We start from the raw sequence: 57217 nt of genomic DNA on the forward strand, positions 1-57217 counted from the left end.
GTCACCGAACCGCACCCGGGCTTCACCGCAGCGGTCCAAGACCGCGCAGTCGGTTGAGCCCTTCGGGATCAGGCCACGCGAATCCCCATCACGCGGATACTGCTGCGCGGGCAGCAACGGCCCGCGCCACTTCTCCCGGCCCCCGCGGAAAGAACCCGGCTCTCTCGGGCGGTTCCAGATCGAGCGATCTTCGGCATCCGGCATCGGCAAGTGCGCACCGGCCGCTTGCCACCGCGGGCGACGAACGCCCCGCGCCGCGCGCACTTCGCCCTGCTCGGCCGCCGAGCGTCTTGACCAGTGGTCATGCCGTCCAAGTCGCCCGGTCGGGAGGTTGTGTGACCAGGTGGGGAGCTTCGAAGTTTCCGGCGTCCACAACTTCTCGACGTCGCAGGGAGAACGCATGTGTGCCAGCTGGTCGATCCCCGAGGATGATCGGCACGGGAAGATCGTCGTGTCGTTGCTGGTGCGCGACGAGATTCGCGTCGCGCAGGGCGGTGCTGAGGTGGTGATCGCGCGAAGCCAGCTCAGCGAGCTCGCCGACAAGTTGTACTTCCTCGACGAGGCCTTCCGATCCGATGCGCGGGACGTGGTGGAGGCGTTGTGCGAGTGAGCGTTCCGCTGGCGGTCGGGTTGCTGGTCGCCTCGTGCGGCGTGTCGCCGGACGACCCGGAGGAGGTGTTCTGGGAGATGTTCCGGCGGCAGGCGCGGCAGCAGGTGGTGCACACCCGGCGCGAGCGCTTTCCCGATCCCGATCTGGCCCGCGAACGGGTGCTGGTGAAGGTCCACGACGAGGTGCAGGACTACTCCACCGGTCGGCACATCGGGGCGAGCATCGAGCACTGGCGCGGGCGCAGCCGGTTGTGGAGCAAGTGCGTCGACGGGCTCGACCACGGCTACCTGCCCTCGCAGGAGAAGTGGAGCGCGCCGCAGGAAAGCGCGCTGTGCCGGGTGCCCTCCCGGCCGTTCCTGGGTGACGGGATCATTCCCGGTGGCCTGTCCGCCGAGCAGGCCGACGCGATGATCCGGGCGCTGCGCAGGCCCGCGCACCGGTTCCTCACCGCGCACCGCGTCGCCTCGGTGCACGTCAACGGGCGGGACTTCCTGCGGATCTCCGTGCGGGCCCGTCCGGTCGGTGACTGGGACATGCAGCACCTGGTCTTCGCCTTCCGCGCCACCGGGGAGGATTCGGCGTACCCGTACCACGCGGCCGACAACACCGGGGCCGGAGCGGATCTCACCTACTACGTGGATCCCGAGACCCTGCTGCCGGCCTACACGCGTCGCCAGGAGCTGCCCGCCGGTGACCGCGCGGGCGCGGTGGTGCGGGTGGAGTACGTGCGCCCGGCGCGGGTTCCCGCGGACCCGTTCGCGGACACACGCGCGTGGTCGCTGGAGTGGCCGGATCGGCTCTAGGGGATCCATTCAGCACGCGGCGATGGCCGCATGCGGTGCGGGGCTCAGCTCGCGCTGCGGGTTCTCAGACGTCGTCGGGCGAGAGTCGACATGCTCAAGCCTCGGATTCCGCAGCCCGACGGCGTCCGAGGTTCCGCCACCACCACGCCAACCGCAAACCGAAGCACCTCCCGAGGGCTGAAGCGGGACGCATCGGCTGTCTCGGCACGAAACCGTTGCCGGGCAGTCCTACTCGTGGTCCTTGGCCTTGCGGTTCGGGCCCGGGTCGACCGTGACGGTCACCCGGGCCTGGCCGGGTCCCGGGATCGTGCGGACGTCCTCGGCGACCCGGTCGGCCGCGATCATGATCTGGCCCGCCGCCTCGGAATCCAGGGTTCCCGCGGAAACCGCGTTGGCGATCTCGCGGTGCAGACTCGACAACGCGGCCTCCGCGCCCGCGCGATCGTGCGACAGCGCAGCGGTTTTCAGCTCGGCCACACGCGCGGTGAGCTGCTGCCGGACCTTCGGCTGCACCGGCTCGCCCGCGCATCCGGCCACCGCGAACAGCGCCAGCGCGGCGGGGACCAGGCGAATCACTGCTGCACCGCCCTTTCCAGGTTGGCGATGTCGACCGGGAGGCGCTCCACGCCCGGAGGCCCCTGCACCGGCGGCACTTCCGCGATCTCGGGCTCCGGCCACAACACCACCAGCAGCGCGGCCAGCACCAGCACCGCCGCCCCGCCCGCGGCGATCGGAGCCAGCGGGCGCTTCGATCGCGACTGCGGGGCAGGCAACGAGCCGGTCGGCGGGCGTTGCGCGGCGCGCTGCTGCGGCACGGCGGGCGGCCGCGGCGACGGCCGCGGAGGTGGCGGGACCGGACGCATGATCTCGGTGGTGCGACCGTTGAGCAGGTCACCGGCCTGCTCCGCGGTGATCCGCTGCTTGGGATCGGAGGCCAGCATCCCGACCAGCCCCCGCCGCAGCCGCGACGGGATGCCCTGCGGGATCTGCGGCGGGCGCACCAGGCGGGCCACCGCCGCGTCCGGTCCTCCCGGGTACTCCACGCGCGCGGTCACGCACTCCAGCAGGACCAGGCCCAGGGAGTAGACATCGGCGGCGCAGCCCACCTCGCCGGCCGAGACCTGTTCCGGGGCCATGTAGGTGGTGGTGCCCACGACCTGCCCGGAGTCGGTGAGCCTGCCCGCGGCATCGGCCAGCCGGGAGACGCCGAAGTCGGCGAGGAACGCGCGGCCGTCGTTGCCGATCAGCACGTTGGTGGGTTTGACGTCGCGGTGCACGATCTCGTTGTCGTGCACGTGGGCCAAGGTGTCGGCGAGCTTCCCGCCGATGTCGGCGACCTGCTCGGGGTCCATCGGCCCGTGGTCGGTGGCGTCGGCCAGGGTGCCGCCCTCGACCAGCTGCATGATCAGGAACAGCTCGTCCTCGTCGGCGCTGAAGTCGTGCACGGCGACCAGGCCGGGATGGCTCAAGCCCGCCAGGATGCGGGCCTCCTCCGCGAAGCGCTTGCGGCCCAGCTCGTCGGCGGACGATCGGAAGACCTTCGCCGCGACGAGCCGCTGCAGCCGGGTGTCCATCGCTCGGTGCACATCGGCCATCCCGCCGCTGCCCAGGCGCGACCCCAGCCGGTATCGCCCGCCCAGCAGCAGAGCAACGTCGGTCATCAACCCTCCGAACCCGTCACCCGGATCACCTTATCGGGTTACATCGTCCCGGCCAACGACCTGCCCGACCTCGAGTGATCATGCTCAACCGGATCTTTACCGTCGGGTAATGGACCCGGAGCGCCACGACGCGCTCCCGCGAACCGGCCAATGCCAACAACTCCCGCAAAACCTGCGGAAACGGCACCGCGCATCGAGGGAGTCGCCCGCCGGACGCGGCTGCGGACGGGGCGCAGGCCCGGAGGGGTTGTCGCGTCAGCGGAGGCGCTTGCGGACCGTGGCCACGAGGTCGGCGGCGTCGAGCATCCGGAAATCGAGGGTCGAGTCGTCCGCGAAGCGGACTCGGACGAACTCGACCGGGTCCGCTGCGCGCCCCAGCTCGGCAGGCGAGAAGTCGATCCCCTGGTCGAGCGGGTACTGCCACCGGGTCTCGAGCGGGTGCGCGGGTGCCTCACGCTGCTTGCCCCTGCCGAACAACCCGCCCAGCCGACCCGGTGACTCCGCCGCCTGCTCGACCTGTCGCCTGGCCTCGGCCTGCGCATCGGCTTCGACCACCACCGCGAAGCGCTGGTCGGTGCACACCAACCAGCAGAAGTGCTTGCCCGCGTTGAGCGATTCACCGGCTCGAACGGCGGCGCGCTCGGGCGAGTCCGCACAGGCCCATCCCCAGACGGCGGGGTCGTGCACCCACTCGTCGGCGAGGAACTCGCCTGCCGTCAGACCGGGATTGACCTGCGGCCACGGCGGCTGCAGCCCGTCGTCCGGCGCGGAGTGCGGAACCTCGGGCGCGTTGCCCACGGTGGCACCGAACCAGCCCGACTTGTGCTCGCCTCCGACAACGAAGACGAGATTCTCACCTCGCCCGCACCACTGCTCCGTCAGCGAGCGCAGCATCTTGGGACGGTCTCGCATCAGAGGCTCCCCCGCGCCATCGCCACCGCGCGCTGCGCGCGGGACTCGTCCTCGGAACGACCGAGGTCGAAACCGGATCCGTCGCTCAGCCGCACCCGCAGGTACCACGGCTTGTGCCACTTGTACCCGTTGCCGAACTTCCGCTGGTGCGCGCTGATCTCCACGATCTCGGAGCGCGCGATCTCCAGCTGCGGGCTCGCTCGCGGAACCGGGACCGCGACGCCGGGTTCGTGGTCGGGCTGCTGCGTGGCGAGGTCGCGCGCGAACTTCGCGGCTCCGCGTCCGAATCGCATCGCTCCGCCGAGCAATCCCTGGGATTCCTCCGGCTCCGCCGCCTCCTCCCGGATCGACGCCCAGCCCAACCGGTCCGGCGTCAGAACCCAGCACCCGGCTCGCTCGTTCTCCGGTACACGCGACAACGCATGCGCGGCAGAACAATCCGGACCCGGCCCGAAGACCACACCGACGGGCGGGTCGATCAGCTCCGAACCACCGTCGGACCCGGCCACCGCCTCGGCGACGCCGAGGACCGTACCCGCGGCCTTGCCGACCGCGCCGAAAGCCGTCCGAGCACCCCGGCTCCTCTGCGGCTCGCCCGACCTGTCGAGCCCTTCCACGTCGAACTCGACGCCCAACGTCGTCCTCTCGCACCACAGAATCGGCTCGCCGGGACGGCACCACTGCTGCCGGAGCGCCAGCACCTCGATCACTGAAAGCCCTTCTCCTGCGCCCGCGCGCGTTCCTGCTCGTTCATCTCACCGGTGACCTGGTCCGAGCCTTCCCCGTACACCGCGCCGGCGCCCTGCTTGATCGCCTCGTCGGTAGCGGTGCTGACTCCGGCGTCGAAGAGCGCGCCGGATATGCGCACCTGGCCGCCGAGCGCGCTCGTGGCGAACCGCTGCGCGAGATTGCCCGCGAGGGCGCCCGCGCCGGTCTCGTCGGAGAACCTGCTGACGGCCGTCGTCGCCAGCGAATCACCATCGGCCTTCGTGACGGTGCCGAACAGCGCGTTGGAGTCCAGCCGCCGGGCGACGAACTGCTGGGCCATGTTGCCGTCGCGCAGCTCGTTCATCTTATCGATGACCTTGCGGAGCCTGCCCGCCTCGCGCAACTTCTGCAGCAGCTCTTCGACCTTGCTGAACACCTGGTAGAGCTTGCGCTGCAGCTGGGCGATCCGGGTCGCGATGCGCCCGCCCTGCACGCCCACCTGGGTCGCCGTGCCCGCGCTGGCCGCGCCGACGGAAGCTCCCGCAGTCACCCACGACGCGGCCAGAGCCGCCAGCCACTGAACGATCAGGCCGATGATGAGCTCGGTGACGACCTCGATGAAGAACTCGACGAACATGTCGAACATGTCCGCGATGGTGTCCAGCGTGCTCTTGAGCTCGCGGATGTCGGCGGCCAGGGCCTCGACGCCGCCGCCGAACTCGGTCATCTGCCTGCGGAACGCGTCGCCGTCCTTGCCGACCCAGGTGTCGGCGGTGGCCTGGGCGCGTTTCGGTTCCTGTTCGGCGACCTCGTCGAGCCACTTGGCGACCTTCTCCCAGCCTTCGCCGGTGGAGCGCATCTGCTCGGGGTCGCCGACCGCGTACTCGGCCAGTTCGATCAGCGGGCTCAGCACGATGGAGACGAGGAAGCCGAGGCCGTTGCTCATCAACGCCTGCCCCGGGCTGGCCATGGTCTCGAGGGCCTGAGCGCGCGCCGACACCGCCGCGACGCCCCATTCCGGCGGGGAGGAGGCGTCCGCGAGGCCCTGGCCCGCGCTCACCCAGGAAGAACCGCGACCGGCGGCCTGCTCGAACCAGTTCTTCGAGTCGCCGTCGCCTTCGTTGAGCGTCTGGAAATCACCCGGGCCCGTCATCCCGCAAGCCCTTCCGCCGCCTTCTCGAGCACCTCGGAGATCCGCTCCTCGGTCTCGGCGTAGTCCTTGGCGGTGTCGTCGAGGGATTGCCTGGTCTGCTGCAAGAACTCACGAGCGTTGGTGGCCAGGTCCTGGCATTCCTTCACCCCGTCGAGGTAGAGGCCGGCCAGACCGACGGCCTCGCCGATCGGACCGAAGCACTGATCGTCGACCTGCGCCTGGTGCAGGAGTTCCGCGAAGTTTCCGAACTTCTCGGCGAGGCTGTCGCAGCCCTCGCCGTGGCCTCGCAGGGTTGCCGGAGTCATCTTCAGATCGGTCACCGGGTCACCCCCTCAACGCAGGAACGAGTCGTTCGAGGAATCGTCGTCCCAGTCGTCGGTGTCCGGCCGACCTCGGCCTCCGGTCCGCGGCGCCGAGTCGGATGACGCCTGCTGGGTGTCCTCGGAGGCGGGCTTCATGGCGGGAACTCCCGCGTTGAACGCCTCTTGGAACTGCTCGTACTGCTCGCCGAGGATCGGCGCGGCTGCTTGGTCCAACTGCTCAGCCGCGGTTGCAGTGGCCTCCCGGATCACGGCCATGATCTGCTGCTGGAGCTCGTTGGCCGACCGCCGCACCGCGTTCGGTTCGAGCTTGAGGTCCAGCACCGCGCCGGAAGGGGCGACCGTGACGGTCACCGAGCGATCCTGGCTGCTTGCGGTACCCCGCATCTCCTGCATTGCCGATTGAAGCCTGCCCGCCTGCTGCGCCTGCTCCTCGAAGCGGCTCAGCATCTCCTGAATGCGCTCCGCCGAACTGCTCACGCCATCACCCCCGAGATCGACACGAGCCCCGAAAGTAGCGTGTCACCGCTCGCGCGCGCAGCGATTCGCGAGAAATCGGGCAAACAGCTCCAGCCGGAGCAGTGGGCCCGGCGCTCGCGAGACCCCGCGAAAAAAGGGGGCACCACCGGCGGTCGTGCCGGTGGTGCCCCTCCTTCTGCTCGAACGTCAGGCGTTGAGCATCAGGGCCAGGTCGTGCTTGATCCTGGTCGTGGCCTCGCGGAGGCCGCCGGGGCCGTGCCGGAGGACGTCGCGGCTGGTGGTGGGCAGCACGTTGGGCAACGCGCGCCCGAAGACCGCCTTGAGGTCCTTGAGCGTGGCGCCCTGGGCACCCAGGCCCGGGGCCAGGATCGGCCCGTTGAGGCCGGAGAAGTCCAGTTCGCCGGCCGGGATCGTCGCGCCCGCGACGACGCCCACGTGCCCGAGCGGGGACTTGCCCTGGTTGGTCTCCGCGGCCGAGTCCACGATGGACTGCGCGACCGAGTCACCGCTGCCGTGCACCGCCTGCTGCAGGCCCATGCCCTCCGGGTTGGAGGTTCGGGCCAGCACGAACACACCGCGCGCGTTCTGCTCGGCGATGCCGATGGCCGGGGCCAGCGAACCGTAGCCCAGGTACGGCGAGACCGTGATGGCGTCGACCGAGACCGGGGAGTGCTCGTCCAGGTAGGCCATGGCGTAGGCGGTCATGGTCGAACCGATGTCGCCGCGCTTGACGTCCAGCAGCACCAGCGCACCGGCGGCCTGGGCCTCGCGCAGCACCCGCTCGAGGACCGCGACGCCCGCCGAGCCGTAGCACTCGAAGAACGCCGACTGCGGCTTGAGGACCGCGACCTCACCGGCGAGAGCCTCCACGACGGTCATCGCGAAGCGCTCCAGCGATGCCGGGGTCTCGTCGAGATCCCAGGCGTGCAGCAGCGAGGGGTGCGGGTCGATGCCCACGCACAGCGGTCCTCGCTCGGCCACCTTCGCCGTCAGCCGCTCGCCGAACCCGGCGCGCAGCGGATCTTGGATCATCACCGACCACCTTGCCACAAGGCGGCCTGCAACGCCTGCAACGGCCGGACACCGATGTTGCCCCCGATCGAGGCCTCGATGCCCTGCACGGCCGCGGCCGCGCCCTGCACCGTGGTCACGCACGGGATGTCCCGGGAGACCGCCGCGGTGCGGATCTCGTAACCGTCGACCCGCGGGCCGGGGTTGCCGTAGGGGGTGTTGATCACCATGTCGACCTCGCCGGCCTTGATGAGCTCGACGATGTCGCGGTGCCCCTCGCCCGCCTCGGTGTGCTTGCCGACCACTGTGGACGGGATGCCGTTGCGGTGCAGCACCTCGGAGGTACCGGTCGTCGCGAGGATCTCGAAGCCGAGATCGGCCAGGCGCTTGACCGGGAACACCAAGGAGCGCTTGTCCTTGTTGGCCACCGAGACGAACACCTTGCCCGAGGTCGGCAGCGAACCGTACGCGCCCGCCTGCGACTTCGCGAAGGCCTGCCCGAACGAGATGTCCAGGCCCATCACCTCACCGGTGGACTTCATCTCCGGACCGAGCAGCGAGTCCACGCCCACGCCCTCGCGGGTGCGGAAGCGGTGGAAGGGCAGCACGGCCTCCTTGACCGCCACCGGCGCGTCGATGGGCAGGTCGGCCCCGTCGCCCTCGGCGGGCAGCATCCCCTCGGCGCGCAGATCGCTGATCTTGGCGCCGAGCATGATCCTGGCGGCGGCCTTGGCCAGCGGGGCCGCGGCCGCCTTGGACACGAACGGCACGGTGCGCGAGGCGCGCGGGTTGGCCTCGAGCACGTAGAGCACGTCGTCCTTGAGCGCGTACTGCACGTTGATCAGCCCGGACACCCCGATGCCCTTGGCCAGGGCCTCGGTGGAGCGGCGCACCATCTCGATGTCCTGGCGCCCCAGGGTGATCGGCGGCAGCGCGCAGGCCGAGTCGCCGGAGTGGATACCGGCCTCCTCGATGTGCTCCATCACGCCGCCCAGGTAGATGTCGTCGCCGTCGCAGAGCGCGTCGACGTCGATCTCGATCGCGTCGTCGAGGAAGTTGTCCACCAGCACCGGGTGCTCGGGGGTGACCTCGGTGGCGCGGGCGATGTAGTTCTCCAGCGAGGGCTCGTCGTAGACGATCTCCATGCCGCGCCCGCCGAGCACGTAGGACGGGCGCACCAGCACCGGGTAGCCGATCTCGTCGGCGATGCGCTTGGCGCCCTCGAACGACGTCGCGGTGCCGTACTTCGGCGCGGGCAGCCCGGCGCCGGCGAGCACGTCGCCGAAGGCGCCGCGGTCCTCGGCGAGGTGGATGGCCTCCGGCGTGGTTCCGACGACCGGCACGCCCGCGTCCGACAGCCGCTTGGACAGGCCCAGCGGGGTCTGCCCGCCCAGCTGCACGATCACCCCGGCTACCGTGCCCGAGCGCTGCTCGGAGTGCACGACCTCGAGGACGTCCTCGAAGGTCAGCGGCTCGAAGTAGAGCCGGTCGGAGGTGTCGTAGTCGGTGGAGACGGTCTCCGGGTTGCAGTTGACCATCACGGTCTCGTACCCGGCCTCGCGCAGCGACATCGCCGCGTGCACGCAAGAGTAGTCGAACTCGATGCCCTGCCCGATGCGGTTCGGCCCGGAGCCGAGGATGATCACCTTCGGCTTGTCGTGCTGCTCGGCGACCTCGGACTCCGCCGCCGGGTCGGACTCGTAGGCCGAGTAGTGGTACGGGGTCTTGGCGGCGAACTCGGCCGCGCAGGTGTCCACCGTCTTGTACACCGGCCGCACGTCGAGGCGGTGGCGCAGCGCGCGCACCCCGTCCTCGCCCGCGAGTTCTGGCCGCACCGCGGCGATCTGCTTGTCCGACAGGCCCGCCCGCTTGCAGCGGCGCAGCAGCGCCGCGTCGAGCACCGGCGCCTCGACCAGTTCGGCGCGCAGCTCCACCCACGCCGCGATCTGGTCGATGAACCACGGGTCGATGCCCGAGGCCCCGTGCACCTGCTCGATGCTCGCGCCCAGCCGCAGCGCGCGCTCCACGGTGAACAGCCTGCCGTCGTGCGCGGTGCGCAGCGCGTCCAGAGTGGACTCCAGCGTGGCACCCACCGGATCCGGGGTGGTCCAGAACCCGGTGGACTTGGTCTCCATCGAGCGCAGCGCCTTGCCCATCGCCTCGGAGAAGCTGCGGCCCACCGACATCGCCTCGCCGACGCTCTTCATCGTCGTGGTCAGCTCGGTGTCGGCGCCCGGGAACTTCTCGAAGGCGAACCGCGGCACCTTGACCACGACGTAGTCCAGCGTAGGCTCGAAGCTCGCCGGGGTCTCGCCGGTGATGTCGTTCTGGATCTCGTCGAGGCTGTAGCCCACGGCGAGCTTGGCGGCGATCTTGGCGATCGGGAAACCGGTCGCCTTGGAGGCCAGCGCCGAGGAGCGCGACACCCGCGGGTTCATCTCGATGACGACCATGCGGCCGGTGCTGGGGTTGATGGCGAACTGGATGTTGCAGCCGCCGGTGTCGACCCCGACCTCGCGCAGCACGTCGAGGCCGACGTCGCGCATGTGCTGGAACTCGCGGTCGGTGAGCGTCATCGACGGCGCGACGGTCACCGAGTCACCGGTGTGCACGCCCATCGGGTCGATGTTCTCGATCGAGCAGATGACCACCGCGTTGTCCGCGTGGTCGCGCATCAGCTCGAGCTCGTACTCCTTCCAGCCGAGCACGCTCTCCTCGATGAGCACCTCGTGCACCGGGGACTCGGTCAGGCCGAACGAGGCCATCCGCTCGAGGTCCTCCTCGGTGTGTGCCATCCCGGAGCCGAGCCCGCCCATGGTGAAGCTCGGCCGGATGACCACCGGCAGGCCGCAGCGGTCGACGAACGAGCGCACCTCGTCCATCGAGTTGCACACCTTGGACTCCGGGACCTCGCCGCCGACCGAGCGCACGATGTCCTTGAACATCTGCCGGTCCTCGCCGCGCTGGATCGCGTCCACGTCCGCACCGATGAGTTCCACGCCGTACTTCTCCAGCACGCCGCGCTCGTGCAGCGCGATCGCGGTGTTCAGCGCGGTCTGCCCGCCCAGGGTCGCCAGGATCGCGTCCGGGCGCTCGGCGTCGATCACCTTCTCCACGAACTCCGGGGTGATCGGCTCGATGTAGGTGGCATCGGCGAACTCCGGGTCGGTCATGATCGTCGCCGGGTTGGAGTTCACCAGCGAGACGCGGAGGCCTTCCTCCCGCAGCACCCGGCACGCCTGCGTGCCGGAGTAGTCGAACTCGCACGCCTGGCCGATCACGATCGGCCCGGAACCGATGACCAGCACGTGATTGATGTCGGTCCGCTTCGGCATCAGCGCAGTACCGCCTCTCCGCGATTCACAGTGGTGGTGACGTTGGGCGGCATCTCCCGTCCCGAGGTCTCCGCTGGTTGCTTGACGTCACGTTCCCCTGAGGTTCCGTTGTGTACGACTCGGCTTGGCACAACGCGGTTCATGACTTGCTCGATTCCGACATGAGGTCTACGAAACGGTCGAACAGCGGCGCGGCGTCGTGCGGACCCGCGGCCGCTTCGGGGTGGTACTGGACGGAGAACGCCGGGGCGTTCAGCAGGCGAAGGCCCTCCACCGCGCCGTCGTTGGCGCAGTGGTGGCTGACCACCGCGCGACCGAAGTCGGTGTCGAACTCCTCGCCCGGCTCGCCCTCGACCGCGAAGCCGTGGTTCTGCGCGGTGATGGCGACCCGGCCGGTCTCGTTGTCGATGACCGGGATGTTGATGCCGCGATGCCCGTAGCGCAGCTTGTAGGTGCCGCGTCCCAGGGCGCGCCCCAGCACCTGATTGCCGAAGCAGATGCCGAACAGCGGCAGCTTGCGGTCCAGGGCCTGCCGGGTCAGCTCGACCTGCGCACCGGTGGTGGCCGGGTCCCCGGGACCGTTGGACAGGAACAACCCGTCCGGCTCGACCGACTGGATCTCGTCCATCGTGGACGTCAGCGGCAGCACGTGGATCTCGATGCCCCGCTCGGCCATCATTCGCGGCGTGTTCGCCTTGATGCCCATGTCCAGGGCGACCACGGTGAACCGCTTCTCGCCCACCGCCGGGATGACGTAGGGCTCGGTGGTGGTGACGTCGCCCGCCAGCGAGGCGCCGACCATCTCCGCGCCGCCGGTGACGGCCCGGACCATCTGCTCGTCGGTGCCCAGCTCGGGGCCGGAGAAGATGCCACCGCGCATCGCGCCCAGCTCGCGGACGTGCCGGGTCAGGGTGCGGGTGTCGATGCCGGAGATCCCGACGATCTCCTGCTTCTCGAGCTCCTCCTCCAGGCTGCGGGTGGATCGCCAGTTGGACGCGCGGCGCGCGGGCTCGCGCACCGCGTAGCCGGACACCCAGATCCGACCGGACTCGTCGTCCTCGTCGTTCCAGCCCGTGTTGCCGATCTGCGGCGCGGTCTGCACCACGATCTGGCGGTGATACGACGGGTCGGTCAGCGTCTCCTGGTAGCCGGTCATGCCCGTGGTGAACACGACCTCACCGAGGGTTCGGCCGACCTTGCCGTACGCCTCCCCGCGGAAGATCCGGCCGTCCTCCAGGACCAATGCGGCCGGGTTGTGCGCGGTCATTTCTCCTCCTGCCGCGAAACCTGTTCGCGAGTCGTCTCGGTTCGAGCTCCGCTGCGCGCGGCGTCGTCGCCGGGCGCCAGGGCGCGGATCGCCTCGACCCATTCGGTCTGGGCTTGCTTGTCGTCGCCGCGGAATCCGGTGTCCAGCATGTGCTCGCCGAGCCGCCAGGTCACCACCACCAGACCCGCTCCCGGCACGACCTTGTTGGCCAGCTTGTGATCCAGGCGGGCGTCGGCCACCGATTCCGCGGGAATCCACAGGGCGCTCGCGCCCTCGCGCTCGATGCGCACTCCCCGCTCGTGCAGCCGGATGGTGCCGTTGGCGCGATGCCCGATATCGCCCACCGCGATGCGGTCCTGCCAGTCATCGGCCTTGGTGGTGCCGATGTACATGCCGGTGGCCGCAGGTAGCCGGTACTCGCCGGGTTCAGCGGGCGCGCTCGGGAACGCGGGCAGCTCGGCGCCCTGTCGTCGTGCCCTGGCCAGCCAGCCGCGACGCATGCCGAAGAACACCAGCACGACCAGCGCCGCCAGCGCGAGCACCCACAGCGTGCGTTCCATCAGCGCCTCACCTTGCCCTCGTGCGCGGTGACCTTGCCGCGCAGCAACGTGGCGACCACCCGGCCGGGCAGCCGCATGCCCTCGAAGGGCGAGTTCTGCCCCAGGCTCGCGAGCTCGGCCGAGCGCACCGTCCACTCGGCATCCGCGTCGACCAGTGCGAGGTTCGCGGGCTCGCCCTCGGCGATCGGGCGGCCCTGACCGGTCATCCCGGCGATCTCGGCGGGCCGTTCGGACAGCACCCGCGCCACCCCGCGCCAGTCCAGCAGGCCCGAGCGCACCATCGTCCGGTTCACGATGCCCAGCGCGGTCTGCAATCCGAGCATGCCCGGCTTGGCCGTGGACCACTCGCAGTCCTTGTCCTGAGCCGCGTGCGGGGCGTGGTCGGTGGCCACGCAGTCCACGGTGCCGTCGGCCAGCGCCGCGCGCAGCGCTTCGGCGTCGGCGTCGGTGCGCAGCGGCGGGTTGACCTTGTTGACCGGGTCGTAGGTGCCCAGCCGCTCATCGGTCAGCAGCAGGTGGTGCGGGGTGACCTCGGCCGAGACCCGCCCGGCTGCCCCGCGGGACTTCCACCAGCGCAGGATCTCGGCGGTGCCCTGCGTCGAGACGTGGCAGACGTGCAGCGCACCGCCGGTGTGCCCGGCGAGCAGGCAGTCCCGGGCCACGATCGACTCCTCCGCGGGTGCGGGCCAGCCCGCCAGGCCCAGCCGGGCGGCGTTGTCGCCCTCGTGGGCCTGCGCGCCCCCGGTCAGCCGCGGCTCCTCGGCGTGCTGGGCGACCAGCCCGCCGAACGAGCGGGTGTACTCCAGCGCGCGCCGCATGATCAGCGGGTCGTGCACGCACTTGCCGTCGTCGGAGAACACCCGGACCTCGGCGGCCGAGTGGCGCATGGTGCCCAGCTCGGCGAGCTTCTCGCCGCCCAGGCCCACGGTCACCGCGCCGACCGGGTGCACGTCGACCAGGCCGACCTCGCGGCCGCGCCGCCACACGTGCTCGGTGATCACCGCGTTGTCGGCGACCGGGTCGGTGTTGGCCATCGCGAACACCGCCGTGTAACCACCCAGAGCCGCGGCCGTCGAACCGGTCTCGACGGTTTCGGCGTCCTCCCGGCCGGGCTCGCGCAGGTGCGTGTGCAGGTCCACGAAGCCGGGCAGCAACACTTGGCCGCCGCCGTCGACGATCTCGTCGGCGTCGGCGCTCAGGTTCGCGCCGATCCCGGCGATGGTCTCGCCCTCGACGAGCACGTCGACCGGCTCGCCCTCGCCGTACGGGCGCACGTTGGTCAGCAGAACCGAACTCATGACAGTCCCGCCTCTCCGCGATTCGTGGTGGTCGCGCCCCGAGCGATGTCTCGTTTCGCGGTTTCCGGTGGCCGGTTCACGTCACGTCCTCCTGAGGTGCGGTCGAGCACGACTCTGGTTGGCACGGGGCTGCTCATGCCGCGATCTCCTCTCCCGCGAGGAGGTGGTAGAGCACCGCCATCCGCACGTGCACGCCGTTGCCGACCTGCTGGGTGATGGCGGCGCGATCCGAATCGGCCACCGACGGCGCGATCTCCATGCCGCGCAGCATCGGGCCCGGGTGCAGCACGACCGCGTGCTCGGGCAGCTTGGCCAGTCGCGCCTCGTTGAGGCCGTAGGCGATCGAGTACTCGCGCGCCGACGGGAAGAAACCGCCGTGCATCCGCTCCGCTTGCACGCGCAGCAGCATGACGGCGTCCAGCTCGGGGAGTTCGGCGTCCAGGTCGTGGCCGACCTCGGCGCCCCAGCGGTCGGCGCCGGTGGGCACCAGGGTCGGCGGCGCGATCAGCCGCACCTCGGCGCCCAGGCTGCGCAGCAGGTGCACGTTGGAGCGCGCGACCCGGCTGTGCAGCACGTCGCCGACGATGCCGATGCGGCGGCCGGAGACGTCACCGAGGCGCTCGCGCAGCGTCGCGGCGTCCAGCAGCGCCTGCGTCGGGTGCTCGTGCATCCCGTCCCCGGCGTTGATGACCTGGGTGCCTTCCTCCTCCAGCCAGCCGGCGAGCCGGTGCGCGGCTCCGGAGGCCGGGTGGCGGACGATCACGCAGTCCGCGCCGGCGGCCGAGAGCGTCAGAGCGGTGTCGCGCAGCGACTCGCCCTTGCCGACCGACGAGCTCGACGCCGAGACGTTGATCACGTCGGCGCTCATCCACTTACCCGCGACCTCGAAGGACACCCGGGTGCGGGTGGAGTTCTCGTAGAACAGGGTCACCACGGTGCGCCCGCGCAACGTGGGCAGCTTCTTCACCTCGCGCCCCAGCAGCGTCTGCTTGAGCGTGTCGGCGGTGTCGAGCACGGCGGAAGCGGTCGCCGCGTCCAGACCCTCGGTGGACAGCAAGTGACGCATCACACGTCCTCCCGGGATTCGGGACGGTCGATGACCACGCGGTCGGCGCCGTCGGTCTCGGCGAGCTTCACCACGACGTCCTCGCTGCGCGAGGTCGGGATGTTCTTGCCCACGTAGTCGGCCCGGATGGGTAGTTCGCGGTGTCCGCGGTCGACCAGCACCGCCAGCTGCACGGCACGGGGACGTCCCTGGTCGCGCAGGGCGTCCAGGGCGGCGCGCACGGTGCGGCCGGAGAAGAGCACGTCGTCGACCAGCACCACCAGCTGGTCGTCGATCCCGCCCGGCGGGACGGTCGTGGGCTCCAGCGGCCGGTTGGGCTGTTTGCGCAGGTCATCGCGGAAGAGAGTGATGTCCAGGGTTCCCGCGGGGATCGATACGCCGCTGAACTCGGCGATCTTGTCCGCCAATCGGGTGGCCAACGGGGTTCCCCTGGTGGGCACGCCCAGCAGCACCACGCTGTCGTTCCCGGTGTCCAGCGCGGTCTTCTCGATGATCTGATGGGCGATACGGGCGATCGTGCGCGCAACGTCACCGGCGGACAGCAGCTCTCGCTGCCCCGCCGGATCCGCCGCGTCCGCCTGGTGGCGTGACGCCACGGTGGACCTCCTTCCCCGCCTCACTGGACGGGTCCTTAAAGGATGGTGTGTGACCTGCCCCGCAATCGCGGACCCGATCAGGATCGCGGATCACGGCGCTGACCAGTACGCTATCAGCGTTTCAAGGTCAATCGACCGGGTGGTGTGTTGGTACTCGCCACATTCGCGCCCAAGACCAACTTGACCTGGTGACGCCCACGAGCGAAGATTACTCTCCGTATCGATCTGAGCTTTGCTCCCCGGTCGGCACTATCGGCTGACGGGGCGAACGAACGGAGAAACGCCACATGGGCGACTACGCCAAGGCGCTGGGCAGCAAACTCCGCGCCATCCGCCAGCAGCAGGGTCTGTCGCTGCACGGCGTCGAGCAGAAGTCTGGCGGACGGTGGAAGGCCGTGGTCGTCGGTTCCTACGAGCGAGGCGACCGTGCGGTGACCGTGCAGAAGCTGGCCGAGCTTGCCGACTTCTATGGGGTTCCGGTCGCGGAACTGTTGCCGGAAGGCCGCGTGCCCTCCGGTGCCGAGCCGGCGACCAAGGTTGTCATCAACCTGGAACGGCTCCAGCAGTTGCCCGCGGAGAAGGTGGGTCCGCTGGCCCGCTACGCGGCGACGATCCAGAGCCAGCGCGGTGACTACAACGGCAAGGTGCTGTCCATTCGCACCGAAGACCTGCGATCCCTGGCGATCATCTACGACATGACGCCGGGCGAGCTCACCGAGCAGCTCATCGACTGGGGCGTGCTTCCCCCGGAGGCGCGTCCGGCTCGAGAGGAGTGAGAAACCTCCCATAACCGACTGCGGGGCACCCGGAGGCGATCGCCGCCGGGTGCCCCGCAGACTCGGCACGGTGACAGTTTTGCCTAAAACTGTCATACGCCACGCGCAAGCCCCAAACCGAAACATCTCCTGAACGCACAACGAGGGCCCCTGCCATCCGGCAAGGGCCCGCTGCGCGCGCCGGTCAGTCGACCGGCTGCTGCTGTTCTTCCGCCTTGATCGTCCTGCGCAGGCGGGAGGCGATGTTGGACATCCGCCCCAGCACGCCGTTGACGAAGCGCGGTGAGTCGTCCGTGGACAGCGAACGAGCCAGCTCCACGGCCTCGTCCACCGCGACCACCGGCGGGACGTCCTCAGCGCACCACAGGAGCTCGTAAACCCCCAGGCGCAGGATGGCGCGGTCCACCACCGGCAACCGGTCCAGCGTCCAGCCCTCGAGGTGCTGCGAGAGCACCTCGTCGATGCGCTCGCCGTGCTCGACGACGCCCTCGACCAGCTTCACCGCGTACTCGTGGACCGGCGGGACCTCGGTGTTGCCGACCCGGTCAGCCAGCAGGGTGACCGCGTCGGAGTCCCGCTGGTCGGCCTCGTAGAGAAAATCGATCGCGCGCTTGCGCGCCTTGCTTCGTGCGCCCGCCACGTCACAACCTCTTTTCGGCCGGAGGGCATGCCGCAGCCGAGGGGCACGCGCTCATTTGGAGTTGACGCGGCTGAGGTACCGGCCGTCGCGCGGGTCGACCTTCACCTTGTCGCCGGTGTTGAGGAACAGCGGAACCGAGACCTCGGCGCCGGTCTCCAGGGTGGCGGGCTTGGTGCCGCCGGTGGAGCGGTCGCCCTGCACACCCGGGTCGGTGTGCTCGATGACGAGCTCGACCGAGGCGGGCAGCTCGATGTAGAGCGGTTCGCCCTCGTGCCGGGCCACGACCACCTGGCTGTTCTCCAGCATGAAGTTCGCGGCGTTGCCGACGACGTCGGCGGGCACGCTGACCTGGTCGTAGGTGTCCGGTTCCATGAACACGTAGTCGCTGCCGTCGTTGTAGAGGTAGGTCATCTCACGACGGTCGACGTTCGCGGTGTCGACCTTCACGCCAGAGTTGAAGGTCTTGTCCACCACCTTGCCGGACAACACGTTCTTCAGGGTGGTGCGCACGAAGGCGCTGCCCTTGCCCGGCTTGACGTGCTGGAAGGTGACGACGGACCAGAGCTGGCCGTCGAGGTTGAGCACCAGTCCGTTCTTCAGGTCGTTCGTGGTGGCCACGTGGGGATTCTCCTGTGGTGATGGCTTGGGTGTTGCCGGACCGAATGCGGGTCCCGGCTCGTGCGGTCGCACCAGTCGTGCGTCAGACTTCGACGAGCTCCTTGGCCGTCAAGGTGAGGAGCTCCGGCGTGCTCGGTCGCACGACCAAGGTGTCCTCGATGCGGACCCCGCCCTGCCCCGGCAGATAAACGCCGGGCTCGACGGTGACCGCCATCCCGTCGCCGATTCTACCGTCCCCTCGCTGGGACAACGCGGGTGCCTCGTGGATCTCCAGGCCGACGCCGTGTCCGAGACCGTGCAGGAAGCGCTCGCCGTACCCCGCGTCGGCGATCACCTGACGGGCCGCGGCGTCCACGTCGCGCACGTCGGCACCGACCCGCACCGCGGCACGTCCGGCGGCCTGCGAGGTGCGCACCAGCTCGTAGACCTCGCGCTGCCAGTCGACGGCCTTGCCCAGGACCACGGTCCGGGTCATGTCCGAGTGGTAGCCATCGACCAGGGCGCCGAAGTCCATCTTGACGAAGTCCCCGGTGGCCAGCTCCGCCTCGGACGGCCGGTGGTGCGGGACCGCCGAGTTCGCGCCGGCCGCCACGATGGTGTCGAACGACGGGCCCGCGGCACCGTGATCGAGCATCCGGGCCTCGAGCTCGCGAGCGACCTCGAGCTCGGTGCGCCCGGGACGCAGCCCGCCGTGCTCGATGAGCTCGGCGAGCGCCCGGTCGGCGGCGGCGCAGGCCATCCGCAGCGCGTCGATCTCGGTCTCGTCCTTGATCAGCCGCAGCTCCTCCACCAGGCCGGGGGCGCGCACCAGCTCGGCGGGTCCGGCCGGTTCGGCCAGCGCGTCCCGGCTGTCCACGGTGACGTGCTGGCTCTCGAACCCCACCCGCTTGTAGCTGCCCTCGGCCTCACCGAGGCGCTTGGCCAGGGCCAGATCGCTCGCCCGGTCGATCACGCGCTCGAGGTCCGGCACCTGCTCCTCGGCCTGGGTGAGGTAGCGGCCGTCGGTGCAGAACACCGTGCGCTGCTCGGCCCCGGTCTCGTCGGCGGCGTGCACCAGCAGCGCGGCGTTGGAGCCGGTGAACCCGGTCAGGTAGCGGATGTTGAGCAGATCCGTCACCAAGATCGCGTCCAGGTCCCGCTCCCGCAGGTGGGCGCGCAACGCGTCTCGTCGGTGGGCGTGCGTCTCGGGCATGCTGGGCAGCGTAACCCGGACAACGGCGGATTGACCGCGCCGCCGCCCGATTTGCGCAAAGCCGCCAGCAGGGCTTCGGCGCGCTCCCGCGCAGGTCAGGGCTGTCGGACGCGGTCGCTAGTGTGATGACGTGGAACTGACGTGGAGCACGGTCACCGGACCGGTCGGCGAGATCACCGTCGTCGCCGGATCAGCGGGCGTGCGCCGAGTGGCCTTCGACGGCCCGGACGGGGTGCTCGGCGAGCACCCGACGGCCGTGGCCGGCGGCTTGGCGTCCGAGGCCGCCGGACAGCTCGAGGAGTACTTCGCACGGCGGCGCGACGAGTTCGAGCTCCCGATCGACTGGGCGCAGCTCGACGGGCTGCGGGCGCACGTGCTGCGCACGCTGGCCGATCTGGTGCCGTTCGGCGAGACGGTCAGCTACAAGCGGCTCGCCGAGCTGTCCGGACGCCCCGAGGCCACCCGCGCGGTCGGATCGATCATGGGCTCGAACCCGGTACCGCTGATCGTGCCGTGCCACCGGGTGCTGGCCAGCGGCGGCGGGCTCGGCGGGTTCAGCCCGGGCCTGGATGCCAAGCGAAAGCTACTGGTGCTGGAGGGAATCCTCGAACCCAGCCTGCTCGAGCTCGACCTGCTTGCGGGCGACGAATAGGTGGTAGGTCGTCTCCCGCTGCCCGAGGGTGACCGGGATGACCAGCTCCGCGCACTCGCCGAAGACCTCGCGCATCGCCGCGAGCAGCTGCGGTGAGGCGTCGGCGGACCAGACCGCAGCCGTACCGCCCGGCACCAGGGCATCGGCGCAGCGCCCGAGGAAGCTCGCCTCGTAGAGCGCCGAGTTGTCCTCGTAGACCAGGAAGTCCGGCCCGTTATCGACGTCGAGCAGCAGCACGTCGCAGGGCTCCAGGGTGTCGAGGACCTCGGCGATGTCGCCGAGGTTCACCCGCGTGCGCGGGTCGTCGAGGACCCCTTCGGTGTCCGGGACGAGCCCCCGGCGGTGCCAGTCGAGCAGATCGGGTTCGATCTCGACCACGCGCGCCTCGGCGACCCGTTGGTCGGCGAGCACCTCGCGGAGGGTGAAGCCCAGCCCGAGCCCGCCGATCAGCACGCGCAACCCGTCCCGATCGACCCGGCCGAGAGTCTCACCGGCCAACAACCGCTCGGTCTCGGTGTGCGCGGTGTCCATCACGAAAACACCGTTGACGCGCAATTCCAAGGCGTCGTCCCGACGCTGCAGGACCAGCTCACCGCGCTCGCTCACAGCCCGCCGAACAACCTCAACCACACCCCGAAACTACCGCACCCGGCCTCGCGCTCGGCTCCTCCGGACTCCAGAACTGACAGTTTTGCCTATAACTGTCGCATGATCATGTCCGCTTTGTCCGGACAGTTTTAGGCAAAACTGTCGCTCGGGCAACCTTCGCGGGTTCCGGGCGTCTTACGGGATGAAAGCGGATGGCCGCGTACTGAGGGGATGACATGACCGGCACGAAGACCCTCGGGGGCGCTGTAGCGGTGCTGCTGTGCATCGGTTTGAGCGCGTGCGGAGCCGACGGCACCGACTCGGCCGGTGCTGGGGGCCAGGTTCCGCAAGCGCCGCAGCGAATGACGCCGATCGACAACCCACCGGAAGCCGAACCCGAGCCGCCGGACTCGCGAACCGCCGAGCAACCCGATGCCACCACCGGCAACGCCCCGGATCACCCGGCCGCCGAACCGTCGACCAGCGGGCCGCAGGCCGGGACCAGGTGCGAGCGCGACGATCTGAAGCTCTCGCTGAGCTACCAGGGCTCGGGCGCGGGTTCGCAATACCAGGCACTGGTGTTCACCAACGACGGCGACCGCTCGTGCGTCCTGCACGGCTTCCCCGGCGTGTCCTACGTCGCGGGCAAGGACGGCCACCAGGTCGGCGAAGCCGCGTTCCGCTCCGGTTCCAAGGGCGCGCCCGTCGCGCTCGCGCCGGGCCAGCAGGCCTCGGCGCTGCTCAAGCTGGCCAACGTGGCGAACTTCGACGCGGCCTCCTGCGAGCCGACCGACGCCCGCGGCCTGCGCGTCTACCCGCCGCACTCCTACGATTCCGTGTTCGTCCCGATGACCGACGCCAAGGGCTGCGCCGCCGAGGACATCGACGGCCACCAGATCACGGTGTGGACCATCCAGCGGGGCGTGCCCACCGGGCCGTGAGGTCACGTCTCACCGGTCGCCGTCCAGATGCCGCCGCCACCGCTGCGCGCCGACATCGGTGATCCGCGACCCGTTGGCCGCCACCACGGCCTCGGGCACCTTCCAGAGGCCGCCGTCGCTGTCCAGCAGGCCGAGCTCGCCGGACGGCGAGCGCAAAGCGACGGCCCCGGAGGGGATCTCGGCGGCCACCGGAAGTTCGTCCACCGAGGACGGCCGGGAATCGAGGACCGAGACCGCCATCGCCGCCGCGACCGAGCGGCGTTCCACCCGCAGCCGGGCCCCACCGGTGATGATGTCGACGGTGCGCACGGGGTTGGGCACCGCGAAGCCCTGCAACGTCCGCGCGGCGCGCTGCGGGCCGGCGCAGGCACCGACATCGACCGCATCCACCCCGTAGTGCCGGATGTCCGTCGGCGCCGCGGCTAGGGTGGTGGCGCGCAGCACGTCCAAGGCGACCGCCCCGCACGGATCGGTCTCGTCCACCGGGACGTGCCCCGACGGATCGCGCACGAGCCCCGGCCCCTCCCGCCACGGTCCCGGGATGGTCACCGGTTCGTAGGGGTGTCTGGTGAAACCCCGGTCCCAGAAGGTGATCCGAGTCCCCTGTGCGGTCTGGTGCGCGATCGCGAAGGCGTTCAGCGCCGGCGACCACGCCCAGTCCGCGCTGAACGCGTCGACCACCGAACGGGAGCGCTGCCGCCGTTCCGGCACGAACCCCCGCGAGGTCAACTCCTGCACCCCGGAGCGGAATTCGGCATCGCGCGAACGAATCACGAACTGCCCGGCACCGTTCCACCCCGCGCCACGCGCGGTGGTGTCGGTGAACATCAGGTAGTACCAGCCGTCCAGGTGCAACGCCGAGGGCTGTCCCGCGCCGTAGGTGTTGGCCCGGTGCCGCCCTCCAGACACCGTCACCACCGGCTCGGCGGCCCGGGTCCACGCCAGGCCGTCATCGCTGGTCGCCACGCCGATCGCGTTGCCGTGGTCGTGCTCGCCCGCCGCTCCCGTGTAGTACATGCGGTAGCGGCCGTCCACCCGCAGCACCGACGGGTCGCAGGTGTGCATCGCGTCGAAAGCCCCCGGCCGGCCGGAAAAGACCGGCACCGCGCTCCCGAAGGCGTCCGGAGCCGAGCCGGTGGCCGACAGGATGTCGTCGCCGGCGGGCCCGACACCGGGCAGCTGGCTGCACCACCACGCGCGGAACCCGCCGTCGACCGAAAGCACCGACGGCGCGTAGTTGTACGGCGCCGCGGGGCCACCCGCCAGCACCACGCCCGAACCACCCCGCTCACCGGCGAGCCGCAGCTCCACCGGCGAGGGCACCGGCCGGGACCTCTCCCCTTCCGGCGTCCCCGGCACCGCGCACCCCGCCAGCAGGCCGACCACCACCAGCGCGGCCAGGCGTAATCGGGCCACTACCGCCCCGCGTTCTCGGCCACCCAGCGAATCGCCAGCGGATACCCGGCCACCCCGAGCCCGCAGATCACCGCGGTCGAGATGTCCGACAGGAAGCTGGTGTGCCGGAACGCTTCCCGCTTGTGCACGTTGGAGATGTGCAGCTCGATCAGTTCGGCCCGCAGCTGCGCGGCCGCGTCGCGCACGGCCACCGAGTAGTGCGTCCACGCGCCCGCGTTGAGCACCACCGGCCAGCAGGCGTCGGCGGCCTCGTGCAGCCAACCGACCATCTCGCCCTCGTGGTCGGTCTGGCGCACCTCGACCTCGACGCCCAGCTCGACACCGGCCTGCTCGCACATCGAGACGAGGTCGGCGTGGGTCGTGCTGCCGTACACCGACGGCTCGCGGGTACCGAGGCGGCCGAGGTTGGGGCCGTTGAGCACCAGCACCTTCACAGCAGGATCCCCGTGTCCGGCTTGGCCTCGCCCCCGGTCAGGGCCGAGTACGCCGCGGCGATCAGCGACGGGTCCGGGCCTTCCAGCCGGCCGACCTTGGCCAGCCCGTCGAGGACCACGAAGCGGATCACGCCGTTGCGGTTCTTCTTGTCCGACTTCATGCCCTCCATCAACGAGCCGAGCGCGTCGGGGTCGTAGCTGGTGGGCAGGCCGAGCAGGTCGAGGATGGACTTGTGCCGATCCGCGGTCTCGTCGTCGAGGCGGCCCGCGGCGCGGGCGAGCTCGGCGGCGAAGACCAGGCCGACGCTGACCGCCGCGCCGTGCCGCCACCGGTAGCGCTCGCGCTTCTCGATGGAGTGCGCCAGCGTGTGACCGTAGTTGAGCATCTCGCGAAGGTGCGACTCCTTCAGGTCCTGCCCGACGACGTCGGCCTTGACCTGCACGGACCGGCGCACCAGCTCGGCGAGGACGTCCCCGGTCGGGTCGACCGAGGCCTCCGGGTTCTCCTCGATGATCCGCAGGATCTCCGGGTCGGCGATGAAACCGGCCTTGACGATCTCGGCCATCCCGGCCAGCAGCTCGTTCGGCGGCAGACCTTCCAGGATGGCCAGGTCGGCCAGCACCAGGCTCGGCTCGTGGAAGAAGCCGACGAGGTTCTTGCCGGCCTCGGTGTTGATGCCGGTCTTGCCGCCGATCGCGGCGTCGACCATGCCCAGCAGCGTGGTGGGCACCTGCACGACCCGCACGCCGCGCATCCAGGTGCCCGCGACGAACCCGCCGAGGTCGGTGACCGCACCGCCGCCGAAGGCGACCACGACGCCGTCGCGGTCCATGCCGATCTTGCCGAGGACCTCCCAGCAGAACCCGGCGACCTGCAGCGTCTTGCCGTCCTCGGCGTCCGGGACCTCCACGCGGTGCGCGTCGATGCCGGCCTCGGTCAGCTCCTCGCGGACGGCCTCGACGGTGGTGGTCAGGGTCGGCTGGTGGACCAGTGCGACGGAGGAGGCGTCCTGCAGGAACTCGACCATCTCGCCGAGCAGACCGCGGCCGACGACCACGTCGTAGTTCTGCTGGCCGTTCACGCTGATCCGAACCGGCTCGGTCATCGTCGTCCCTTCGATCTCGTCGTCTTCAGCGGTTTCGCGGTTCGCAGCGGTGCAGCCGCTCCGAACCGCCGGACCGCGTCATCAAGCAGTTCACGTCGTGGCTTCCCCCAGGTCGTCGATGACCCGATCGACGACCTCGTCAGGGGTCAGCTCCTCGGTGGCGACCTCGATCGCGGCCACCGAGCGGTAGATCGGCAGGCGTTCGTCCAGCAGCGCCTTGAAGGTGGCGCGCGGGTTGACCCCGGTCAGCAGCGGCCGCGCGGTGGACAATCCGGTCCGGCGAGCGCCCTCGGCGAGGCTCACCGACAGGAACACCACCGGGTGTCCGGCGAGGTTCTGCCGGGAGCGCTCGGACAGCACCGCACCCCCGCCGAGCGCCAGGACGCCGTCGTGCTCGCGCAACGCGGTCTCGACGGCATCCTCCTCCAGCGCGCGGAAGGCGGGCTCGCCGTCGTAGGTGAAGAGGTCGGCGATCGACTTGCCCGCGCGCTCGACCACGTCCGCATCGGTGTCGCGGAAGGACGCCCCCAGCCGCTTGGCGAGCAGTTCGCCGATGGTGGTCTTGCCCGCGCCGGGCGGCCCGATCACCACGGCGCGCGGGGACATCAGCGCACCTGCCGCTTCTCGGCCCGCTCGCGCAGACCGGCGAGGTAGCCCTCGGCGTTGCGACGGGTCTCCGGCAGCGAATCGCCGCCGAACTTCTCCAGCACGGCCTCGGCAAGCACCAGCGCGACCATCGTCTCGGCGACCACAGCGGCTCGCGGCACCGCGGTGATGTCCGAGCGCTGGTGCATCGCCTGCGCGGGCTCCCCGGTCTGCATGTCCACGGTGGCCAGCGCGCGGGGCAGGCTGGAGATGGGCTTCTTCGCGGCGCGCACGATCAGCGGCTCGCCGTTGGTGATGCCGCCCTCGAGCCCGCCTGCGCGGTTGCTGTCCCGGCGCACCCAGTTGACGCCCTGGTCGGGGTAGATCTCGTCGTGCGCGGCACTGCCCCGGCGGCCCGCGTTGGCGAAGCCCTCGCCGATCTCCACGCCCTTGATCGCTTGGATGCTCATCAGCGCGCCAGCCAGCTTGGCGTCGAGCTTGCGATCCCAGTGCACGTGCGAACCGATGCCCGGGGGCAGGTTGTAGGCGATCACCTCGACGACGCCCCCGAGGGTGTCGCCGTCCTTCTTGGCCGCGTCGACCTCGGTCATCATCCGCTCGGTCGCGTCGTCGCCGAAGGCGCGCACCGGGTTCTCGTCGATGGCGGCGAGATCGTCCGGCCCGGGCAGCACCTCGCCGGCGGCGTCCACGCCGCCCAGGCTGACCACGTGGCTGACGAGCTCCACGCCGAGCAGCTGGCGCAGGAACTGCCGCGCGACGGTTCCCACCGCGACGCGCGAAGCCGTCTCGCGCGCGCTGGCGCGCTCCAGCACCGGGCGCGCCTCGTCGAAGCCGTACTTCTGCATCCCCGCGATGTCGGCGTGGCCGGGCCGCGGGCGGGTCAGCGGCTCGTTGCGCGCCAGTCCGGCGAGCACGTCCTCGTCGACCGGGTCGGCGGCCATGACCTGTTCCCACTTGGGCCATTCGGTGTTGCCGATGCGCACCGCGATCGGGCCGCCCTGGGTGCGACCGTGCCGAACCCCGCCGATGATCTCGAGCTCGTCGGCCTCGAAGTTCATCCGGGGGCTGCGACCGAAACCGAGCTTGCGACGCTCCAGCTGGGTCGCGATGTCGGTCGAGGTCACCTCGACTCCCGACACCATGCCTTCCAGCACCGCCACGAGGGCGGGGCCGTGCGATTCTCCAGCGGTCATCCAGCGCAACACACCATAGATCCTGCCACGTCTCGTCCGCGGCGCTGAGCCCTGGGCACGGGCAGTGTCCCAGCCCACGCGGAGCTACGGCCAAACCAACGTGACCAGCCAGGACGGCAGCAGCATCGCCGGGCCGTGGGGGACCGCGCCCGCGCGGCGCGACGTGGTCGCGACCAGCGTCAACGCCGCCGCCGCCACCATCGCGCCCAGGACAGCCTGCAGGGAGACCGCGCCGACGAGGGCGCCGAGCGGACCCGCCAGCTTGACGTCACCGGGGCCCATGGCGTGCGGAGCGATCAGGCGCACAGCGAGATAGGTGCCCGCGAACAGCACCAGGCCCCCGGCGGCGGTCGTCGACGCGCGGGGTTCGTGCAGAGCCACCGGGACGAGCAGCGCAATCGTCGCCGGGTAGGCGGGCAGCGTCAGGGCGTCCGGCAGGCGCGCGGCGCGGAGATCGCACGCGGCCAGCAGCACGGCGAGCCATCCGAGCCCCAGCGGCACACCGGCCCACCACCACGGCATCCCCGCCTCGATGCGCGCACCGACCACACCCCACGCGAGACCGACGGCGGCCGCGCACCACGGCCACGGGACGTGGACACCCCTGCGCAGCGCGCGGAGCAGCAACCGCCCGCCGCATCCGGCGACGACTCCGCAGCAGATCCAGAACAGCACGCCCACGAGGTTGCCGATCTCCGGTCGAAGCGGGCGCCCGACTCGCCGAGACGGGCCGCGCCGATCGCCACGAGAACCGCCCGGGCACAACCTCGTTGCGCCCGGGCGGTTCCGGTTCGCGGCCGCGTCCCGAGGCCGGAGTCAGGACTCCAGGGTGAACAGCGGGTCACCTGCCAGGACCTGGGTGTCCTCCCGGAAGTCGCTGAGCGATTCCGCCGCTGATTCCAGGGCCACCACCGGGCAGATGGAGGAATATCCCTGCTCCTCGATCTCCGCGGGGTTCCAGGTGACGATGGGCTGCCCGGCCTCGACTCGATCGCCCTTGGCCACGTGCAGCGCGAACCCCTCGCCCTTGAGCTTGACGGTGTCGATACCCAGGTGCACCAGCACCGCGGCTCCGTCCGGGGCCACCACGACGAAGGCGTGCGGGTGCAGCGTCGCGAGCTCGCCCGCGATCGGCGCCACCGCGTCCGCGCTGCCGCCAGTGGGTTTGACCGCCAATCCCGGACCGACCATGGCCTGGGAGAACACCGGGTCCGGCACGTCCGAGAGCGGCGCGGTCAGGCCTGCCACCGGGCTACCGATCTCGGTACTCACATGAGGTCCTCGAGGTCGCTGGCCAGCGTGTCCGCCTCCGGGCCGACCACGACCTGCACGACCGAGCCCTGGGCCATCACCCCGTGCGCGCCCGCGCTCTTCAGCGCCGCTTCGTCGACCTTCGAACCGTCCTCGACCTCGCAGCGCAGCCGCGTGATGCACGGCTCGATCTCCACCACGTTGTCCCCGCCGCCGAGCGCGGCGAGGATCGCGGCGGCCTTGTCCTGAGCCACCGGTGCTCCCTTCATCCTTGCGCCGCGGACCGACCGCGACCTGACGATCCTGCGTCAAGTGATGTCGATGCGGCAACGAAAACCTCGCCGTCTTGACACTCGTTCTCGTGACGGCGCATTGTTCGCTCCAACTGGTTTAGACCGCACAGTACCAATCGCCGCACGGCAGTTCATCCAGCTTAACGGCGAAGTTCGGCCACAACCGTGGTACGCGCGGGCTTTCGTGGGAAAACGTGGGATCAGAAATCCTGAGCAGGAGGTACCCGATGAGTTCCAGCGCCGGTGCGGCGAAGGGGAGCAGCGGCTTCGCGCAGCTGCAACGACTCGGACGCAGCTTGATGCTGCCCATCGCCGTGCTACCCGCAGCGGCGCTGCTGGCCCGGCTCGGACAGCCGGATCTGCTCGGCGATGAAGGCCTCGGCTCGCTGCTGGCTTGGATGATCCCGGTATCGGAGATCATCGGCGCCGCGGGCAATTCGCTGTTCGACTACCTGCCGCTGCTGTTCGCCCTGGGCGTGTCGATCGGATTCGCCAAGAAAGCCGACGGTTCCACCGCCTTGGCGGCCGCGGTCGGCTACCTCGTGCTGCACGCGGTGCTGACCACCATGGCCGGAACCGAGGAGGGCACCTCGTTCAACAAGAGCCCCTACGGCGTGCTCGGCGGCATCATCGCAGGTCTGGTCGCCGCGTGGTTGTGGCAGCGCTACCACCGCATCAAGCTCCCCGACTACCTCGGGTTCTTCGGCGGCCGCCGCTTCGTGCCGATCGTGACCGCCTGCTCCATGGTCGTCATCGGCGTGCTGATGGGCCTGCTGTTCCCGCTCTTCGACGCGGCGCTGACCGGCTTTTCCAACCTGGTCACCCAGCAGGCGGTCATCGGTGGCGGCATCTACGGCCTGGTCAACCGACTGCTGCTCCCGTTCGGCCTGCACCACATCCCGAACAACATCGTGTGGTTCCTCTTCGGCGACTTCCACGGCGAGAAGGGCGACATCCCGCGCTTCTTCGAGGGCGACCCGACCGCGGGCACCTTCATGACCGGTTTCTTCCCGATCTTCATGTTCGCGCTGCCCGCCGCGGCCCTGGCGATCTGGCACTCGGCCAAGCCCTCGCAGCGCAAGGTCGTCGGCGGCATCATGCTCTCGGTCGCGCTGACGTCGTTCCTGACCGGCATCACCGAGCCGCTGGAGTTCTCGTTCATCTTCGTGGCCTGGCCGCTGCTGCTGGTGCACGCGGTGCTGACCGGAACCTCGCTGGCGCTGGTCAACGCGCTGGACATCCACAGCGGCTTCGGCTTCTCGGCAGGCTTCATCGACTACGTGCTCAACTTCGGGATCTCGCAGAACTCGCTGTGGCTGATCCCGATCGGCCTGGTCTACGCCGTGATCTACTACTTCAGCTTCCGCTTCATCATCACCAAGTGGAACCTGCGCACACCCGGTCGCGAGGAAGAGGATGCAGACACGGCCGAGGCCGGTGCGGATAATGCCGGTGGGGCGGCCGCGCCCGGCCCGGACAAGAGCTGACGGCGCAGCGCCTCATCCCAGGTTGAAGGAGCAGCATGTTTGAACGACGCGTCACCGTGGCCAGCAAGGTCGGATTGCACGCACGCCCCGCGGCCCTGCTGGCCAAGACCGCCGCGGCGCAGCCGGTGACCATCACCATCCGCAAGGACGGCGCGGAGCCGGTGGAAGCCGGCAGCATCCTCGGGCTGATGACCCTCGGCGCCGAGCACGGCGACGAGGTCGTCCTGGCGGCCGAAGGTGACGGTGCCGAAGCCGCCCTCGACGAGGTGGCCGAGCTGGTCGGATCCGAGCTCGACTAGGAGCTGTTCACGAACGCGGCGGCAGCCGCTGTTTCAGGTGCGGGACTCAGCCCGCCGCAGGTCCCGGTCGGCTTCGCGGCGAGTGCGCCGGGACGCCGTGCATTGGCATGCATCAGGAGCGGCGCACCGAGCCACGGAGCCGACCAGGACCTGCTACCCGCCCCGCCGAGCAAAGCACTTCCCGAACACGCCCCAGCTCACGCGGGACTCGGGACCCGCTCGGACTCCGGTGGGGGTCCGGGCGGGGTTCCCTCCCCGAACGGCCGGCCGCCGAGCCTGTCCCGGCCGTGCGGTTCCAGCAGCCAGGACAGGTCGGGGCCCGTCGGAACGATCCCGCTCGGGTTGATCGACCGGTGCACCACGTAGTAGTGCTCCTTGATCTGCGGGAAGTGGATCGTGTCGCCGAACCCCGGCGTCTGGAACAGATCGCGCGTGTAGTCGCGCAGCACCGGTAGCTCGACGAGCTTGTGCCGGTTGCACTTGAAGTGCCCGTGGTAGACCGCGTCGAAGCGCACCAGCGTGGGGAACAGGTGCACATCGGCCTCGGTAATCGTGTCGCCAACCAGGTAGCGCTGCTTCGACAAGCGCTCGGAGAGCCGGTCCAGCCGATCGAACAGCCGCGCGTAGGCGTGCTCGTAGGCCTGCTGGTCGGTGGCCATCCCGGCCTTGTAGACGCCGTTGTTGATGTCGTGGAACACCGCCTCGTTGATCTCGTCGATCTCGGAGCGCAGGTCCGGCGGGTACAGCTCCGGCGCGCCGGGCCGGTGGTGCTCGCGCCACTCCTGGCCGAAGTCGAGCGTGATCTGCGGGAAGTCGTTGGTGACCACCTGCCCGCTCGGGATGTCCACGAGCGCTGGCACGGTGATTCCCCGGTCGTAGTCCGGGAAGCGGACCAGGAACGCCTGTTGCAGCCGCTCGATGCCCAGCACCGGGTCCTCGCCACCGGGGTCGAGGTCGAAGCGCCAGCTGCGCTCGTCGTGCGTCGGCCCGGCGATGCCCATCGACACCACCGGCTCCAGGCCCAGCAGCCGCCGCACGATGACCGCCCGGTTCGCCCACGGGCACGCCCGCGCGACCACCAGCCGATACCGCCCGGCCTCCACCGGATAACCGTCCCGGCCGTCGGCGGTGACCCTGGTGGGGATGTAGTTCATGTCCCGCTTGAACTCACCGGCCATGCGCCGATGGTCCTCGGGGTTCCCATCCGGCGCCAGCGCCTGACAGTTTTGCCTATAACCGTCACATGATCATGCCCGCCTCGCCCCGACAGTTTTAGGCAAAACTGTCGCCCAGCGAGTGGCCCGTGGCTCGGGCCAGGGCTCGGCGCATGGCTTCGCGGGGGGCCTGTTGGCCGGTGAAGTACTCGGTCTGGCCGAAGGACTGGTGCAGGAGCATGTCCAGGCCGGTGGCCAGGTGGCCGCCCTCGGCGGCGACCGCCTCCGCCAGCGGCGTCGGCCAGGGGTGGTAGATGACGTCCAGGAGGCAGCGAGCCTTGGCCAGCTCCGGCGCGCGTGCGTCCAGGGCGCCGGCCGGCAGCGTTGAGACCACCACGTCGTGACTCGTGGCCGCATCGGCCAGCGAGACGGAGTCCAGCCGGTCCACGCGCACCCGCAGGCCCACGCGCTCGGCCGTCCGCACGGCCTCGGCGGCCCGGGACGGCTCCCGCACCGCCAGCGTCACCTGGGTGAGCCCGAGCTCGGCGAAGGCCGCCAGCGCGGCCGCCGCCGTGCCACCCGCACCGAGCACGAAGCCGCTGCGCCCGCCGGTGAAGCCGCCAGCACCGCGCAGGGCCCCGGTCACGCCCGCGACGTCCGTGCAGTCGGCGAACCAGGAACCGTCCGCGCGGTGCACGAGCGTGTTCGCCGCACCCACCGCCTCGGCGCGGATGCTGACCTCGTCGGCGAACTCCAGCGCGGCGCGCTTGCCGGGCATGGTCACCGACAAGCCCGCCCACTCCGGGCCCAGGCCGCTCGCGAAGGACACCAGTTGCTCGGCGTCGGCCTCGACCCGTTCGTAGGTCCAGCCGGTCAGCCCGAGCGCAGCGAAGGCCGCGCCGTGCAGCACCGGGGACAGCGAGTGCTCGACGGGTTTGCCGAGCACCGCTGCCCTGCGCGGCTCACCAGGCACCGTTCTGCTTCGCCTGATCGACGAACGCGTCGTGCTCGGCCTTGGTCTTGCCGAAGCACGAGGTGCCGTCCTTCCGGCACTTCACGAAGTACTTCCACTCGCCCTCGGGGGGCTGCTCGACGGCCTGCAGCGCTGCCTTGCTGACCGTGGAGATCGGCGTCGGCGGCAGCCCGTAGTTCAGGTAGGTGTTGTACGGGCCGGGGCGCTCGCGGTCCTCCGGGTCGGTCAGCAGCGCGGGCTTCTCCAGCGGATAGTTGATCGTGGAGTCCATGCCCAGCCGCATCTGCGGCGGTTGGAGCCGGTTCTCGATCACCCGCGCGACCTTCCCGAAGTCCTTCTCGATGCCCTCGCTCTGCACGATCGAGCCGATGATCAGCATCTCGTAGGCGCTGTGCTCGCTGCTCTCGGCCGCCTGCTGCAGGCCCGTGGCCTCCATCTGGGCGACGGAGCGGCTGATGACCTCGCGCAGCACGTCCTCGGCCTTGGCGCCCGGCTTGACGTCGTAGATGCCGGGCATGATCAGGCCTTCCAGCCTGCGGTCCGGCTCAGCCTGGGAAGCGCCCTCGATCGCCCAATCCGGCACGCCCAGCGAGGCGAGGTCGGCCGTGGCGGCCACTTCCTTCATCCGCTCGGGCGAGGTGCAGTTGCTCTTGTCCTTGGAGCAGGTGCCCTCGGCGAGCATCGTCAGGATCCCGGGGGTCTTCTTGTCGTTCGGAGCCAGCTGGTCCTCCAGCCGCATCCCGCCCCGGATCTCGACCCGGCCGACCTTGGCGTCGGCGGACAGGATCCGCTCGACCGCGGCCTGGCCCGACATCTGCTTGCGCATCATGTAGTAGCCGGGCTGGATGCTGTTGATCTGCTTGTTCTCCGCGGCCGCCGAGATGAAGGCTCTGGTGCTGGCCACCACGTCCTTCTCGCTCATCGTGCTGCCGATCTCGCTGACCGTCTCGCCCGACTTGACCTCGATGACGGCGGTGCCCTCGCCCCCGCCCTCGTAGTCGTCGTAGGAGCCGATCTGCATGATCTGCATCGCGCCGTAGCCCACGCCGCCGCCGACCAGCAGCAGCACGAACAGTCCTGCCAGGGCGGTCACCCAGCGGCGCCGCTTGCGCCTGCGGAAGCGCTCCGGATCCGGGCGGCGGCGACGGTGTTCACCGGGTTCGTCGGCGAACAATCCGAGATCGTCGGTCACGGGAGTTCCTCTCGTGTCTTCTGCCCCCGACCGTCCAAAAATGCCTGCAGGATCTCCACGGCTGCGGCCTGATCAACCACGGCGCGCTGCTTCTTCCCCTTCACGCCGCGCTTGGACAGCTTGCGACTGGCCGTTACGGTGGTCAACCGCTCGTCGTGAAAGCGCACCGGCACCGGCGCGATCAGCTCGGCAAGGGCATCCCCATACCCCTGCGCGATCTCCGCGGAGGAACCGTGCCTGCCGCCCAGCGTCTTGGGCATGCCGATCACGACCTCCACGACCTCGTGCTCCGCGACGAGGGCGGCGAGCTTCTTGACATCGCTGCCGCCCTCCGCGTCGCGTGGCAACGTCTCCAGCGGCGTGGCCAGCATCGGCGCGGGATCGCTGAGCGCGACGCCCACCCGGACCTGTCCGACATCGACTCCGATGCGACGGCCCGGGCCGGGTTCCGCCTGCCGGTGCTCGGTCACGCTCAGGACACCGCCTGCTCGATGCCCTTGCGCAGCGCGCCGACCGCGGCGGTGATACCGGCCGGGTTCGAGCCGCCGCCCTGGGCCATGTCCGGCTTGCCGCCACCGCGGCCGCCGACCTCCTCGGCGAACGACGGCACCAGCTTGCCCGCCGCGATGCCGGAGTCCCGCGCCGCTTCGCTGGTGCCCACCACGAAGCTGACCTTGCCCTCGTCGGCGGAGAACAGCGCGACCACCGAGGGACGCGAACCAAGCCTGCCGCGGACCTCGCCGGCGAGCGCGCGCAGCGAGCCGCCGTCGACGCCGTCGGGAACCTGCTCGGCGACCACGGTCACCCCGCGCACGTCGGTGGCCTTGTTCGCCAGGTCACCGGCCGAGTTGAGGACCTGGGCGGTGCGCAGCTGCTGGAGTTCCTTCTCCGCGTCGCGCAACCGCGTGACCACGCCCTGAATGCGGTCCGGCAGGTCGTCGGCGGGGACCTTGAACTGCTCGGCGAGCTGGTTGACCAGCATGTGCTCCTTGCTGATGTGCCGCATGGCGTCCATGCCGACCAGCGCCTCGACGCGATGCACGCCGGTGCCGACCGAGGAGTCCGAGACCAGCTTGACCACGCCGAGCTTGCCGATGCGCGGCACGTGGGTACCACCGCAGAGCTCGCGGGAGTAGTCGCCCATGTCGACCACGCGGACCTGGTCGCCGTACTTCTCGCCGAACAGCGCCATGGCGCCGAGCTCCATGGCCCGGTCCATGGTCGTGGTGTAGGCGTCCACCTCGACGTCGGTCTGCAGGTAGTCGTTGACCTCTTCCTCGACACCCGCGAGCACGTCGGCGTCCACGGCCGTGGGCACGTTGAAGTCGAAGCGCATCCGGCCCGGCGAGTTCAGCGAACCGGCCTGCGCGGCGCGCTTGCCGTAGGCGCTGCGCACCGCGGCGTGCACCAGGTGCGTCGCGGAGTGCGAGCGCTCGATGGCCTCGCGGCGGGCCTTGTCGACGGCGGTCTCCAGCGTGGTGTCCACGCCGAGCTCGCCCTCCAGGACCTTGCCCTTGTGCACGAACAGGCCCGGCACGGCGCGCTGCACGTCGCCGATCTCGACCGACACGCCGGGACCGACCAGCTTGCCGGTGTCGGCGATCTGGCCACCGCCCTCGGCGTAGAAGGGAGTGCGGTCCAGCACGAGCTCGACCTCGGTCCCGGCCGATGCCCGGCTGGCGGGCTTGCCGTCGACCAGCAGGCCCAGCACCCGGCTGTGCGACTGCAGGTCGGTGTAGCCGATGAACTCCGTGGTGCCGTGCTCGTCGAGCAGCGTGCGGTAGGTGGACAGATCGGCGTGGCCGGTCTTGCGGGACTTCGCGTCCTCCTTGGCCCGCCTGCGCTGCTCGGACATCAGGTCCCGGAAGCCCTGCTCGTCCACCGACAGCCCCTGCTCGGCGGCCATCTCGAGGGTCAGGTCGATCGGGAAGCCGTAGGTGTCGTGCAGCTGGAAGGCCTTGTCGCCCGCCAGGGTCTTGCCACCGGACTTCTTGGTCTCGGCGACCGCGGTGTCGAAGATCTTCGAGCCGGTGGTCAGCGTGGCGAGGAAGGCCTCCTCCTCCTTGCGCATGACCGACTCGATGCGGTCGAACTCGGTGACCAGCTCGGGGTAGGTCGGCGCCATGGCGTCGCGCACGATCCTGGCGAACTCGGCCAGCACCGGCTGCTGCACGCCCAGCAGGCGGATGGAACGCACGATCCGGCGCAGCAGCCGGCGCAGCACGTAGCCACGCGCCTCGTTGCCCGGGGTGACGCCGTCGCCGACCAGCATCACGCCGGAGCGGGCGTGGTCGGCGATGACGCGGAAGCGCACGTCGTCTTCCTCGTTGTCGCCGTAGCGCCGGCCGGAGAGCTCCTCGGCCTTGGCGATCACCGGGCGGACCAGGTCGGTCTCGTAGACGTTCTCCACGCCCTGCAGCAGGCAGGCGACGCGCTCGACGCCCATTCCGGTGTCGATGTTCTTGGTCGGCAGCTCGCCGATCGGCGGGTGTCCGTCCTTCGGCGCCAGCTCACCCCTGATGTCCTGCATGAACACCAGGTTCCAGATCTCGATGTAGCGGCTCTCGTCGACGATCGGGCCGCCTTCGGCACCGTAGGCGGGGCCGCGGTCGTAGTAGATCTCCGAGCAGGGACCGCCGGGACCGGGCACGCCCATGTCCCAGTAGTTGTCCTCCGGCCCGCGGGTCTGGATCCGCTCGGCGGGGATGCCGGTGACCTGCTGCCACAGCTCGGCGGCCTCTTCGTCCTTCTCGAAGACGGTGACCCACAGCCGTTCCGGTTCGAAGCCGAAGCCACCGTCCTCCCGGGAGCTGGTCAGCAGCTTCCAGGCGCTGTCCATGGCGCCTTCTTTGAAGTAATCGCCGAAGGAGAAGTTGCCCGCCATCTGGAAGAAGGTGTTGTGCCGGGTGGTCTTGCCGACCTCATCGATGTCCCCGGTGCGCACGCACTTCTGGATGCTGGTCGCGCGCGGGTACGGAGCCGGGGCCTCGCCCAGGAAATAGGGCTTGAACTGGACCATGCCCGCGTTGACGAACAGCAGGGTGGGGTCGTCGAGGATCAGCGAAGCGCTGGGCACGACGGTGTGACCGCGGCCGCGGAAGTGCTCGGTGAACCGGCGGATGATCTCGTGGGTCTGCACTGGGAGTCCTTGGGAATTGCGTTGTCAACGGTCGGACGACACGGCGGCGGACCTGCCGGGGCGCGCGAGCACCCGCGTCAGCGGCCCGCCCGGCGAGCTCGCCGTGCCTCGGAGTCGGCCTCCGCGTCGAACCGGCGGACCTGCACCGTGGCCGGATTGCGCGCCACGTCCTGCAGCTCGTCTTCCCGCTCCTCCATGCCGGCGCGCACCTCCGCGCCGAACGAGCCGACGGCCTCGGCCAGTTCCCGGACCGCACCGCCGACCTGCTCTGCCATGCCGGTCGGGGTCGCCTTCTTCGTGGTCTCGTTGACCTTGCGGGTCAACGCAACCCCGGCAGCGACCCCGGCACCGAACCAGAACATGCGCTTCACTGGCGCACCCCTTTGTTCTTGCGGCGGAAGTGCCTGCCCTTGGGCTCCTGCTTCCGCTTACGTCGGGCCTTGAGCGCCTTGCTCACCCCGTAGGAAAACGCTGCCGTCTTCACCAACGGGCCACCCAGTGTAGCCGTGAACAGCGAGGACAACGCCGAGACGTTGCCGCTGACCGTCTTGGCGTTCGCAGTGATGCCATCGACCCGCTCGAGCTGGGTGTTGACGTGCGTGATCGTGGAGTTCGCGCCGGTGAAGATCGGGTCGGTGTTCTCCTGCGCCTTGCGGATCGCGTTGGTCGTCTCGTCCAGCGTGCGGCCGAGCTTGATCAACGGGACCGCCAGCAGCACGACCAGCAGCACGAACGCTCCGGCGATGATCAGCGCGGCGATCTGCGTGGGCGTCACGTGCCCTCCCGAATGTCCACGTCATTTGCGTCAGGCCGAGCCGATCGCTTCCGGCCTGTTGATCGAGCGTCAGGTTACCCGTGCGGGGCACGACCACAAGCACCCGGTCCGGCGGGTGAACGGCGGTGTCACACGGCTGGTGACAGCGGGTGGACCGGGCGCTCCGGCGACGATCGATCAGTGGACTACCAAGATCACGTTCCGACTTCGGTCAGTGGCGACCGGCCGCCGAGCACGGCCACGACGTTGCGGGCGGCGAGCTCGGCCATCGCGGTCCGGGTTTCGACGGTGGCCGAACCCAGGTGCGGGGCGAGCGCGACGTTGTCCAGGTCCAGCAGGCCGGGTTCCACCTCGGGCTCGTTCTCGAACACGTCCAGCGCCGCGCCGGCGATGGTCCCCGCGCGCAGCGCCTCGGCCAGCGCCTTCTCGTCGACGACCGGGCCGCGACTGGTGTTGACCAGCACCGCGGTGGGCTTCATGGTCCGCAGCGCGGCCTCGTCGATCAGGTGGCGGGTCTGCTCGGTGAGCGGGCAGTGCAGCGAGACCACGTCGGCGGTGCGCAGCAGCTCGTCCTGCGCGAGGTAGTGCGCGTCGAGCTCGGCCTCGACCTCGGCAGGTGCGCGGCTGCGACCGGTGTAGGCGATGTGCATGCCGAACGCCCGCGCACGGCGGGCCAGCGACCTGCCGATGCCGCCGAGCCCGATGATCCCGAGCGTCTTGCCCTGCAGGCCGCTGCCCAGCATGAACCCGAGGTGGAAGTTCCACGGCGTGCGCGAGCGCAGCAACCGCTCCCCTTCGCCGAGACGGCGGGTGACCATCAGCAGCAACCCGAAGGCGAGATCGGCGGTGGCCTCGGCCAGCACTCCGGGCGTGTTGGTGACGGCGACCCCGCGCTCGGTCACGGCCGGGACGTCGATGTTGTCGTACCCGACGGCGACGTTGGCCACGACCTCCAGCTGCGGACCGGCGGCCTCGACGAACTCGGCGTCGATCCGGTCGTGCAGCATCGCGACCACGCCGTGCGCACCGCGCACGGCCTCGTGCAACTCCGCGCGCGTCAACGGCCGGTCCTGCCCGCAGACCTCGACCTCGGCGGCCTCCCGGAGCACTCGCACCGCCGCCTCCGGCACCGCCCTGGTCACCACGACCCGTTTGCCCACGAAAACCTCCCGATCCGCGCGTTCGGCGGCGAACTTACCGCTCCGAACACCGCAGCACGGTCACTGACCGCTTCGGATCACTCCGCGCCGCGGGTGATGTTGCGCAGCTTCGGGAGCCGGTCGTGCAGCGCCCGCTCGGCTCCCCGGGGCGTGGGTTCGTAGTAGTCGCGCCCGACCAGGGAGTCCGGGGCGTACTGCTGGGCGAGAACGCCCTCGGGGCGGTCGTGCGGGTAGCGGTAGCCCTTGGCGTTGCCGAGCTGCTGGGCCCCGGAGTAGTGGCCGTCGCGCAGGTGCGGCGGGACCGGCCCGCCCTTGCCCGCGCGGACATCGGCCATGGCATCGCTGATCGCGGTGTTGACCGCGTTCGACTTGGGCGCGGTGGCCAGGTGGATGGTGGCCTGGGCCAGGGCGAGTCGCCCCTCGGGCATGCCGATCAGCTGCACGGCGCTCGCGGCCGCCACCGCGGCCTGCAGCGCGGTGGGGTCGGCCATGCCGATGTCCTCGCTGGCGTGCACGACCAGGCGGCGGGCGATGAATCGCGGGTCCTCCCCCGCTTCGACCATGCGCGCCAGGTAGTGCAGCGCCGCGTCGACGTCGGAGCCCCGGATGGACTTGATGAACGCGCTGGTCACGTCGTAGTGCTGGTCGCCGCCCTTGTCGTAGAGCACGGCGGCCCGGTCGACGGTCGCCTCGACGGTGGCCAGTTCGATCTCGTCCCCACCGGTCGAACCGACCGATTCCGCAGCGGCCTCCAGCGCCGTCAGGGCCCGGCGCGCATCGCCCTCGGCCAGCGCGACGAGGTGGTCCTCGGCGTCCTCGGACATGCTCACCGAGCCGTTGAGCCCGCGCTCCTCGCTGATCGCGCGACGCAGCAGGTCGCGGACGTCCTCGTCCCCGAGGCTGCGCAGTTGCAGCACCAGCGATCGGGACAGCAGCGGAGCCACGACGGAGAAGTACGGGTTCTCGGTGGTCGCGGCCACCAGCAGCACGGTGCGGTCCTCGACGGCGCCGAGCAGCGCGTCCTGCTGGGTCTTGGAGAACCGGTGCACCTCGTCGATGAACAGCACGGTCGCCTCGCCGTTGCGCCCGAGGCGCTTGCGGGCCTCCTCGATGACCGCCCGGACCTCCTTGACCCCGGAGGACAGGGCGGACAGCGCGGCGAACCGGCGTCCGGTGGCCTGCGAGACCAGGTTGGCCAGGGTCGTCTTCCCGGTGCCCGGCGGTCCGTAGAGCAGCACCGATGCCGGTGTCGCGCCCTCGACCAGGCGCCGCAGCGGCGCTCCGGCGGCCAGCAGGTGCTGCTGTCCGACGACCTCGTCGAGAGATCGCGGCCGCATCCGCACCGCCAGCGGCGCGTTCTCGGCCAGCTTCTCCCCGGCCCGCTGATCGGCATCGGCACCGAACAGCCCCTCGTCGAACAACCCATCACTCACACCACGACGCTACCGCCCACCTGCGACACGCCCGCTCACCGCTCCCCACCACCCGACCAGAGGAACAACGCCCCAAATTCCCTGGAATTCGTGCCCCCGAATTCCCTGGTTTTCGGGGTACGGAATTCCCTGGAATTCGTTGTTCCGCTGGCGTGCGCTGGGGTTGTGCAGTTGAGAGCCCCGGCTTCGCGAGGAAGCCGGGGCTCTCTTGGGGGTGGTTCGGTCGAGTGGTGCGTCGAGGGCTGGACTCGGGTTCGGTCAGCCGACCTTGGCCGGCATGGCCACCTCCACCGAACCCTCGTTGCGGCGGTGTTCGTCGACCCAGCTCTCGACCGCCTGGTGGCAGGCCCGGTCGAGGTGGCGCACCGTGGTCATGTCCAGGTGCACGTGCTTGTCGCTGGGCAGCTCCTCCAAGTGCTCCAGCAGGTGCGGCAGCTTCAGGAAGGTGGCGTTGCCGCCCAGCTCGAGGCGGACGTGCTCATCGGTGTGCTCGGCGCGCACGTGCATCCGGGAGACCTCGATCGCCGTCTTGACCACCGCGACGGCCAGACCGGCCAGGGTCCCCACGAGCAGGTCGGTGGCCAGGATCATCACCGCGGTGAAGACCACGATCGCGGCCTCGGAGCGGTTCTCCCGCGCCAGCTGGACCAGCGACTTGAGCTCCAGCAGCTTCCACCCGGCCTGCAGCAGCAGCGCACCGAGCACCGCGAGCGGGATGAACCCGAGCACGCCCGGCAGCAGCACCACGAACAGCAGCAGCCAGGCCCCGTGCATCACGCGGGAGGCCTTCGTCTTGGCACCCGCCTGCACGTTGGCGGCACTGCGCACGATGACCGCGGTCATCGGCAGCGCGCCGAAGACACCGCAGATCGTGTTGCCCGCGCCCTGGGCGACGAGCTCCTTGTTGAACTGCGTCTTGGGCGCGTCGTGCATCCGGTCGACGGCCGCGGCGCTGAATAGGCTCTCGGCCGAGGCGATCAGCGCGAAGGTGATCATCGAACCGACCACGGCGAAGTCGATCGAACCGAACGCACCCAGGTCAGGCGTGTTCAACGCCCCCAGCAGCGATCCGACCTCGACCTTCTTGACCGGCAGGTCCAGCGCGAAGGCCGCAGCGCTGGCCACCACGACCGCGACCAGCGCGCCCGGCACCAGGTTCACCGGTGCGGGCACGAGGCGCTTCCACCCGGCCATGATCAGCAGCGCCAGCACGGCCAGTCCGAGGCCGCTCTGCCCCGCCGGGGTGTTCACCATCGCGCTCGCGAGTTCGCCGAGGCCGGTGAACTTCGCGACGGTGGTGTCGGGCTGCTCCAGCCCGCCCACCGGGTAGATCTGCCCGAGGATGATCACCAGGCCGATACCGGCGAGCATGCCCTGCACGACCGCGGGCGAGATCGCCCGGAACCAGGTACCCAGCTTGGCCAGGCCCAGCAGGACCTGGATCAGACCGGCGCCGAGCACGATGACACCGAGCATGGCGAGCCCGTGCTGATGCACCGCGGAGGCGACCAGCACGGTCAGTCCGGCCGCCGGTCCGGAAACCTGAATGGAGCTGCCGGGCATCAGCCCGACCACGAGACCGCCCACGATGCCGGTCAGGATGCCCAGCTCCACCGGCACACCGGAGGCTGCGGCGATACCCACGCACAGCGGGACGGCCACCAGGAACACCACCAGCGAAGCCCCCAGGTCCGCGCCGAAGAACGACGCGCCGGGCATTCGCTTGGTCGGCGGAGAGGAACGTTCGAGCTGAGAAGTCACGATGCCTCCAGGAGAGCAGCAGGAATGCGGAAACGGGTCATGCGCCGGGCACCTCCGCGTCGAGGTGCCCGGCGTGCGAGACCGCTCGTTGCGGTTACAGCGGCAGGAAGTCCGGGTCGTCCTCGGACTGCGGGCAGGCGTAGACCAAGCCCGAGTCGATCTCGTAGAACCAGCCGTGCAGGCGCAGTTCGCCCGCTTCGATCCGGTCGCGGATGAAGGGGTATCCGCGCAGCGCGTCCAGCTGCGCGCGCAGGTGGCGCTTGCTCTCGGTGCGAACCGCCTCGGTGGGGACCGCGCCGGTGAGGCCGTCGGTGCCGAGCCAGTTCCGCAGTGCGGGGAGCTCGTCGAGCCCGTCTCCCGCGACGGTGAGCGCGGTGACCGCACCGCAGTGCGAGTGACCGCAGACCACGATCTCGGGGACCCGCAGCTGCAGGACCGCGTACTCGATCGTGGCCATTTCACTGGAGGCAGCGCCGGGTGCGTACTCGGGCACCACGTTCCCGGCAGTTCGCAGTTCGAACAGAGTTCCCGGTGCCGCACCGGTGATTTGCGACGGGATCACGCGGGAATCTGAACATCCGATGAACAATGCGCTCGGCTGCTGACCGGCCGCCAGCTGCTGCCGCTCATCGGACGAAAGCGCGTTGGGGTGGCGACGTGCGTGCTGCACGAAGTTCTCGAAGCTCATTGTTGAATTTCTCCGGGTCATGTCGGCTCGGAAAACGCATATCCGGATGCGAATCAGTGCCGAACGACCTGCAGCATCCCCGGAGAATGTCTGAGCCGTATGTGCTCGTGGTACGCCTCGCTCCCAGAACTTGGGAGTCGAGCGCGAAGCAGTCGCGATGAATCCTGCTCGCGCTGGACGAGAGCGGGAAGGGGCCTGCGATCGTTGGCGTGCCTGGTCTCGTGGCGCCGGCTGGGCGCTGCGGGCTTGGGCAGGCGATCGCGCAGCTTCTCGCTGTCCCGCTGCTCCTTCGGATCGGGCTTGTGCTCGTGGGTGGCGACGCCGGCGACCGGGCCGGCCACCGCGGCGTCCAGGGGACCGAGCGCGGCCAGCACGACCACGAAGAGCAGGAACAGCCCCGCCCTCGCAATCTGCCAGAGTTCGCCACGCACGGTTTCCTCCGTAATTTGAGCAGCCTCGTCCCCCCGATCCGGCGACATTGCCGACTACGGGAGGAGAAAGAAGTGGGACAACCGACTCCGAGGATATCTGATGTCCGCGACGGGGGTGCAAGTCGTAAAAACGGGCGAATCACCCGCAGGTCAAATGAAGAAACCTTAATGGAGCTCTTTCACCAGGAATTTCACCCGGTAGCTGGGTAGACAAACCCCCGTTTGTTGCACTGCGTCAGGAACGCTCCGGTCGCGGCATCGCGAGATTGTGATCGAAGTAACCTCTTCGTGGAACCGAACTCGATCCCGGTCGGGCCGATCATTGACTCAGCGGAAACGCGAAGTTCACCCGAGCCTGTAGTGATAGCCGTGCGAACGTTGGAATCCGAGCGACTCGTAACGACTGCGCGCCACCGGGTTGTCGTCGGCCACCTGAAGGAAGATCCGAGCCGCGCTGGTCCAGCGAGCGCCCGCGCGCAGCAGGGCCGCGGCCACGCCGCGCCGCCGCCAGTCCGGGCTGGTGCGCATCCCGTACACGCCGCACCAGTCCCCGGCCGCGGCGAACATGCTCACCCCCACCGGCGTCCCCCGGTGAGTCGCGATCGCGAAGCCCACCGGCTGCGGTGTGCGATCCAGCGCGGGCTCGGGCTCGCCGCCCGTGGCCACCACGGCGGCGAACCAACGCGGGTGGGGCGTCTCGTCCAGCCGGATCTCGAAGTCCGACGCCTCGATGTCGGCGATCACGGCCACGTCGTTGTGCATGCACGTCACCGGGGCGTCCACCCGGTAGCCGCGCTCGGCCAGCTCCGCGTCGAGCGCGCGGTAGCGCTCCAGCGGGCTGATCTGCACCGCGGGCGCGGCCGCGCGCTCGACGTAGAAGCGCTCCAGGGACTCCACGTCCGGGATCCGCCGCAACGGCACGGCGGAGTTGGAGCGGCGGCGGGACAGGCGGTCGCAGTGCCGCAGCACCCAGCCGTCACGGCGCTCGACCGTGCTCGCGGGCCAAGTCGCCAGGGCGGCTCGCTCGATCTCGCGAACGAGATCCACCGATCACTGCTCCGCGCGGAACGCCGGGTACGGCTGCAGGTGCAGCGCCCCTGCCCCGAAGCGGTCGACCAGCGCATCGATCATCTTGTCGGCGAACTCGGCGACCTCGGTGATGTCCGCGGCGCGCGCGTCCAAGCGCAGGTGCCGCCAGCGGTCGACCAGCGCCGTGCTCCGCCGCGGCGACGGCATGTGCAGGTCGATCGGACGGTCGTTCTCGCCCTCCCGAGGCAGGTACCACCAGGTCGAGACCCACACCCACAGCAGCTGCGCGTTGAACAGCCTGGGTAGCAGCACCTCGTCGTCGTCGAGTTCCGGGAACACCTCGGCGACCTCGGAACGCCAGGTCGACAGCATGCTCTGCGCCAGGTTCTCCGGCAGGGCGTAGGAGCACCAGGAGGACGGGAACGGGTACTGCAGGTACGCCGCGTCCATCGCGACATCGCGCACGCAGCCCCACTCGAAGTCCAGGAACCGCACCCCGCTGCTGCCGGTGACCAAGCTGTTCTCCGGGCAGATGTCCGACGGGCTGAACGCCTGGAAACGACCGCCCAGCTGCTCGGAGGCGGCCTGCAGCCGCTCGGTCATCTCCGGCGGGGTGGCCACGTCGAGCAGCTGCGCGATCAACTCGGGCAGCTCGGCCACGGCGGTGCCGATGTCGTCGGTGACGGGGTCGGTCCACGACTTGGCCCCGAGCCTGCGCATCAGCGCGTCGAAGTCCGCGGCGCAGCCGGCCGTGGTGCTGTGCAGCCTGCCCAAGGCCCTCGCCCAGGCCAGCAGGGCGCGCTCGGCGGCCCTCGGGTCCTCGCCGAAGAGCACGTCGGCCAGCGTCGAACCCCGGCCGAGGTCTTCGAGCACCAGCAGGCGCTCGGTGGCGTCGTGCGCGATGAGTTCCGGGCTGACCCGGGCTTCCGGCGGCAGCGCGGTCGTCAACTGGCAGCTCGCCGCCTCGTGCGCGAACGGGTCGGAGCGAGCTTCCGGCGGGCACTCCCCGTAGTGTTTGACCACGACGGTCCGCGGCAGCTCGAACGGCGATTCGGCGATCCGCACCCGCAGCACGACCGAGCGGTCACTGCCGCCCAGGTCCTCCGTGTCGGTGAGCCGCACCGGGGCGCCGGTCCGCTTGCTCAGCACCGCTTCCGCAGTGGCGACCGTGTCGGTCGCCACGGTGCTTGCCGGGACCCGGACCTCCGGAGGGCCGGTGGTGATCTCCACGCTCATCGTCTCCAGACACTACCCCCACAACATGAACTCCAAGGGCCATGACCGGTCAAGTGACGCCTAACCGGTCAGTGGCAAATGCGCAGCGTGTTCGGTCGCGAATCCCCCGTCCGGGTCCGCGCACGCCCGCACGCACAACCCCTTCGACGTTGACGGAACGGGGCTTCGACCACGTTGCACCCGAACGACGATTGAGCAACCACTCGTCGCACGATCGACGCGCCCGGACGCGACGAAGCCGGCCCGGCATCGCAACTCCGGGCCGGCTCCATCAGCCGTCAGCCCTGCTTGTCGGCCTTCTCGCCGGACTCGCCCTTCTTGGCGCCCGGCTTGGCGTCGATGCCCGCCTCCTTGCGCTGCTCCGCCGTGATCGCCGAGGGCGCGCTGGTCAGCGGGTCGTAGCCGCCGCCGCTCTTCGGGAACGCGATGACGTCGCGCAGCGAGTCGGCACCGGCCAGCAGCATGCAGATCCGGTCCCAGCCGAAGGCGATGCCGCCGTGCGGCGGCGGTCCGTACTTGAACGCCTCGAGCAGGAAGCCGAACTTGTCCTGCGCCTGCTCCTCGGTGATGCCCAGCAGCCTGAACACCCGCTCCTGCACGTCGGAGCGGTGGATGCGGATGGAGCCACCACCGATCTCGTTGCCGTTGCAGACGATGTCGTAGGCCCAGGCCAGCGCGTTCGCCGGGTCCTGCTCGAAGTTCTCGATCCAGTCGGCGTTCGGCGAGGTGAACGGGTGGTGCACCGCGGTCCAGTTGCCGGTGCCGACCGCGACGTCACCGGATTCCATGTCCTCGACCGGCTCGAACATCGGCGCGTCCACGACCCACACGAACGACCAGGCGTCCTGGTCGATCAGGCCGCAGTGCTGGCCGATCTCCAACCGGGCCGCGCCCAGCAGCGCACGCGCCGAGGAGCGCTGTCCCGCGCCGAAGAACACGCAGTCGCCGGGGTTGGCCCCGACGGCCTTGGCCAGGCCCTCCCGCTCGGACTCGGAGAGGTTCTTGGCCACCGGTCCGGACAACGTGCCGTCCTCGCCGACGAGCACGTAGGCCAGGCCCTTGGCGCCGCGCTGCTTGGCCCACTCCTGCCAGGCGTCGAGCTGCCGCCGCGGCTGGTCGGCGCCGCCCGGCATGACCACCGCGCCCACGTAGGGCGCCTGGAACACGCGGAACGGCGTGTCCTTGAAGTACTCGGTCATCTCGGTGAGCTCGACGCCGAACCGCAGGTCCGGCTTGTCGGTGCCGTAGCGGGCCATCGCCTCGGCGTAGGTCATCCGCGGGATCGGGCGCGGGATCTCGTGGCCGACGAGCCGCCACAGCCCGGCCAGGATCTCCTCGCTGAGCTCCAGGACGTCGTCCTGGTCGACGAAGCTCATCTCGATGTCGAGCTGGGTGAACTCCGGCTGCCGGTCGGCGCGGAAGTCCTCGTCGCGGTAGCAGCGGGCGATCTGGAAGTAGCGCTCCAGGCCGCCGATCATCAGCAGCTGCTTGAACAGCTGCGGGGACTGCGGCAGCGCGTACCAGTTGCCCGGCTGCAGCCGAGCCGGGATCAGGAAGTCGCGAGCGCCCTCCGGCGTCGAGCGGGTCATGGTCGGGGTCTCGACCTCGACGAACTCGCGGCCGTGCAGCACCTCGCGGGCGACGCGGTTGATGTCGCTGCGCAACCGCATGGTCCGCGCGGGCTCGGCACGGCGCAGGTCCAGGTAGCGGTGCTTGAGGCGGATCTCCTCGCCGACCTCCAGGTGCTCGTCCAGCGGGAACGGCAGCGGCGCCGACTCCGAGAGCACCTCCAGATCCGTCACGGTGATCTCGATGGATCCGGTGGGGATCTCCGGGTTCTCGTTGCCCTCGGGCCGAGCGACGACCTCACCGGTGACCTTGATGCAGAACTCGGCGCGCAGGCGGTGGGCCCGCTCGGCCATCTCGCCTTCGCGGAACACGACCTGCGCGACGCCCGAAGCGTCGCGAAGATCGATGAAGATGACTCCGCCGTGATCGCGACGGCGCGCCACCCACCCGCTCAGGGTGACGGTCTGCCCGGCATGACCGGCGCGGAGCGATCCGGCCTCGTGCGTGCGCATCACGGGTACTGAGCTCCTTCTTCCGCTGTTCGAGCGCTCGTGGTTGGTTCGGCTTTGCGTCGCACCAGCTCGACCGGCCGCGCGGGCGTGAGCAGCGCGGACGCAAGACTTCAAGGTTAGCGGTCCAGGCGGTGGTGCCCGCGCGCAGGGCCGGGCGGACGGCGCACGCGCACCGCAGGCGCGCCGCGGCCCCTTTCCCGGAAGGGCACGAAGTGCCAGACTGGCACGACCAATTTTCACGCCGATGATCCGCAATTCAACTTTTTCGCGATACGGACGTCGAAGATCGGTGAACCCTTGTCGGTACCCGCATACGTGTTGGAGATCGAAAGGCGACGAACGAAGATCGGGTCTAGCCCAAAAGTACGAGAGCTCACCCGGAACTCGGTCGTTGCACAACAGTGATCCACTGATTAGCGTAAGTTCGGAATTCGCCGGACACGAGGAGTAACGATGACCGGCCCGAAAACCGAGGCCCGACCCTCCGCCCATCCGGCCGTCCGCGGCCCGCAGCAGGCTTCGGCGGGACTGTCCCCCGAACTCGCCGAACTGCTGCGCACCGGCCCGTTCGAAGCCGCGTTGCGGTACGCGATAAGGGCCAGCCGGCTCAGCCTGGAGCGCATCCAGCACCGGCTGCGCGCCCGAGGCACCCCGGTCAGCATCACCGCCTTGAGCTACTGGCAATCCGGCAGACGTCGTCCCGAGCGCCCCGACTCGCTGCTCGCGTTGCAGCAGCTCGAGCAGGTCTTAGGGGTGCCCGAGAGCTCGTTGTCGGCGTTGCTGGGCCCACCCCGTCCGCGCGGCCGCACCCGGCAGGCCAGTTCCGAGGCCCCGCCGCTGAGCGCCCTGTGGTCCGAGCACGAGTCGGCCGCCGAGCTGCTCACCAAGATCGACACCAACCACGATTCGAAGCTCACCCGGTTGTCGCACCACGACGTCGTGCACGTCGATCAGCGCGGCGACCTGCGCAAGATCCGCACCCGCAAGCTGGTCCGCGCCGAGACGAACAACGTGGACCGCTGGGTGATCATGTTCGACGGCGCCTCCTCGGTGACGACGCCGCCGATCATCCGGCCGATCCGGTCCTGCCGGCTGGGCCAGGTGCTCACCGATCACGCCCGTGACCTGGTGGTCGCCGAGCTGCTGTTCGACCGCTCGCTGGCGCGCGGCGAGACGCTGCTGCTGGAGTACGAGATCATCGACCCGCCGACCGGGCCGAACGAGCAGGAGCACAGCTTCTGCCGGTTGTTCCGGTTGCCGGTGCGCCAGTACGTGGTGGAGCTGCAGTTCGACCCCGAGCACCCGCCCACCTGCGCCGAGAGCTACGTGGGCGACTCGGCGATGCAGGAGGGCGAGACGCCCAACCAGCTGACCGTGGACCGCTTCGGCCGAGCGCACGCGGTGGCCCTCGACTTCGGGATGGGCGTGTTCGGCGTCCGCTGGCAACCCGAGGAACAGAACGCGGAAGTCAACCCGCCCGAAGAATCCATCGGCCAATTGGGTGCGCACGAACAGTAAGAGTCGCGGGACGTTCCGACTCCTGCGGAATCACGTTTCTTTTGCACCGAAGCAACTCGGCCCTCCTACTGATGACGGAGCCGGAGAGAGCGCTCTCGAAGTACGATCCCCGCGCACGCGCAGCGATTGTTCTTTTCCGGTTCGGGTCGCGCACGCACGTCCACGACGGGGCCGAAGGGCCGTCCTCTCCGCACGGCGCGGGGAAGACGCCTCCGGCCCCGTCGTTCCGCGTCCCGGCACCCGAGCGTCACTCGGTGCCACGCCGGCCGCCTCGGCGATCGCCATCGGAAGCGACGGGCAGAAGATCCGCACCCGGAACATCCGGTGAGCGCCGCAGCCCTCACAGCAGGCTGAGCTGGCGGGTTTCCTCGCGGTCGCCGGCCGAGCGAACCGGCTCGGCACCCCGGTACCGGCCCGGATTCGCGGGGGTCAGGCGGTGCCGCTCCTTCGCCTCGGCCACGCGGTCGAGGATCCGCCGCTGATAGGTCTCGGGGAGATAGGTGCGGTTGCGGTAGAGCGCGGCGTAGGTCGGCACCAGCTCCGGGTGCTCGCGCTGCAACCATTCCCGGAACCACTCCCGCGCGCCGCTGCGCAGGTGCAGCAGCAGCGGCGTGATGCTCGCGGCCCCGGCCGCGGCCAGCTCGCCCACGGTCCGGTCGATCTGCTCCTCGGAGTCGCTGAGCCCGGGCAGGATCGGCGCCATCAGCACCGAGCACCCGATCCCCGCGTCGGCGAACTTCCGCACGACGTCGAGCCGCCGCAGCGGCGAGGGCGCGCCGGGCTCCACCGCGCGCCAGAGCCCTTCGTCGACGGATCCGACCGAGACGGCCACCGAAACCGGCGCCTGCTCGGCGGCCCGGGTGATCAGGTCGAGGTCGCGCAGGATCAAGGTTCCCTTGGTCAGGACGGAGAACGGGTTCGCCCGCTCCCCCAGCGCGCCGATGATCTCCCGCATCAGCCCGTAGCGCCCCTCCGCCCGCTGGTACGGGTCGGTGTTGGTGCCCATCGCGATCGGATCGCCCGCCCACTGCGGCGCGGCGAGCTCCTTGCGCAGCAGGGTTCCCGCGTTGGTCTTGACCACGATCTTGCTGTCGAAGTCGTGTCCCGCGTCCAGGTCGAGATAGGTGTGCGTGCGCCTGGCGAAGCAATAGGTGCAAGCATGACCGCAACCGCGATACGGGTTGACGGTCCAGCCGAACGGCACCTGCGACTCCCCGGGCACCCGGTTGATGATCGATTTCGCCTGGATCTCGATCGCGTAGGCGTCCTCGGTCCCCGCCTCGATCGGCACCGGCTCCGGCAGCTTCAGCCCGGCTCCGCCGCCACCGCGCACGACCGGATCCGGCACATCAAGCGGCAACGCGGCCACGTCACCGCGCTCGACCCGCTGCTTCTCCCAACGCATACCCGAATTCGAACACAGTTTCGATTCCTTGTCGAGCGCGTTCACCCGCGCGTGCGGCGACGCGGAAGACCCGGGCCTCGGCGCCCAATCCTGGACCCAGGCTCGACGTCGACCTGACCTGCGGACTAGCGCAAGAACTGCGCAAGTTCATCGGGACCGTGAACGACGCCTGGATCCTGACGAGCCGACGCGGGCCACAGCTCCAGAAGGTGGTGCTCGACAGCCGACTCCACGGGCTCCGGCGTTTGCGAGGCGCGTGCACGATCGCGAACTGAAAGCCGCAACCTGATCCACCCCGGGGGAACGAGAACCGTCGCAGGAGGTTCACTTCGCCGGTGCGGTTCTTCCGCGCCGGTGCGGCGCGCTACCTTCGCGGGGTGCGTGCTCACGAGAAGCGAGCCGTCGAGGCGGTGTCGGACCTGCTCGCCCGCGCTCGAAGCGCGCCCGACGCGCGTTCGCTGGCCGAGGCCATCGGTACTGCGCTCGGCGCGTCCGGCTGCGCCCTGACCGTCGCCGGTGAGCGCTACCAGTGGGGGCAGGGCGCCGAGCGGTGGCACAGCCGGGACGTCGAGTACGACGGCCGGGTTCAAGGGGCGCTCGCCGTCGCTCCGGAGTCCGCTGGGCCGGTGGAATCGCTCGCGGAGGTGCTCGGACCACCGCTGGCCGCCGTTCGGCTGGCCGCCGAGACCGACCAGCTGCGCCGCGACGGCGATGCCGCCGCGCGGGAGCTGGTCGACGACCGGTGGCGGGCCACGGTCGAGATGGAGCAGGAGCGGCGCAGCCTGGAACGCGATCTGCACGACGGCGCGCAGCACCACCTGGTCGCGCTGAAGATGGCGATGGCGCTCGTCGAGCACGACGGCAGCACCACCGCGCAGCGGATCGAGACCCTGCAGTCCAAGCTGGACGCCGCGGAGAAGGCTCTGACCGACACCGCGGCCGGAATCCTGCCGATCCCGTTGTCCACCGAAGGACTCGCAGCGGCGCTGACCGCCGAGCTCGCCGAGCACCCGGACGTCGAGCTGGACACCACCGGATTCCACCGCAGCTATCCGCCGCTGGTCGAGTCCACTATGTACTACGCCTGCCTGGAGGCGGTGAACAACGCGCACAAGCACGCGCCCGGTGACTCCATCGGCGTCGCGCTCCGGGACGACCCGCGCGGACTGGAGTTCGCGGTCTCGGACGATGGTCCGGGTTTCGCCGACGCGGGCGGCAATCCCGGCCTGCCCAACCTGTCCGCGCGAATGGCGACCGTCGGAGGAACCATCGACATCCGATCCGAGCCGGGCCGGGGAACCACGATCACGGGGTTCGTTCCCCGCTGAGCAGGCCCTCCGCGGTGCGCACCAGCACGTCGCACGCCGAAGCGTCCCGTCCTCCGGTGACCGGTTTGACCGCGTGGGCCCGCCACCGCTGCACCGCGCGCTGTGCTGCGACGCGCACCTGCTCGTCGTTGGCCTCCGGCTCCAAGCCGAGCCGGGAGCGCGGGTCGGTTCCCCGCGCGCCCAGCAACCGCGCGGCGTCCTCCGAAACCCCGCTCAGCAAACGGGTTTCCCCATCGAGGAGTTCGTCGAGCAGGTCCAGCTCGGTGATCTCGTGCGTTTCGGCGGCGAGCCGATCCACCGCCCACCGCAGCGGGTGATCGGCGGGCAAGCCGGGCAGCAATCCGCGCACCGAGACGATCGCCCGCCGCGCCGCGATCACCGGAGCCCATGTGATCAGCTCGCGCGCCAGCCGATCCGGGCTCGCGGTCTCGCTGAGCTCGACTCGTTGCGGTGACCGGCGCAGCATCGCCCGGAACTCGGCTGCGGGCGGTTGCAGGCACAGCACCGCGTCGACCGAGCCGCGCGGGCCGTGCTCGGCGAGGAGTTCCTCGGCTAACCCGCGATCGGCCGGTCCATCGGCGAAGACCACGGTGATCCCGAGGACGGAAGCGCTGTCCAGTTCGGCCGGAGCGGGTCCGTCGGCGCCCGCCACCACGGCCAGTCGCGGCGGCTGCACCAACCTGCCCGCGACGGCGTCCCAGCGGGCCCGGTCCGGCCCGGAGCCAGCGGCCTGCTGGCCCTGCTTCACCAGCTTCGTCACCCGCTGGAACAGGGCTCCGCCCTCCTCCCGGGACGGAGCGGCCGTCGTCACCCGGTCCGCGAGCCGCACCGAGACCAGGGCCGAGCCACCGCTCGCGGAGCACTCCATCTCCCCGCCCAGCACCGCCAGTCGCTCGGCGTCCTGGTGCAGCGCGGCACGCAGATCGGCCACCGACAGCGGGCCGAGCGATGTGGTCAGCCGCGCGCGAAGGGCGTCGTCGCGGCCGAACTCCACGTCCACAGCCGGGTTTTCGCGATCGATGCCGTCACCTGCCAACAAGTTCAGCACCGCCGCGACGGCGTGGTAGAAGCCGGACTCGATCTGCCAGCCGACGCGCCTGCCGAGATCACCGGAGAACCGCACCGGGTGGCACAGCGTCGCCGCCAGCTCCTCGAGCGCTGCGCTGGGCCCGCGCTCCGGCAGCATCGCCGGGTACACCCCGCGCACGACCGTCCGGAAGCTGTCGAGCATCTCGTCGACCCGGCTGCCGAGATCGGCGACCCGTGCAGGTTCAGCACCTTCGGCGGGCGGCTCACCGAGCGCGCGCAGGCGCCTGCGCAGTTCGTCGAGGTCCCGCAACGTCGACGTGGTGACCGCGCGGACGAGGCGGCGACGTTCGAGATCGCGCACCTGCGCGAGCCGTTCCCGTGCTGTGACCACCTCGGAGCGCAGTTCGCGGGAGCGCTCCTCGGCGCGGTCGCGATCCGCCCGCAACCGTCGCACGTCCGAGGTGACGGCCAGCCAGCCCGCGGTCTCCTTGAGCGCGGCCTGCTCCTTGGCTCCCCAGCGCCGGGCACCGGCGACCAGCAGCACACCTCCACCGCGCACGGGTTGCCGGGCCGATTCGTCGTCGAACTCCTGCGCGGAGGTTCCCGGTGCCGCGGCGACGACGTCGAGCTCCTCCGGACGATCCGCCGCGGGCACGCAGTAGGCGGCCCGCCCGCGCACGGTGCGGGCCAGCTGGTCGACCAGCGCTTCCGCCAACCGGGCCGGGGGAACTGTCGCCACGAGCTCGTGCGCGCGCCGATTCCGCCGCATTCGGGCTAGCTCTCGATCCGGCTCGATCGCAGGTAGGCGAGCACCGCGAGCACCCGCCGGTGGTGCAACGCCTGGTCGCGCGGCAGGCCCAGCTTGGTGAAGATCGAGGCGGTGTGCTTTTCGACCACCTTGGCGGAGACGTACAGCTGCTCGGCGATGGCGTTGTTGGCGTGTCCCTCGGCCATCAGGCGCAGCACCTCGAGCTCGCGTTCGGTCAGCGCGGAGATCGGGCTGTCGGCGCTCCGGGCCGGGCTCTCGACCAGCCGCTTGGCCAGCGTCGGCTCGATCACGATCTCGCCGCCGGCGATGCGGTCCAGGGTGTCGGCGAGGACCTGCACCCCCGCCACGCGTTCCTTGAGCCGGTAGCCGATCCGCTCGGCACCGATCTCCAGCACGCGCATCAGGTAGTGCGTCTCGGCGTAGTGCGACAGCAGCAGCAATCCGGTCCCGGGACTCCGCGCGCGGATCTCGTCGGCGGTGACCAGCCCACCGTCCGGCTCCGGCGGCATCCGGATGTCCAGGATCGCCACGTCCACCTGCTCGGTGGCCACGATCGCCAGCAAGGCGTCCCCGTCGCCGACGCAGCCGACCACCTCGTGCCCGGCCGCCTGCAGCAGCAGGACGAGACCTTCCCGGAACAGCGCGCCGTCCTCGGCGATGGCTACCCGCACAGCAGCACCGCCCGCAGATTCCGCCGCACCGATGTCCCCGGTCGTTGTTCGGTGATGCGCACGCGCACGAACCTCCTGCCTCGCACTCGCACCCGCACGGTCGTGCCGGGCTCCAGAGTACGCAGGCGGTCCGCGACGAGAAGCCCCATCCGCAGGCGGGCCTGGTGCCCGAGCTCGTGATCCGGGAGATCCAGCCGAAGCCGCAGATCGCAGTGCTCCGCGACGGATACGCAGGTGGGTTCGAGCCCTTCGGCGAGCACCGGCGGGTGGATCATCCCGCCGAGCTGGCGCAGGTTCTCGATCAGCCCGCACACGCGTTCCCGCACCGCCTCGATCCGGGCCGCTATCCGCAGGTCGGCGATTCCGGCGGAGAACAGGTCCAGTTCCACCGCCAGCGCCGAAAGCCGTTCGGCGGGACCGTTGTTGAGCGCTCGTTCCAGTTCGAACCGGTACTGGGCCGCACCGCGTCCGGGCACGCGCAGCCAGCCGGGCAGCCACTCGCCGCCCCGCGCGGTGCGCCCGCCCACACTCCCGACCATCCGCCCAGCCTCGCTCAGGCCCGCACGCCCGCGAAAGGGTGCAAACCCGTTGCGGGGGTAGGGCCATCCCTCCCCTTTTCGTCACGCCTACAGTTGACGAGAATCGTGTAGTGATTATCTTTTGCTGACGCGAAGGGAGCACACAAGGTGCGTTACGGCGTTGGCATCGACCTCGGGACCTCGTTCACCTCGGCCGCGATCAGCGGACCGGGCGGTACGCACATGGTGTCGTTGTCGCCCGAGGTCGTCGTGCCGTCCGCAGCGCACCCGGCGCCGGACGGCGCCCTGCGGACCGGGTACGCCGCGCTGGACGAGGATTCCGACCCGGCGCAGACCGCCCGGAACTTCAAGCGCAGGCTCGGCGACCCCACGCCGCTGGTGCTCGGCGGCTCCGCCTACTCCCCCGCCGCGCTGATGGCCGCGCAGCTGCGCGACGTGCTCGACGCGGTCAGCGAGAACATGGGCGCGCGGCCGGATTCCGTCACGCTGACCTACCCGGCGATCTGGGGCCCGTACCGGCAGGAGCACTTCACCGAGGTGCCCCGCCTGGCGGGCGTGGAGGACTTCCGCCTGATCACCGAGCCGGAGGCCGCGGCCACGCACTACTCCACCGAGCGCAGGCTCGAGGACGGCGAGGTCGTCGCCGTCTACGACCTCGGCGGCGGCACCTTCGACACCACCATCCTGCGGATGCGCTCCGGCCGGATGGAGATCCTGGGCACCCCGGAAGGCATCGAGCACCTGGGCGGCATCGATTTCGACGAGGCGCTGCTGGCGCACCTCGATCAGCGGCTCGACGGCGCGATCGGCGAGCTGGAGGCGGCCGATCCGCGAGCGGCGTCCGCGCTGGCGAAGATCCGGGCGCTGTGCGTGCGCGCCAAGGAGCGGCTGTCCACCGAAACCGAAGTCGACGTGACCGTCCCGCTGCCCTCCGGGCCCCGGGAGCTGACCATCACCCGGCCGGAGTTCGACGAGATGATCCGGCCGTCGGTGCGGTTGACCACCGAGGCGCTGCACCGGACCACGGCCTCGGCCGGGCTGCGCACCGAGGACCTCTCGGCGGTGCTGCTGGCGGGCGGGTCGTCCCGGGTCCCGCTGGTGGCTCAGATGGTGGAGCAGGAGCTCAACAAACCGGTCCGGGTGACGCTGCACCCGAAGTTCACCGTCGCGCTGGGTGCCGCGCTCACCTCGACGCAGCCGGCTCCCGCTCCGGCCGCCGAGTCGCAGACCCCGGAACCCGCCGACACCGGGGTGATCGCTTCCCGGCCGCCCCGCCGGAAGAAGGCGTGGCTGGTCCCTGCCATCGCGGTAGCAGCGGCCGTGATCATCGCCGCGGGCACGGCGATCATCGCGGACATCCGCACCGGTTCGGGTGCCGCCCACCGGCAGACGGCATCGAACAAACCCGCTCCGCCGGAGGGTCCGCTGCAGGTCTTCGACGGCGGACCGGTCAAGCCGTTCGCCGGCTACCTCGGCTCCGAGGTCAACTGGGGCGGTTCGTTCATCTTCGCCGACGGCACGCAGCAGGGGGAGCTGATCAAGGCCGTCCCCGATCCGGCGAACAACGGCCTGCGCGTGACCTGGATGCAGGACAAGGCCGCCCAGATGTACCTGCAGACCGGCCGCCCCGAGGGACCGCTCGATCTGTCCGCCTACGCGCGCAACCAGGGCGCGCTGGTCTTCGACGCGATCGTGCACACCCCACCCGTCGGGGAAACCACGAAGATCGGGATGCACTGCGAATACCCCTGCCGCTCCGAGGTTTCGGCGACCCACCTGCTCGCCGACCTGCCGGTGGAGCAGCGGGCCACGGTGAAGATCCCGATGTCCTGCTTCGTGCGCAAGGGACTGGACCCCAGGCGCGTCGACACACCGTTCCTGGTCTGGTCCCAGCGGCGGATGGACATCACGTTCTCCGACGTGCGGGTCGAGGCGGGCGTTGACGACGCGACGCCGTGCAACGCCCTGCGCTGAACCCGCGCCGAACCGTCACGCCGCTCGCAGCGCCCCACCGGCGAACCGGCCGCGCAGGTTGCGCATCGCGTGGTGCAGGCGGCTCTTCACGGTCCCGACCGGAACGCCGAGCGCGGAGGCCGCGGACGTGACCGTGCGATCGGTGACGTAGACCTCGACGACGGTTCGCCGGTGCACCGGGGACAGGTGCTCGAGCAGCTCGTTGAGGACCATCCGGTTCTCCACGTCATCGCTCGGCGCCGACTGCACGGCCTTGTTCGTCAGGACCTCCCCCTCGAAGGCGATCTCGGTGGGGCGGGCCTTCCGGCTGCGGTGCTGGTCGATGGTGACGTTGTGGGCGGTGCGCATCAACCAGCCGCGCACCGAGCCCTTGTCCGCGGTGAGGCGATCGGCGTGCCGCCAGGCTCGCAGCCAGGTCTCCTGCACGATGTCCTCGGCGAGGTACCGGTCCCCGGTCAGGCGGGTGACGTAGGACAGCAGCGCGGCACCGTGCTCGCGGATGACGCCGTCGATGCTGGGAGATACGGGCCGAATGGCGTTCGTGGTGTCCATTTCTCGCATTCCTTTCTCGACGGGTGATGCGGGAGGGGACTCCCGTCCGTGTCCATGGAGGAATGCTTCCGCTGTTCGGCGCTGGAATCGTCGGGTCTGTCCCTCCGGTGCCCGGTGCTATCCCGCCGTTTCACGTGTGGCTGCCCCACCCACCGAGGTAGGGATAGCCCTCGCGGCGCGAGATCTTCCCGCTAGGAAGGCGGATGCCGCTCAAGGGATCCCGACCACGCACCACCGGACCGCACCCGCGCTGCTCGGACGTGCACCCCTCACCGGACCGGCCCCAACCAGTCACAACGAAATCGCCCCGCGCATCCGCAGTGGATGCGCGGGGCGAAGCGTCGACTGTTTAGGAGTGGAGTGCGGCCGAGCCGCCGTTTCAAGTGCGGGACTCAGCTCGCACCGCAGCGGGTTCTGACGCGTCGTGTGGCGAGGACAGCCGCGACGCCGCGTGCCGCTACTCAAGGAGCGGATCCCGCAGCCACACGGCGCGTCAGGTTCCGCCACCCGCACCGCCACGCACGCGGCAAACTGAAGTATCTCCTCAGGCAGCTCCGGCGCGGTCGATCACGATGCCGCGCACACTCTTGAGCTCGGAGACCAGCTCGGTGCAGACCTCCACTCCCCACGCGGGCAGTTCCATGCGCGTCTTGCCCAGTTGAATGTGCACCGGGGTCGAGCCCTTGTAGGAGTTGAGCGTGCTGCGCAGCTCGCCGAGCACCTCGCTGGTGATCTTCTTCGCGTCGGCGCGCAGCACCAGCGGCGGCGCGACTCCGGGCGCCTGCTCGGCCGCCGTGATGTCGATCGGGACCGCGTCCGAGGCGAACACGCTGATCTCGCCCTCGCGCTCGTTGACCCGTCCCTTGACCGCGAGCGCGGTGTCCTCGGCCAGGCAGTCGGAGAACATCTCGTAGGACTTCGGGAAGAACAGCACCTCGACGCTGGCCTCGAAGTCCTCCAGGGTCACGATGGCCCAGGGCTGCCCGTTCTTGTTCAGCCGCCGCTGGATGCCGGAGACCATGCCGGCGATCTTGGGCTGCTCCTTGCCGTAGCCGCCGGGTTCGCGCTCCCCGCCGACCAGCTCGGCGATGCTGGTGTCCTGGTAGGG

Annotated in this window: 58 protein-coding genes (2 of these 58 cut by a window edge); 11 read left to right on the forward strand and 47 right to left on the reverse strand. The window is 70.2% G+C overall.

The window, feature by feature from the left end; genetic code table 11:
* The 3 genes from ABD289_RS11345 to ABD289_RS11355 form a co-directional block, all read left to right on the forward strand.
* A protein-coding gene (locus ABD289_RS11345; protein WP_344129889.1) for a hypothetical protein crosses the window boundary here: on the forward strand, positions 1-57 show its final stretch. Its footprint begins 474 nt before the window's first position; only the last 57 of its 531 coding nucleotides appear in the window; its start codon lies off the left edge, out of view; its stop codon occupies positions 55-57.
* Positions 58-400: 343 nt separating this feature from the next.
* Positions 401-610 carry a hypothetical protein gene (locus tag ABD289_RS11350; RefSeq protein ID WP_344129891.1) on the forward strand — a complete coding sequence of 70 codons (210 nt, stop codon included), beginning with the start codon at positions 401-403 and terminating at the stop codon, positions 608-610.
* Positions 607-1413 carry a hypothetical protein gene (locus ABD289_RS11355; RefSeq protein WP_344129893.1) on the forward strand — a complete coding sequence of 269 codons (807 nt, stop codon included), beginning with the start codon at positions 607-609 and terminating at the stop codon, positions 1411-1413. The genes ABD289_RS11350 and ABD289_RS11355 overlap by 4 nt, the downstream gene beginning before the upstream one ends.
* A 228-nt stretch (positions 1414-1641) precedes the next feature.
* Here ABD289_RS11355 and ABD289_RS11360 read toward each other — a convergent pair whose 3' ends face one another.
* From ABD289_RS11360 to pyrR, 14 genes are all read right to left on the reverse strand, one after another.
* The gene (locus ABD289_RS11360; protein WP_344129895.1) at positions 1642-1989 is read right to left on the reverse strand and encodes a hypothetical protein; all 348 of its coding nucleotides are present in this window, start codon (positions 1987-1989) and stop codon (positions 1642-1644) included.
* Positions 1986-3074 carry a serine/threonine-protein kinase gene (locus ABD289_RS11365; RefSeq protein WP_344129898.1) on the reverse strand — a complete coding sequence of 363 codons (1089 nt, stop codon included), beginning with the start codon at positions 3072-3074 and terminating at the stop codon, positions 1986-1988. Before ABD289_RS11365 ends, ABD289_RS11360 begins: the two co-directional genes overlap by 4 nt.
* Positions 3075-3329: 255 nt before the next feature.
* Complete coding sequence (locus tag ABD289_RS11370; RefSeq protein ID WP_344129901.1) at positions 3330-3986, reverse strand: hypothetical protein; 657 nt, start codon at positions 3984-3986, stop codon at positions 3330-3332.
* Positions 3986-4696 (reverse strand): hypothetical protein, encoded by a 711-nt coding sequence (locus ABD289_RS11375; protein ID WP_344129904.1) that lies wholly within the window; start codon positions 4694-4696, stop codon positions 3986-3988. The genes ABD289_RS11370 and ABD289_RS11375 overlap by 1 nt, the downstream gene beginning before the upstream one ends.
* The gene (locus ABD289_RS11380; RefSeq protein WP_344129907.1) at positions 4693-5847 is read right to left on the reverse strand and encodes a WXG100 family type VII secretion target; all 1155 of its coding nucleotides are present in this window, start codon (positions 5845-5847) and stop codon (positions 4693-4695) included. The genes ABD289_RS11375 and ABD289_RS11380 overlap by 4 nt, the downstream gene beginning before the upstream one ends.
* Positions 5844-6167, reverse strand: a complete 324-nt coding sequence (locus tag ABD289_RS11385; RefSeq protein ID WP_344129910.1) for a hypothetical protein — start codon at positions 6165-6167, stop codon at positions 5844-5846. The genes ABD289_RS11380 and ABD289_RS11385 overlap by 4 nt, the downstream gene beginning before the upstream one ends.
* Before the next feature lie 12 nt (positions 6168-6179).
* On the reverse strand, positions 6180-6647 hold the full coding sequence (locus ABD289_RS11390; RefSeq protein ID WP_344129913.1) for a YbaB/EbfC family nucleoid-associated protein: 468 nt from the start codon (positions 6645-6647) through the stop codon (positions 6180-6182).
* 186 nt (positions 6648-6833) lie between these two features.
* Positions 6834-7679 carry an orotidine-5'-phosphate decarboxylase gene (gene pyrF / locus ABD289_RS11395; RefSeq protein WP_344129916.1) on the reverse strand — a complete coding sequence of 282 codons (846 nt, stop codon included), beginning with the start codon at positions 7677-7679 and terminating at the stop codon, positions 6834-6836.
* Positions 7679-10993 carry a carbamoyl-phosphate synthase large subunit gene (carB, locus tag ABD289_RS11400; RefSeq protein WP_344129919.1) on the reverse strand — a complete coding sequence of 1105 codons (3315 nt, stop codon included), beginning with the start codon at positions 10991-10993 and terminating at the stop codon, positions 7679-7681. The genes pyrF and carB overlap by 1 nt, the downstream gene beginning before the upstream one ends.
* Positions 10994-11132: 139 nt before the next feature.
* On the reverse strand, positions 11133-12260 hold the full coding sequence (gene carA, locus ABD289_RS11405) for a glutamine-hydrolyzing carbamoyl-phosphate synthase small subunit (RefSeq protein ID WP_344129922.1): 1128 nt from the start codon (positions 12258-12260) through the stop codon (positions 11133-11135).
* Complete coding sequence (locus tag ABD289_RS11410; RefSeq protein WP_344129925.1) at positions 12257-12820, reverse strand: PH-like domain-containing protein; 564 nt, start codon at positions 12818-12820, stop codon at positions 12257-12259. The genes carA and ABD289_RS11410 overlap by 4 nt, the downstream gene beginning before the upstream one ends.
* Positions 12820-14118: a dihydroorotase gene (locus tag ABD289_RS11415; protein ID WP_344129928.1), complete on the reverse strand. Its 1299-nt coding sequence runs from the start codon at positions 14116-14118 to the stop codon at positions 12820-12822. Before ABD289_RS11415 ends, ABD289_RS11410 begins: the two co-directional genes overlap by 1 nt.
* Positions 14119-14251: 133 nt before the next feature.
* On the reverse strand, positions 14252-15184 hold the full coding sequence (locus ABD289_RS11420) for an aspartate carbamoyltransferase catalytic subunit (RefSeq protein WP_344129931.1): 933 nt from the start codon (positions 15182-15184) through the stop codon (positions 14252-14254).
* Positions 15184-15780: a bifunctional pyr operon transcriptional regulator/uracil phosphoribosyltransferase PyrR gene (gene pyrR / locus ABD289_RS11425; protein ID WP_344129934.1), complete on the reverse strand. Its 597-nt coding sequence runs from the start codon at positions 15778-15780 to the stop codon at positions 15184-15186. Before pyrR ends, ABD289_RS11420 begins: the two co-directional genes overlap by 1 nt.
* Before the next feature lie 287 nt (positions 15781-16067).
* Between pyrR and bldD the strand changes: the two genes are divergently transcribed.
* On the forward strand, positions 16068-16556 hold the full coding sequence (gene bldD, locus ABD289_RS11430) for a transcriptional regulator BldD (RefSeq protein WP_010311046.1): 489 nt from the start codon (positions 16068-16070) through the stop codon (positions 16554-16556).
* Positions 16557-16740: 184 nt separating this feature from the next.
* On the opposite strand, the gene nusB is transcribed toward bldD, so the two are convergent.
* The 3 genes from nusB to ABD289_RS11445 form a co-directional block, all read right to left on the reverse strand.
* On the reverse strand, positions 16741-17196 hold the full coding sequence (gene nusB, locus ABD289_RS11435) for a transcription antitermination factor NusB (protein WP_344129939.1): 456 nt from the start codon (positions 17194-17196) through the stop codon (positions 16741-16743).
* 51 nt (positions 17197-17247) lie between these two features.
* Complete coding sequence (gene efp, locus ABD289_RS11440; RefSeq protein WP_344129941.1) at positions 17248-17814, reverse strand: elongation factor P; 567 nt, start codon at positions 17812-17814, stop codon at positions 17248-17250.
* Positions 17815-17896: 82 nt separating this feature from the next.
* Positions 17897-19006: a M24 family metallopeptidase gene (locus tag ABD289_RS11445; protein ID WP_344129943.1), complete on the reverse strand. Its 1110-nt coding sequence runs from the start codon at positions 19004-19006 to the stop codon at positions 17897-17899.
* Positions 19007-19136: 130 nt separating this feature from the next.
* Between ABD289_RS11445 and ABD289_RS11450 the strand changes: the two genes are divergently transcribed.
* A complete protein-coding gene (locus ABD289_RS11450; RefSeq protein WP_344129946.1) occupies positions 19137-19658 on the forward strand; it encodes a methylated-DNA--[protein]-cysteine S-methyltransferase in 522 nt (173 codons plus the stop codon).
* On the opposite strand, the gene ABD289_RS11455 is transcribed toward ABD289_RS11450, so the two are convergent.
* On the reverse strand, positions 19590-20264 hold the full coding sequence (locus ABD289_RS11455; protein ID WP_344129949.1) for a spermidine synthase: 675 nt from the start codon (positions 20262-20264) through the stop codon (positions 19590-19592). The genes ABD289_RS11450 and ABD289_RS11455 overlap by 69 nt on opposite strands.
* A gap of 218 nt (positions 20265-20482) precedes the next feature.
* On the opposite strand from ABD289_RS11455, the gene ABD289_RS11460 reads away from it, so the two are divergent.
* On the forward strand, positions 20483-21187 hold the full coding sequence (locus tag ABD289_RS11460; RefSeq protein ID WP_344129952.1) for a DUF4232 domain-containing protein: 705 nt from the start codon (positions 20483-20485) through the stop codon (positions 21185-21187).
* Positions 21188-21196: 9 nt separating this feature from the next.
* Here ABD289_RS11460 and ABD289_RS11465 read toward each other — a convergent pair whose 3' ends face one another.
* The 8 genes from ABD289_RS11465 to ABD289_RS11500 all read right to left on the reverse strand — a co-directional run bounded on the left by ABD289_RS11465 (position 21197) and on the right by ABD289_RS11500 (position 27447).
* Positions 21197-22603 (reverse strand): glycoside hydrolase family protein, encoded by a 1407-nt coding sequence (locus ABD289_RS11465; protein ID WP_344129955.1) that lies wholly within the window; start codon positions 22601-22603, stop codon positions 21197-21199.
* Entirely contained in the window at positions 22603-23037 is a 435-nt protein-coding gene (gene aroQ / locus ABD289_RS11470) for a type II 3-dehydroquinate dehydratase (RefSeq protein ID WP_344129958.1), read from the reverse strand. The genes ABD289_RS11465 and aroQ overlap by 1 nt, the downstream gene beginning before the upstream one ends.
* Positions 23034-24143, reverse strand: a complete 1110-nt coding sequence (gene aroB / locus ABD289_RS11475) for a 3-dehydroquinate synthase (RefSeq protein WP_344129961.1) — start codon at positions 24141-24143, stop codon at positions 23034-23036. The genes aroQ and aroB overlap by 4 nt, the downstream gene beginning before the upstream one ends.
* 90 nt (positions 24144-24233) lie before the next feature.
* Positions 24234-24749, reverse strand: a complete 516-nt coding sequence (locus ABD289_RS11480; protein ID WP_344129963.1) for a shikimate kinase — start codon at positions 24747-24749, stop codon at positions 24234-24236.
* Positions 24749-25954, reverse strand: a complete 1206-nt coding sequence (aroC, locus tag ABD289_RS11485) for a chorismate synthase (protein WP_344129965.1) — start codon at positions 25952-25954, stop codon at positions 24749-24751. The genes ABD289_RS11480 and aroC overlap by 1 nt, the downstream gene beginning before the upstream one ends.
* 72 nt (positions 25955-26026) lie before the next feature.
* Positions 26027-26617 carry a prepilin peptidase gene (locus tag ABD289_RS11490; protein ID WP_344129967.1) on the reverse strand — a complete coding sequence of 197 codons (591 nt, stop codon included), beginning with the start codon at positions 26615-26617 and terminating at the stop codon, positions 26027-26029.
* A gap of 141 nt (positions 26618-26758) precedes the next feature.
* The gene (locus tag ABD289_RS11495; RefSeq protein WP_344129970.1) at positions 26759-27214 is read right to left on the reverse strand and encodes a PTS sugar transporter subunit IIA; all 456 of its coding nucleotides are present in this window, start codon (positions 27212-27214) and stop codon (positions 26759-26761) included.
* Complete coding sequence (locus ABD289_RS11500) at positions 27211-27447, reverse strand: PTS sugar transporter subunit IIB (RefSeq protein ID WP_344129972.1); 237 nt, start codon at positions 27445-27447, stop codon at positions 27211-27213. Before ABD289_RS11500 ends, ABD289_RS11495 begins: the two co-directional genes overlap by 4 nt.
* Before the next feature lie 266 nt (positions 27448-27713).
* On the opposite strand from ABD289_RS11500, the gene ABD289_RS11505 reads away from it, so the two are divergent.
* Positions 27714-28973: a PTS transporter subunit EIIC gene (locus tag ABD289_RS11505; RefSeq protein ID WP_344129975.1), complete on the forward strand. Its 1260-nt coding sequence runs from the start codon at positions 27714-27716 to the stop codon at positions 28971-28973.
* Between the two features lie 35 nt (positions 28974-29008).
* A complete protein-coding gene (locus ABD289_RS11510; RefSeq protein WP_344129977.1) occupies positions 29009-29272 on the forward strand; it encodes an HPr family phosphocarrier protein in 264 nt (87 codons plus the stop codon).
* Between the two features lie 197 nt (positions 29273-29469).
* Here the strand turns inward: ABD289_RS11510 and ABD289_RS11515 are convergent, their stop codons facing one another.
* From ABD289_RS11515 to aspS, 15 genes are all read right to left on the reverse strand, one after another.
* Entirely contained in the window at positions 29470-30450 is a 981-nt protein-coding gene (locus ABD289_RS11515) for a glutathione S-transferase family protein (RefSeq protein WP_344129980.1), read from the reverse strand.
* A gap of 94 nt (positions 30451-30544) precedes the next feature.
* The gene (locus tag ABD289_RS11520) at positions 30545-31399 is read right to left on the reverse strand and encodes a shikimate dehydrogenase (RefSeq protein WP_344129983.1); all 855 of its coding nucleotides are present in this window, start codon (positions 31397-31399) and stop codon (positions 30545-30547) included.
* Positions 31389-32591 (reverse strand): endolytic transglycosylase MltG, encoded by a 1203-nt coding sequence (mltG, locus tag ABD289_RS11525; protein ID WP_344129985.1) that lies wholly within the window; start codon positions 32589-32591, stop codon positions 31389-31391. Before mltG ends, ABD289_RS11520 begins: the two co-directional genes overlap by 11 nt.
* Positions 32588-33061, reverse strand: coding sequence for a Holliday junction resolvase RuvX (gene ruvX, locus ABD289_RS11530; RefSeq protein ID WP_344129988.1), 474 nt, complete (start codon positions 33059-33061; stop codon positions 32588-32590). Before ruvX ends, mltG begins: the two co-directional genes overlap by 4 nt.
* Positions 33062-33063: 2 nt before the next feature.
* The gene (gene alaS / locus ABD289_RS11535) at positions 33064-35730 is read right to left on the reverse strand and encodes an alanine--tRNA ligase (protein WP_344129992.1); all 2667 of its coding nucleotides are present in this window, start codon (positions 35728-35730) and stop codon (positions 33064-33066) included.
* Between the two features lie 77 nt (positions 35731-35807).
* Positions 35808-36101, reverse strand: a complete 294-nt coding sequence (locus ABD289_RS11540; protein ID WP_344129995.1) for a hypothetical protein — start codon at positions 36099-36101, stop codon at positions 35808-35810.
* Complete coding sequence (locus ABD289_RS11545) at positions 36098-36505, reverse strand: DUF948 domain-containing protein (protein ID WP_344129998.1); 408 nt, start codon at positions 36503-36505, stop codon at positions 36098-36100. Before ABD289_RS11545 ends, ABD289_RS11540 begins: the two co-directional genes overlap by 4 nt.
* A 194-nt stretch (positions 36506-36699) precedes the next feature.
* Positions 36700-37665, reverse strand: a complete 966-nt coding sequence (locus ABD289_RS11550; RefSeq protein ID WP_344130001.1) for a 2-hydroxyacid dehydrogenase — start codon at positions 37663-37665, stop codon at positions 36700-36702.
* Positions 37666-37742: 77 nt separating this feature from the next.
* A complete protein-coding gene (locus tag ABD289_RS11555; protein ID WP_344130005.1) occupies positions 37743-39098 on the reverse strand; it encodes a replication-associated recombination protein A in 1356 nt (451 codons plus the stop codon).
* 258 nt (positions 39099-39356) lie between these two features.
* Complete coding sequence (locus ABD289_RS11560; RefSeq protein ID WP_344130008.1) at positions 39357-40859, reverse strand: SulP family inorganic anion transporter; 1503 nt, start codon at positions 40857-40859, stop codon at positions 39357-39359.
* A gap of 94 nt (positions 40860-40953) precedes the next feature.
* Complete coding sequence (locus ABD289_RS11565) at positions 40954-41547, reverse strand: carbonic anhydrase (protein WP_344130011.1); 594 nt, start codon at positions 41545-41547, stop codon at positions 40954-40956.
* Between the two features lie 53 nt (positions 41548-41600).
* Entirely contained in the window at positions 41601-41978 is a 378-nt protein-coding gene (locus tag ABD289_RS11570) for a hypothetical protein (RefSeq protein WP_344130013.1), read from the reverse strand.
* Positions 41979-42323: 345 nt separating this feature from the next.
* Complete coding sequence (locus tag ABD289_RS11575) at positions 42324-43025, reverse strand: GNAT family N-acetyltransferase (RefSeq protein WP_344130015.1); 702 nt, start codon at positions 43023-43025, stop codon at positions 42324-42326.
* A gap of 3 nt (positions 43026-43028) precedes the next feature.
* Complete coding sequence (locus tag ABD289_RS11580) at positions 43029-44243, reverse strand: hypothetical protein (RefSeq protein WP_344130017.1); 1215 nt, start codon at positions 44241-44243, stop codon at positions 43029-43031.
* A gap of 278 nt (positions 44244-44521) precedes the next feature.
* A complete protein-coding gene (gene aspS / locus ABD289_RS11585) occupies positions 44522-46327 on the reverse strand; it encodes an aspartate--tRNA ligase (RefSeq protein WP_344130020.1) in 1806 nt (601 codons plus the stop codon).
* A gap of 450 nt (positions 46328-46777) precedes the next feature.
* On the opposite strand from aspS, the gene ABD289_RS11590 reads away from it, so the two are divergent.
* On the forward strand, positions 46778-47842 hold the full coding sequence (locus ABD289_RS11590) for a hypothetical protein (RefSeq protein WP_344130023.1): 1065 nt from the start codon (positions 46778-46780) through the stop codon (positions 47840-47842).
* A gap of 340 nt (positions 47843-48182) precedes the next feature.
* On the opposite strand, the gene ABD289_RS11595 is transcribed toward ABD289_RS11590, so the two are convergent.
* The gene (locus ABD289_RS11595; RefSeq protein ID WP_344130026.1) at positions 48183-49247 is read right to left on the reverse strand and encodes an Rv2578c family radical SAM protein; all 1065 of its coding nucleotides are present in this window, start codon (positions 49245-49247) and stop codon (positions 48183-48185) included.
* A gap of 377 nt (positions 49248-49624) precedes the next feature.
* Here ABD289_RS11595 and ABD289_RS11600 point away from each other — a divergent pair, with 377 nt between their 5' ends.
* Positions 49625-50575, forward strand: a complete 951-nt coding sequence (locus ABD289_RS11600) for a sensor histidine kinase (protein WP_344130029.1) — start codon at positions 49625-49627, stop codon at positions 50573-50575.
* Here the strand turns inward: ABD289_RS11600 and ABD289_RS11605 are convergent.
* From ABD289_RS11605 to ABD289_RS11615, 3 genes are read right to left on the reverse strand one after another with little or no spacing between them, the layout of a single operon-like run.
* Positions 50553-52343 (reverse strand): hypothetical protein, encoded by a 1791-nt coding sequence (locus tag ABD289_RS11605; protein WP_344130032.1) that lies wholly within the window; start codon positions 52341-52343, stop codon positions 50553-50555. The genes ABD289_RS11600 and ABD289_RS11605 overlap by 23 nt on opposite strands.
* Positions 52344-52378: 35 nt before the next feature.
* Positions 52379-53044, reverse strand: a complete 666-nt coding sequence (locus tag ABD289_RS11610) for a response regulator transcription factor (protein ID WP_344130035.1) — start codon at positions 53042-53044, stop codon at positions 52379-52381.
* Complete coding sequence (locus ABD289_RS11615; protein WP_344130038.1) at positions 53035-53583, reverse strand: hypothetical protein; 549 nt, start codon at positions 53581-53583, stop codon at positions 53035-53037. The genes ABD289_RS11610 and ABD289_RS11615 overlap by 10 nt, the downstream gene beginning before the upstream one ends.
* 147 nt (positions 53584-53730) lie before the next feature.
* Between ABD289_RS11615 and ABD289_RS11620 the strand changes: the two genes are divergently transcribed.
* Positions 53731-55557 (forward strand): Hsp70 family protein, encoded by a 1827-nt coding sequence (locus ABD289_RS11620; protein WP_344130041.1) that lies wholly within the window; start codon positions 53731-53733, stop codon positions 55555-55557.
* 15 nt (positions 55558-55572) lie between these two features.
* Here ABD289_RS11620 and ABD289_RS11625 read toward each other — a convergent pair whose 3' ends face one another.
* Positions 55573-56109, reverse strand: coding sequence for a sigma-70 family RNA polymerase sigma factor (locus ABD289_RS11625; RefSeq protein WP_344130044.1), 537 nt, complete (start codon positions 56107-56109; stop codon positions 55573-55575).
* Between the two features lie 544 nt (positions 56110-56653).
* Positions 56654-57217, reverse strand: partial view of a DNA polymerase III subunit alpha gene (gene dnaE, locus ABD289_RS11630; protein ID WP_344130047.1) — the 3' portion only. It continues 3015 nt past the right edge of the window; 564 of the gene's 3579 nt are visible here — the last part of the coding sequence; its start codon lies beyond the right edge, outside the window — the gene reads right to left on this strand; the stop codon is at positions 56654-56656.

It is taken from the genome of Saccharopolyspora halophila (assembly GCF_039531955.1).
Taxonomy (GTDB): Bacteria; Actinomycetota; Actinomycetes; order Mycobacteriales; family Pseudonocardiaceae; genus Saccharopolyspora; species Saccharopolyspora halophila.

Excerpts from the sequence above, each read along its gene's own strand:
- ABD289_RS11590 (WP_344130023.1), top strand. The coding sequence starts at position 46,778 with ATGACCGGCCCGAAAACCGAGGCCCGACCCTCCGCCCATCCGGCCGTC.
- ABD289_RS11625 (WP_344130044.1), bottom strand. The coding sequence starts at position 56,109 with ATGGACACCACGAACGCCATTCGGCCCGTATCTCCCAGCATCGACGGC.
- ABD289_RS11365 (WP_344129898.1), bottom strand. The coding sequence starts at position 3,074 with ATGACCGACGTTGCTCTGCTGCTGGGCGGGCGATACCGGCTGGGGTCG.
- ABD289_RS11460 (WP_344129952.1), top strand. The coding sequence starts at position 20,483 with ATGACCGGCACGAAGACCCTCGGGGGCGCTGTAGCGGTGCTGCTGTGC.
- aroB (WP_344129961.1), bottom strand. The coding sequence starts at position 24,143 with ATGACCGAGCCGGTTCGGATCAGCGTGAACGGCCAGCAGAACTACGAC.
- carB (WP_344129919.1), bottom strand. The coding sequence starts at position 10,993 with ATGCCGAAGCGGACCGACATCAATCACGTGCTGGTCATCGGTTCCGGG.
- ABD289_RS11580 (WP_344130017.1), bottom strand. The coding sequence starts at position 44,243 with ATGAGCGTGGAGATCACCACCGGCCCTCCGGAGGTCCGGGTCCCGGCA.
- pyrF (WP_344129916.1), bottom strand. The coding sequence starts at position 7,679 with ATGATCCAAGATCCGCTGCGCGCCGGGTTCGGCGAGCGGCTGACGGCG.
- ABD289_RS11380 (WP_344129907.1), bottom strand. The coding sequence starts at position 5,847 with ATGACGGGCCCGGGTGATTTCCAGACGCTCAACGAAGGCGACGGCGAC.
- ABD289_RS11615 (WP_344130038.1), bottom strand. The coding sequence starts at position 53,583 with ATGGTCGGGAGTGTGGGCGGGCGCACCGCGCGGGGCGGCGAGTGGCTG.
- ABD289_RS11480 (WP_344129963.1), bottom strand. The coding sequence starts at position 24,749 with ATGTCCCCGCGCGCCGTGGTGATCGGGCCGCCCGGCGCGGGCAAGACC.
- carA (WP_344129922.1), bottom strand. The coding sequence starts at position 12,260 with ATGACCGCGCACAACCCGGCCGCATTGGTCCTGGAGGACGGCCGGATC.
- ABD289_RS11350 (WP_344129891.1), top strand. The coding sequence starts at position 401 with ATGTGTGCCAGCTGGTCGATCCCCGAGGATGATCGGCACGGGAAGATC.
- ABD289_RS11445 (WP_344129943.1), bottom strand. The coding sequence starts at position 19,006 with ATGCCCGAGACGCACGCCCACCGACGAGACGCGTTGCGCGCCCACCTG.
- ABD289_RS11565 (WP_344130011.1), bottom strand. The coding sequence starts at position 41,547 with ATGAGCTTCGAGAACTTCGTGCAGCACGCACGTCGCCACCCCAACGCG.
- bldD (WP_010311046.1), top strand. The coding sequence starts at position 16,068 with ATGGGCGACTACGCCAAGGCGCTGGGCAGCAAACTCCGCGCCATCCGC.
- ABD289_RS11515 (WP_344129980.1), bottom strand. The coding sequence starts at position 30,450 with ATGGCCGGTGAGTTCAAGCGGGACATGAACTACATCCCCACCAGGGTC.
- ABD289_RS11510 (WP_344129977.1), top strand. The coding sequence starts at position 29,009 with ATGTTTGAACGACGCGTCACCGTGGCCAGCAAGGTCGGATTGCACGCA.
- ABD289_RS11505 (WP_344129975.1), top strand. The coding sequence starts at position 27,714 with ATGAGTTCCAGCGCCGGTGCGGCGAAGGGGAGCAGCGGCTTCGCGCAG.
- ABD289_RS11415 (WP_344129928.1), bottom strand. The coding sequence starts at position 14,118 with ATGAGTTCGGTTCTGCTGACCAACGTGCGCCCGTACGGCGAGGGCGAG.
- ABD289_RS11420 (WP_344129931.1), bottom strand. The coding sequence starts at position 15,184 with ATGCGTCACTTGCTGTCCACCGAGGGTCTGGACGCGGCGACCGCTTCC.
- ABD289_RS11595 (WP_344130026.1), bottom strand. The coding sequence starts at position 49,247 with ATGCGTTGGGAGAAGCAGCGGGTCGAGCGCGGTGACGTGGCCGCGTTG.
- ABD289_RS11370 (WP_344129901.1), bottom strand. The coding sequence starts at position 3,986 with ATGCGAGACCGTCCCAAGATGCTGCGCTCGCTGACGGAGCAGTGGTGC.
- ABD289_RS11410 (WP_344129925.1), bottom strand. The coding sequence starts at position 12,820 with ATGGAACGCACGCTGTGGGTGCTCGCGCTGGCGGCGCTGGTCGTGCTG.